Annotated in this window: 51 protein-coding genes and 1 tRNA gene (1 of these 52 only partly in view); 26 read left to right on the top strand and 26 right to left on the bottom strand. The window is 68.3% G+C overall.

Annotation, left to right across the window (positions count from 1 at the left end; genetic code table 11):
- The 5 genes from Q0Q47_RS22775 to Q0Q47_RS22755 form a co-directional block, all read left to right on the top strand.
- On the top strand, positions 1-850 hold the 3' portion of the coding sequence (locus Q0Q47_RS22775; protein ID WP_293865243.1) for an EAL domain-containing protein. It extends 374 nt beyond the left edge of the window; 850 of the gene's 1,224 nt are visible here — the last part of the coding sequence; its start codon lies beyond the left edge, outside the window; it ends in the stop codon at positions 848-850.
- A gap of 126 nt (positions 851-976) precedes the next feature.
- Positions 977-1,987 carry a DUF2865 domain-containing protein gene (locus Q0Q47_RS22770; RefSeq protein ID WP_293865241.1) on the top strand — a complete coding sequence of 337 codons (1,011 nt, stop codon included), beginning with the start codon at positions 977-979 and terminating at the stop codon, positions 1,985-1,987.
- A 22-nt stretch (positions 1,988-2,009) separates the two neighbouring features.
- Entirely contained in the window at positions 2,010-2,165 is a 156-nt protein-coding gene (locus tag Q0Q47_RS22765; protein ID WP_293865239.1) for a hypothetical protein, read from the top strand.
- Between the two features lie 129 nt (positions 2,166-2,294).
- Positions 2,295-2,612: a hypothetical protein gene (locus Q0Q47_RS22760; protein ID WP_293865237.1), complete on the top strand. Its 318-nt coding sequence runs from the start codon at positions 2,295-2,297 to the stop codon at positions 2,610-2,612.
- Complete coding sequence (locus Q0Q47_RS22755; RefSeq protein WP_293865235.1) at positions 2,567-2,830, top strand: hypothetical protein; 264 nt, start codon at positions 2,567-2,569, stop codon at positions 2,828-2,830. The genes Q0Q47_RS22760 and Q0Q47_RS22755 overlap by 46 nt, the downstream gene beginning before the upstream one ends.
- Positions 2,831-4,260: 1,430 nt before the next feature.
- Here the strand turns inward: Q0Q47_RS22755 and Q0Q47_RS22750 are convergent.
- The 5 genes from Q0Q47_RS22750 to Q0Q47_RS22730 form a co-directional block, all read right to left on the bottom strand.
- Positions 4,261-7,062 (bottom strand): hypothetical protein, encoded by a 2,802-nt coding sequence (locus Q0Q47_RS22750; RefSeq protein WP_293865233.1) that lies wholly within the window; start codon positions 7,060-7,062, stop codon positions 4,261-4,263.
- A 1,016-nt stretch (positions 7,063-8,078) separates the two neighbouring features.
- Positions 8,079-8,492, bottom strand: coding sequence for a hypothetical protein (locus Q0Q47_RS22745; protein WP_293865231.1), 414 nt, complete (start codon positions 8,490-8,492; stop codon positions 8,079-8,081).
- A 54-nt stretch (positions 8,493-8,546) separates the two neighbouring features.
- Complete coding sequence (locus tag Q0Q47_RS22740; protein WP_293865229.1) at positions 8,547-8,852, bottom strand: glycosyltransferase family 25 protein; 306 nt, start codon at positions 8,850-8,852, stop codon at positions 8,547-8,549.
- Positions 8,853-9,135: 283 nt separating this feature from the next.
- Complete coding sequence (locus tag Q0Q47_RS22735; RefSeq protein WP_293865227.1) at positions 9,136-10,491, bottom strand: glutamate--tRNA ligase; 1,356 nt, start codon at positions 10,489-10,491, stop codon at positions 9,136-9,138.
- Between the two features lie 164 nt (positions 10,492-10,655).
- Positions 10,656-12,401: an NAD+ synthase gene (locus tag Q0Q47_RS22730; RefSeq protein WP_293865225.1), complete on the bottom strand. Its 1,746-nt coding sequence runs from the start codon at positions 12,399-12,401 to the stop codon at positions 10,656-10,658.
- A gap of 262 nt (positions 12,402-12,663) precedes the next feature.
- On the opposite strand from Q0Q47_RS22730, the gene Q0Q47_RS22725 reads away from it, so the two are divergent.
- A complete protein-coding gene (locus tag Q0Q47_RS22725; protein ID WP_293865223.1) occupies positions 12,664-13,515 on the top strand; it encodes an outer membrane beta-barrel protein in 852 nt (283 codons plus the stop codon).
- A gap of 57 nt (positions 13,516-13,572) precedes the next feature.
- On the opposite strand, the gene Q0Q47_RS22720 is transcribed toward Q0Q47_RS22725, so the two are convergent.
- Complete coding sequence (locus tag Q0Q47_RS22720; protein WP_293865221.1) at positions 13,573-14,958, bottom strand: class II 3-deoxy-7-phosphoheptulonate synthase; 1,386 nt, start codon at positions 14,956-14,958, stop codon at positions 13,573-13,575.
- 297 nt (positions 14,959-15,255) lie between these two features.
- On the opposite strand from Q0Q47_RS22720, the gene Q0Q47_RS22715 reads away from it, so the two are divergent.
- Positions 15,256-16,452: an MFS transporter gene (locus Q0Q47_RS22715; RefSeq protein ID WP_293865219.1), complete on the top strand. Its 1,197-nt coding sequence runs from the start codon at positions 15,256-15,258 to the stop codon at positions 16,450-16,452.
- 7 nt (positions 16,453-16,459) lie between these two features.
- Here the strand turns inward: Q0Q47_RS22715 and gorA are convergent, their stop codons facing one another.
- From gorA to Q0Q47_RS22695, 4 genes are all read right to left on the bottom strand, one after another.
- On the bottom strand, positions 16,460-17,833 hold the full coding sequence (gene gorA, locus Q0Q47_RS22710) for a glutathione-disulfide reductase (protein WP_293865217.1): 1,374 nt from the start codon (positions 17,831-17,833) through the stop codon (positions 16,460-16,462).
- 52 nt (positions 17,834-17,885) lie between these two features.
- Positions 17,886-18,419, bottom strand: coding sequence for a DUF2059 domain-containing protein (locus Q0Q47_RS22705; RefSeq protein ID WP_293865215.1), 534 nt, complete (start codon positions 18,417-18,419; stop codon positions 17,886-17,888).
- Positions 18,420-18,492: 73 nt separating this feature from the next.
- Positions 18,493-19,212, bottom strand: coding sequence for a ribose-5-phosphate isomerase RpiA (rpiA, locus tag Q0Q47_RS22700; RefSeq protein ID WP_293865213.1), 720 nt, complete (start codon positions 19,210-19,212; stop codon positions 18,493-18,495).
- A gap of 117 nt (positions 19,213-19,329) precedes the next feature.
- Entirely contained in the window at positions 19,330-19,767 is a 438-nt protein-coding gene (locus Q0Q47_RS22695) for a hypothetical protein (RefSeq protein WP_293865211.1), read from the bottom strand.
- Between the two features lie 143 nt (positions 19,768-19,910).
- On the opposite strand from Q0Q47_RS22695, the gene gph reads away from it, so the two are divergent.
- The gene (gene gph, locus Q0Q47_RS22690) at positions 19,911-20,606 is read left to right on the top strand and encodes a phosphoglycolate phosphatase (RefSeq protein ID WP_293865270.1); all 696 of its coding nucleotides are present in this window, start codon (positions 19,911-19,913) and stop codon (positions 20,604-20,606) included.
- A gap of 341 nt (positions 20,607-20,947) precedes the next feature.
- Entirely contained in the window at positions 20,948-21,280 is a 333-nt protein-coding gene (locus Q0Q47_RS22685) for a hypothetical protein (RefSeq protein WP_293865210.1), read from the top strand.
- A gap of 86 nt (positions 21,281-21,366) precedes the next feature.
- On the opposite strand, the gene Q0Q47_RS22680 is transcribed toward Q0Q47_RS22685, so the two are convergent.
- Positions 21,367-21,441: transfer RNA gene (locus tag Q0Q47_RS22680), tRNA-Val, on the bottom strand.
- Positions 21,442-21,736: 295 nt separating this feature from the next.
- On the opposite strand from Q0Q47_RS22680, the gene Q0Q47_RS22675 reads away from it, so the two are divergent.
- Entirely contained in the window at positions 21,737-22,276 is a 540-nt protein-coding gene (locus Q0Q47_RS22675; RefSeq protein WP_293865267.1) for a L,D-transpeptidase, read from the top strand.
- A gap of 77 nt (positions 22,277-22,353) precedes the next feature.
- Here the strand turns inward: Q0Q47_RS22675 and Q0Q47_RS22670 are convergent, their stop codons facing one another.
- The 3 genes from Q0Q47_RS22670 to Q0Q47_RS22660 form a co-directional block, all read right to left on the bottom strand.
- Positions 22,354-22,956, bottom strand: coding sequence for a hypothetical protein (locus tag Q0Q47_RS22670; RefSeq protein WP_293865208.1), 603 nt, complete (start codon positions 22,954-22,956; stop codon positions 22,354-22,356).
- Complete coding sequence (locus Q0Q47_RS22665) at positions 22,953-24,812, bottom strand: ABC transporter ATP-binding protein/permease (RefSeq protein ID WP_293865206.1); 1,860 nt, start codon at positions 24,810-24,812, stop codon at positions 22,953-22,955. The genes Q0Q47_RS22670 and Q0Q47_RS22665 overlap by 4 nt, the downstream gene beginning before the upstream one ends.
- A 147-nt stretch (positions 24,813-24,959) precedes the next feature.
- Positions 24,960-25,337: a DUF971 domain-containing protein gene (locus tag Q0Q47_RS22660; RefSeq protein WP_293865204.1), complete on the bottom strand. Its 378-nt coding sequence runs from the start codon at positions 25,335-25,337 to the stop codon at positions 24,960-24,962.
- Between the two features lie 71 nt (positions 25,338-25,408).
- On the opposite strand from Q0Q47_RS22660, the gene moaA reads away from it, so the two are divergent.
- Complete coding sequence (moaA, locus tag Q0Q47_RS22655) at positions 25,409-26,440, top strand: GTP 3',8-cyclase MoaA (RefSeq protein WP_293865202.1); 1,032 nt, start codon at positions 25,409-25,411, stop codon at positions 26,438-26,440.
- Positions 26,441-26,822: 382 nt separating this feature from the next.
- On the opposite strand, the gene Q0Q47_RS22650 is transcribed toward moaA, so the two are convergent.
- Both Q0Q47_RS22650 and Q0Q47_RS22645 read right to left on the bottom strand, forming a co-directional pair.
- Positions 26,823-27,644, bottom strand: a complete 822-nt coding sequence (locus Q0Q47_RS22650) for an SDR family oxidoreductase (RefSeq protein ID WP_293865200.1) — start codon at positions 27,642-27,644, stop codon at positions 26,823-26,825.
- A 73-nt stretch (positions 27,645-27,717) separates the two neighbouring features.
- Entirely contained in the window at positions 27,718-29,052 is a 1,335-nt protein-coding gene (locus tag Q0Q47_RS22645) for a methyl-accepting chemotaxis protein (protein WP_293865198.1), read from the bottom strand.
- A 174-nt stretch (positions 29,053-29,226) separates the two neighbouring features.
- Between Q0Q47_RS22645 and Q0Q47_RS22640 the strand changes: the two genes are divergently transcribed.
- The 3 genes from Q0Q47_RS22640 to Q0Q47_RS22630 all read left to right on the top strand — a co-directional run bounded on the left by Q0Q47_RS22640 (position 29,227) and on the right by Q0Q47_RS22630 (position 32,751).
- Positions 29,227-30,150, top strand: a complete 924-nt coding sequence (locus tag Q0Q47_RS22640) for a DMT family transporter (protein WP_293865196.1) — start codon at positions 29,227-29,229, stop codon at positions 30,148-30,150.
- Positions 30,151-30,281: 131 nt separating this feature from the next.
- Positions 30,282-30,878, top strand: coding sequence for a TRAP transporter small permease subunit (locus Q0Q47_RS22635; protein ID WP_293865194.1), 597 nt, complete (start codon positions 30,282-30,284; stop codon positions 30,876-30,878).
- Positions 30,879-30,927: 49 nt separating this feature from the next.
- Entirely contained in the window at positions 30,928-32,751 is a 1,824-nt protein-coding gene (locus tag Q0Q47_RS22630) for a TRAP transporter large permease subunit (RefSeq protein ID WP_293865192.1), read from the top strand.
- Positions 32,752-33,149: 398 nt separating this feature from the next.
- Here the strand turns inward: Q0Q47_RS22630 and Q0Q47_RS22625 are convergent, their stop codons facing one another.
- The 4 genes from Q0Q47_RS22625 to apbC form a co-directional block, all read right to left on the bottom strand.
- Positions 33,150-34,238 (bottom strand): TRAP transporter substrate-binding protein, encoded by a 1,089-nt coding sequence (locus Q0Q47_RS22625; protein ID WP_293865190.1) that lies wholly within the window; start codon positions 34,236-34,238, stop codon positions 33,150-33,152.
- A 189-nt stretch (positions 34,239-34,427) separates the two neighbouring features.
- Positions 34,428-35,516: a TRAP transporter substrate-binding protein gene (locus Q0Q47_RS22620; protein WP_293865188.1), complete on the bottom strand. Its 1,089-nt coding sequence runs from the start codon at positions 35,514-35,516 to the stop codon at positions 34,428-34,430.
- A 206-nt stretch (positions 35,517-35,722) separates the two neighbouring features.
- A complete protein-coding gene (locus tag Q0Q47_RS22615) occupies positions 35,723-36,877 on the bottom strand; it encodes a pyridoxal-phosphate dependent enzyme (protein ID WP_293865186.1) in 1,155 nt (384 codons plus the stop codon).
- Between the two features lie 46 nt (positions 36,878-36,923).
- The gene (gene apbC, locus Q0Q47_RS22610) at positions 36,924-38,042 is read right to left on the bottom strand and encodes an iron-sulfur cluster carrier protein ApbC (RefSeq protein ID WP_293865184.1); all 1,119 of its coding nucleotides are present in this window, start codon (positions 38,040-38,042) and stop codon (positions 36,924-36,926) included.
- Positions 38,043-38,257: 215 nt separating this feature from the next.
- Between apbC and Q0Q47_RS22605 the strand changes: the two genes are divergently transcribed.
- The 5 genes from Q0Q47_RS22605 to Q0Q47_RS22585 all read left to right on the top strand — a co-directional run bounded on the left by Q0Q47_RS22605 (position 38,258) and on the right by Q0Q47_RS22585 (position 42,477).
- Complete coding sequence (locus Q0Q47_RS22605; RefSeq protein WP_293865182.1) at positions 38,258-39,040, top strand: transporter substrate-binding domain-containing protein; 783 nt, start codon at positions 38,258-38,260, stop codon at positions 39,038-39,040.
- A gap of 153 nt (positions 39,041-39,193) precedes the next feature.
- Positions 39,194-39,982: a transporter substrate-binding domain-containing protein gene (locus Q0Q47_RS22600; protein WP_293865180.1), complete on the top strand. Its 789-nt coding sequence runs from the start codon at positions 39,194-39,196 to the stop codon at positions 39,980-39,982.
- Positions 39,983-40,106: 124 nt separating this feature from the next.
- Positions 40,107-40,832 (top strand): ABC transporter permease, encoded by a 726-nt coding sequence (locus tag Q0Q47_RS22595; RefSeq protein WP_293865178.1) that lies wholly within the window; start codon positions 40,107-40,109, stop codon positions 40,830-40,832.
- Positions 40,829-41,545, top strand: a complete 717-nt coding sequence (locus Q0Q47_RS22590; RefSeq protein WP_293865176.1) for an ABC transporter permease — start codon at positions 40,829-40,831, stop codon at positions 41,543-41,545. Before Q0Q47_RS22595 ends, Q0Q47_RS22590 begins: the two co-directional genes overlap by 4 nt.
- Positions 41,546-41,592: 47 nt before the next feature.
- Entirely contained in the window at positions 41,593-42,477 is an 885-nt protein-coding gene (locus tag Q0Q47_RS22585) for an NAD(P)-dependent oxidoreductase (protein ID WP_293865264.1), read from the top strand.
- Positions 42,478-42,517: 40 nt separating this feature from the next.
- Here the strand turns inward: Q0Q47_RS22585 and Q0Q47_RS22580 are convergent, their stop codons facing one another.
- Positions 42,518-43,309, bottom strand: a complete 792-nt coding sequence (locus tag Q0Q47_RS22580; RefSeq protein ID WP_293865174.1) for a metallophosphoesterase — start codon at positions 43,307-43,309, stop codon at positions 42,518-42,520.
- 232 nt (positions 43,310-43,541) lie between these two features.
- Here Q0Q47_RS22580 and Q0Q47_RS22575 point away from each other — a divergent pair, with 232 nt between their 5' ends.
- Complete coding sequence (locus Q0Q47_RS22575) at positions 43,542-44,240, top strand: SDR family NAD(P)-dependent oxidoreductase (RefSeq protein ID WP_293865172.1); 699 nt, start codon at positions 43,542-43,544, stop codon at positions 44,238-44,240.
- Positions 44,241-44,260: 20 nt separating this feature from the next.
- Positions 44,261-44,809: a 2,4'-dihydroxyacetophenone dioxygenase family protein gene (locus tag Q0Q47_RS22570; protein WP_293865170.1), complete on the top strand. Its 549-nt coding sequence runs from the start codon at positions 44,261-44,263 to the stop codon at positions 44,807-44,809.
- Positions 44,810-44,825: 16 nt separating this feature from the next.
- On the opposite strand, the gene Q0Q47_RS22565 is transcribed toward Q0Q47_RS22570, so the two are convergent.
- Positions 44,826-45,146, bottom strand: a complete 321-nt coding sequence (locus Q0Q47_RS22565) for a nucleotidyltransferase family protein (protein WP_293865168.1) — start codon at positions 45,144-45,146, stop codon at positions 44,826-44,828.
- The gene (locus Q0Q47_RS22560; protein ID WP_293865166.1) at positions 45,143-45,556 is read right to left on the bottom strand and encodes an HI0074 family nucleotidyltransferase substrate-binding subunit; all 414 of its coding nucleotides are present in this window, start codon (positions 45,554-45,556) and stop codon (positions 45,143-45,145) included. The genes Q0Q47_RS22565 and Q0Q47_RS22560 overlap by 4 nt, the downstream gene beginning before the upstream one ends.
- A gap of 97 nt (positions 45,557-45,653) precedes the next feature.
- Between Q0Q47_RS22560 and dusA the strand changes: the two genes are divergently transcribed.
- Positions 45,654-46,679, top strand: coding sequence for a tRNA dihydrouridine(20/20a) synthase DusA (gene dusA, locus Q0Q47_RS22555; protein WP_293865261.1), 1,026 nt, complete (start codon positions 45,654-45,656; stop codon positions 46,677-46,679).
- A gap of 121 nt (positions 46,680-46,800) precedes the next feature.
- Complete coding sequence (locus tag Q0Q47_RS22550; protein WP_293865163.1) at positions 46,801-47,649, top strand: sulfite exporter TauE/SafE family protein; 849 nt, start codon at positions 46,801-46,803, stop codon at positions 47,647-47,649.
- A 40-nt stretch (positions 47,650-47,689) separates the two neighbouring features.
- On the opposite strand, the gene Q0Q47_RS22545 is transcribed toward Q0Q47_RS22550, so the two are convergent.
- Positions 47,690-48,544 (bottom strand): adenosylcobinamide-GDP ribazoletransferase, encoded by an 855-nt coding sequence (locus Q0Q47_RS22545; protein ID WP_293865160.1) that lies wholly within the window; start codon positions 48,542-48,544, stop codon positions 47,690-47,692.
- Positions 48,545-48,616: 72 nt separating this feature from the next.
- Here Q0Q47_RS22545 and cobT point away from each other — a divergent pair, with 72 nt between their 5' ends.
- Positions 48,617-49,645, top strand: a complete 1,029-nt coding sequence (gene cobT / locus Q0Q47_RS22540) for a nicotinate-nucleotide--dimethylbenzimidazole phosphoribosyltransferase (RefSeq protein WP_293865158.1) — start codon at positions 48,617-48,619, stop codon at positions 49,643-49,645.
- A 4-nt stretch (positions 49,646-49,649) separates the two neighbouring features.
- On the opposite strand, the gene Q0Q47_RS22535 is transcribed toward cobT, so the two are convergent.
- The gene (locus tag Q0Q47_RS22535) at positions 49,650-51,215 is read right to left on the bottom strand and encodes an ATP-binding protein (RefSeq protein WP_293865156.1); all 1,566 of its coding nucleotides are present in this window, start codon (positions 51,213-51,215) and stop codon (positions 49,650-49,652) included.
- Positions 51,216-51,330: 115 nt separating this feature from the next.
- Here Q0Q47_RS22535 and Q0Q47_RS22530 point away from each other — a divergent pair, with 115 nt between their 5' ends.
- Positions 51,331-51,849 carry a thermonuclease family protein gene (locus Q0Q47_RS22530; protein ID WP_293865154.1) on the top strand — a complete coding sequence of 173 codons (519 nt, stop codon included), beginning with the start codon at positions 51,331-51,333 and terminating at the stop codon, positions 51,847-51,849.
- On the top strand, positions 51,849-52,505 hold the full coding sequence (locus tag Q0Q47_RS22525; protein ID WP_293865152.1) for a uracil-DNA glycosylase family protein: 657 nt from the start codon (positions 51,849-51,851) through the stop codon (positions 52,503-52,505). The genes Q0Q47_RS22530 and Q0Q47_RS22525 overlap by 1 nt, the downstream gene beginning before the upstream one ends.
- Before the next feature lie 57 nt (positions 52,506-52,562).
- Here Q0Q47_RS22525 and metG read toward each other — a convergent pair whose 3' ends face one another.
- Entirely contained in the window at positions 52,563-54,239 is a 1,677-nt protein-coding gene (gene metG / locus Q0Q47_RS22520) for a methionine--tRNA ligase (protein ID WP_293865150.1), read from the bottom strand.
- Between the last annotated feature and the right edge of the window lie 1,798 nt (positions 54,240-56,037).

The following is a 56,037-nucleotide window of genomic DNA, read 5'->3' as shown; positions in this document are numbered from 1 at the left end:
GAGCCTCGCGCAGGTGCGCGAGCACCTGCTCAAGGCGAGCGAGGACAGGCCCGGGCACGAGCGGCGCCCCGGCATCGCCGCGCACGTCACGGCCGACGACGTCGCGCTCGCCATCGAGGCCGGCGAGATCCGGCCCGTCTACCAGCCGAAGGTGCACCTGGCGACCGGGCGCCTGGCGGGTGTCGAGGCGCTGGCCCGCTGGAACAGCCCGCGCCACGGCGTGGTGCCGCCCGACGTGTTCGTCGGGGTGGCGGAGCAGGCGGGCCTGGCGACGGCGCTGACCCGCGCCATGCTGCGCGCCGCAGTGCGGGACGCGGCGACGTGGGAGCCGGCTTCGACCGGCATCGGGCTCGCTGTGAACGTGCCGCCCTTCGCGCTGGACGACCTCGCCTGGCCGGACCACGTGGAGGCGGAACTGGCCGCCAACGGCGTTCCGCCCGGCGTGCTCACCCTGGAGGTCACCGAATCCACCCTCATGGCGGACTTCGTGCGGGCCAGCGACATTCTGACACGGCTGCGCATCAAGGGGGTGGCGCTGGCGCTCGACGACTTCGGCACCGGCTATTCCTCGCTGCTGTCGCTGCTGCGGCTGCCCTTCAGCGAGCTCAAGCTCGACCGGTCCTTCGTCCAGCGCTGCGACGAGGACCCCTACGCGCTGAAGATCGTGCGGGCGATGCTGTCGCTTGCCCGTGAATTCGGCATGTCGACCGTGGCGGAAGGCATCGAGAGCCAGCCGGTGGCCGACCTCCTGCGCGAGTGCGGCTGCGACCTCGGACAGGGCTATTTCTTCAGCCGGCCGATCTCGCTGGTGGAACTCCAGGCCATGATCGGGCGTCAACGGGCGGCATAGCAACTCCCGGTTGCTCACATCAACACGCACACGACCCGCATCGCCACGCTCGCCGAATCCACGGGATTTCCGTAGTTTCGGCACGATTGCAGGGCAGCATCCGGTTTGGGGTCCGCAGGAGACAGCATGAAGCGTTCGGTCATGGCGATCGCGGTGATCGCCGGGGCACTGGTGGCCTCGGCGACGGCCGCGTTGTCGCAGAGCGCCTATTGCGAGCGCCTGCGGGCCGACATCGCAGCCCTCGACCGCGCGCCCGGCGCCAGCGGCGGCGCGGATGCGGTGCGCCAGCAGCGGGCCGAGCTCGACCGCACCGTGGCCTATGCCCGCTCCATCGGCTGCCAGCGCCAGCGTTTCCTCATCTTCGGCGAGCCGCCCCCGGCACAGTGCGGCAGCCTGGAAGCCCAGATCAACCGCATGGAGTCCAACCTCGCGGCGCTCGAGGGGCAGCGCGACCGCTATGGCATGGGCGCCGTGGGCCAGCAGCGCGCCGCGCTGATGCAGGCCTTCGACGCCAATTGCCGCGGCCTGCCCCCCTCCCCCGCCTCGGCCCGCAACCCGGGCTTCCTGGAGCGGCTCTTCGGCCCCGACGACGAAGACCCGGTGACCTCCCTGGAGCCTCCGGCGCCGGTCGAAGGCTTCGGCTCGGGCACCTATCGCACGCTTTGCGTGCGCAAATGCGATGGCTACTACTTCCCCATCAGCAACAGCACGACGCGGGCCCGTTTCGACACCGACTCGAGCCTGTGCCAGGCCTCCTGCCCCAATGCCGAGGTGGAGCTGTTCCTGCAGCCGGCCAACCAGGACGCGAACGCGGCCGTGGCGCTGGACGGCACCTCCTACACCTCGCTGCCCAACGCCTTCCGCTACCGCAAGGCTCTCGACCCCGGCTGCACCTGCCGCCGCCCCGGCCAGAGCTGGGCCGAGGCGCTCGCCGACGCGGAGCGCATGCTCGCCGACCGCCGCGGCGCCGGCGACATCATCGTGACCGAGGAAAAAGCCCAGGAGCTGTCGCGCCCGAAGGAGCCGACGGCACCGGCCGCGGCGAAGGGCAAAGCCGCGCCCGCGCCGAAGCCGAAGGCCCCCGCTGCACAGGCAACGCCGCCGCGGAATGCGCGGGCAGGTGTGCCGGGGCAGTAGGCGGGAGGCTGTCAGTGTGCGTGTGGTGGAGACCACCGTCTGCCCGACGGGCGCCTCCGAGACCACCCGGTCGAGCCCGTCGGCGCTGACGGTGGTGCGCTGCACGGCGCGGATGGTGCCGTCCGGGTTCAGCGCGGTGACGGTGGTGGCGCTGGAGCCGTCGGCGAGCGCCTCGTAGCGCTGGCTCTGGTCGGCCTTGCCGTCGCCGTCCCGGTCGAGATCCACGATCTCGAGCGCGCCGGCATTGTACCGCGCCGTTGTGATCGAGCCGCGCAGCGCGCCCTGGCGGTCGTAGAAGCGCACGGCGGTGACGCGCCCGCCCGCGGTCGTGGTGTCGCTCGCCGTCTGCCGGCGGTCGACGAGGCCGTCGCCGTCGTCGTCGAAGCTCGTGCTGGTCTCGCTGCCGTCGGCCGAGGTCACGGACACGATCTGCGACACCAGGGTGCCGTCCACGGCCCGCGCGGTCAACGTGTCCGTGCGCCGCCCGTCGGCGCCGGTCACCGAGGTCTTGTCCGCCCGCCAGCCGTCGGCATCCGACACGAAGGAGGCATCCGCCGCCGTGCCGGTGGAGCCGTCGGCGTGGGTGAAGCTGCTGCGGCCCTCGATGGTGGAGCCGTCCGCATAGCGGCGCGGGGCGCCGTCGGTCACCAGATCGATGGAGACGATGCCGAGCTCGGCCAGCGTCTTCGCCTGGCCGTCGACCACCACCCGGAAATCGGCAAAGCGCGCGTCGCCCGCGTCCAGCTTTCCGTTGTGATTGGTGTCGAACACGCTGCGCAGCGCCTTCATGTCGCTGCCGGCGCCCGGATCCCAATCCGTGAAGATGATCTCGCGGCGCTCTGAGATCTTGCCGTCGCCGTCGGCGTCGATGGCCAGCACGCCGTCGCCCTTGCCGACCCAGGCGGTGCGGTGCTGGAGACCATCGCCCGCCATGTCGTAGGTCATCGTCGAGGCGTCGCGCTGGACGATCGACAGGCCGTCGCCGTCGAGGTCGAGGATGACGGGTTCGTCGTCGCTTGTGCTGCCTGAGTTGCCCGTGTCGCCAGTTTCGCTCGAAGTGCCTGTCTCAGCCGGTCCGAGACCGCCAGGGTCCATTCCGGGATCGAAGCCGGGGCTCGCGGGACCAAGCCCGCCGGGATCCATGCCCGGGTCAAAGCCGGGGTCAGTCGTGCCGGGTGTGCCCGGATCGGCCGGGCCGAGTCCACCAGGATCCATGCCGGGGTCGAAGCCAGGATCGGTTGTGCCGGGTCCAGCGGGACCAAGGCCACCGGGGTCCATCCCGGGGTCAAAGCCGGGATCGGCGGGACCAGTGGGACCAGCGCCAAAGCCGGTCACACCGTCCAGATCACGGCCGCGATCGAAGGGGTCGGGTGCAGTCGGAGATGGGGCGCCAGCGTCGTCGTATTGGGAGCCAACCCCACCTTGCCCACGGTTGGGCGAAAGGCCCCCATAGCCGACGTTCTGCGTGTCGTCTGGTATGTCGTCGGACTTGAAGCTTGGGCCGTAAGGGGTCGGCTCGGGCTCAATTTGCTCGGGAGGTGTCAGTTCGGGTGGTAGCGACGGGTCCGGGCCCCAATTTGAACGATCCCGCGCCGCTTGATCGTTTATGTTTCTCGATGCGTTTTCTCGATTGGCAGGCGCCTCCGGACTGTTGGCCCTGTTGCCGGGCGAGGCGCGATCGGCAGCCAATGCGTTCTGAGCGGCGTAATCAGGCTCATCTACATCGGTTGGGCTTGATTTCATTACCTCATAGCCAGCAATAAACCCTGCGAGTCCCGGAACACCTCGCACGGCGTTTGATATAAGCGAGCCAAACAACTCGTTTGTGGTTACACGGCCCGCAAGTGCCGCTCCCCATTCCGCCCAAGCTGCAGGAGCGGCCAGCCTGCCCGTCGCTTGACCGGCGATAGTGCCGGCGACCGTTCCGCTCGGATCAAAATCTTCATCGGCGGCCGCTTTGCCGGATTTTGAGACCGCTTGGCGTCCCGCCATGGATGCACCGCGGTCAACCAAGAAATCAAAGACGGCACTCATTCTTTACTTCCTCAAGAAATAAACAATGACCATCGTTATCAGCATAAGGCACAGCAAAAACACGCCATAGCCGTAAAGTACTGCGGCAAGTCCCATTGCGAATACAGCCAATGAGCCGAGTGTCTCAAAAATCTTCTGAATTAGCCGCTTCTGCATTTAAGATCAAGTCGAACGGAAACGATGTTGAGACAACATAATCCGATTATGGCTAGCATTATTGAGAAAAACTCAAACGCCGTCTAGCTCGCCAGAGTTGTGATCAGAAAGGAATCATTACCGACCGTCGAAGAAAATGCATTACAATTCCTCAAGATTATGCGCGCCCGTTGATTAGTTTCGGGAAAGCGCAGGTCGCCGCAACAGTACCATTTCACCGTTTCGCTCTGCCAGCTGCGCCGGCTGCCGTTGGCGTTGAACACCTCGGTGGTGCGGGTGACGGCGCCCGCGGCGTCCTTCGCCTGGGTGGCGAGGATGCGGGTGGACGTGTGGTCGGCGCCCGCCTCGTCGAGCAGGGTCTCGGTGCTCATCCCGTTGGCGGACGAGAGCGTGGTCGTGCGTCCCAGCAGTGTGGCATTGCCCGAGCGGGTCGTCACGACCGAGCGGATCCTGCCATCGGCGTCCGTCGTCAGGACGGACTCCTGGACCAGATCCGGCTGGCCAGACCCGTCGCGGTCCGCCGAGACGGTCTTGGTGCGCCCGTCGGCCGAGGTCACGGTGACGGAGCCCGCCCGCAGCGTGCCGTCGGTGTTCGTCACCGTCGCCGTGTCGGTGCGCGTGCCGTCTGCGGCGTAGCGCGTGGGCGTTCGCGTGGTGGAGACCACCGTCTGCCCGACGGGCGCCTCCGTGACCACCCGGTCGAGCCCGTCGGCGCTGACGGTGGTGCGCTGCACGGCGCGGATGGTGCCGTCCGGGTTCAGCGCGGTGACGGTGGTGGCGCTGGAGCCGTCGGCGAGCGCCTCGTAGCGCTGGCTCTGGTCGGCCTTGCCGTCGCCGTCCCGGTCGAGATCCACGATCTCGAGCGCGCCGGCATTGTACCGCGCCGTTGTGATCGAGCCGCGCAGCGCGCCCTGGCGGTCGTAGAAGCGCACGGCGGTGACGCGCCCGCCCGCGGTCGTGGTGTCGCTCGCCGTCTGCCGGCGGTCGACGAGGCCGTCGCCGTCGTCGTCGAAGCTCGTGCTGGTCTCGCTGCCGTCGGCCGAGGTCACGGACACGATCTGCGACACCAGGGTGCCGTCCACGGCCCGCGCGGTCAACGTGTCCGTGCGCCGCCCGTCGGCGCCGGTCACCGAGGTCTTGTCCGCCCGCCAGCCGTCGGCATCCGACACGAAGGAGGCATCCGCCGCCGTGCCGGTGGAGCCGTCGGCGTGGGTGAAGCTGCTGCGGCCCTCGATGGTGGAGCCGTCCGCATAGCGGCGCGGGGCGCCGTCGGTCACCAGATCGATGGAGACGATGCCGAGCTCGGCCAGCGTCTTCGCCTGGCCGTCGACCACCACCCGGAAATCGGCAAAGCGCGCGTCGCCCGCGTCCAGCTTTCCGTTGTGATTGGTGTCGAACACGCTGCGCAGCGCCTTCATGTCGCTGCCGGCGCCCGGATCCCAATCCGTGAAGATGATCTCGCGGCGCTCTGAGATCTTGCCGTCGCCGTCGGCGTCGATGGCCAGCACGCCGTCGCCCTTGCCAACCCAGGCGGTGCGGTGCTGCAGCCCGTCCCCCGCCATGTCGTAGGTCGTTGTCGAGGCGTCGCGCTGGACGATCGACAGGCCGTCGCCGTCGAGGTCGAGAATGACGGGGACGCCGACGTAATCGTTGCTTTCCGTCGGCGACGTCGGCGTGACCTCTTGCGGCTGCGTGCCCGTGCCGGGCTCCTCCGGCCTGGCATCGAATGGACCTGGGTCTGGTCCGGACCTGTATCCTGAAGGCGTGTAGCCGGGCTCGATATCGAAAGGTCCCGGGTTCGGCCCTGCGTGGTAGCCCGTTCCAGGCGTACCTGATGGTGCGCCCCCGGTCCCTCCACCGGACCTCCCACCCGATTGTCCCGAACCACCTTGGCCCGGAGTGCCCGGGTCCGGTTGGCCGGGCGCGTCTCCTGGCTGCCAACCTCCGTAAGGGTCTCCGCCGCCCTCTGCTCCGCCCCACGTTTGTGTGCCAAAAGATGATTGTAACTGCGCTGACAGACGTTGACATTCGCGCTCTGCCGCGGCTCTTGCGGCGGCTTCATCGGCCTGGCGGATTCCGTTGGCTGCAGCGGCCATTGCGTTCTGTTCGGAGTCTCGGCGATCTGCCTCGGTCTTTTGAGCACCGAGCCATGCGCCAAGCAGAGCAGCGTCCGCGGCGGACCGCGCCGTTCCGACATTTGACGCTTCCGTAGACAACGCTTCCGCGCTGGCCTTTGCTGAGCGAGCCCCGTCCATCGCAGCTTGGGCGCCGGCGCTCAATGATGAGCCCGTGTTCGAGCGTGACTGGGGAGCTCCCGGACGTCCGAGGTTCGCAGGGCGCTCAGGCGGGAGAGGAATCCCGGGCGCCGGCTGTGGGCCCAGCCCATTTTTTTGCCTGATGCTCTCGATCGTCTGCTTGTCGAGAAGCTGGTTGCCGCGGCCGACAGCGCCCATCAAAGTGCCGTAGTGCGACGGAGCTTGAAGGCCTAAGACATCTAGGAGGGCCTGAATAACAGAATTGCTGTTCGACGGCGCCCTGAATCCCGAGTTCAACCCTGGCAGCTCGTAAGGGGCATTTTGCCGATTGATCGCATCGATCGCGTCTTTCAGCGCGCCAAGTACGGCACCCAGATCTTTCATCTGGCCATTGCCGATGACCTCTGGAACAGAGATTGCATTGCCTGATTTCTGGCCGGAAAAATTATAGAAACCCTGTATTTTGTCCCCGAAGATCGAAGATCCTATACTCTTGCCCCGACCCGACGCATCTGTAGCAAGACCCTCAAATGTGGCAATCGTTCGGCCGAATTCATCGACGACGGAGATCACACCGTGAACAGCAACACCTAATGAACGTTCCGAATATTCGATGCTATACTCAGCCATGGACTATGCCTTGATTTTTATGGTGTTGATTTCGGATGCAGCTGTTGTGATTCGAATACTATATTGCACGACCTGGTAATCGTAAGAAAAAATTGCATAATACCTAAACGAGTACAGTATCGAACAGTCTAAGCGCGGGCCCGGAAGGCAGTTGAAGCCTATGCTTTCCAAATACTGTCTTGGGCTTATCAATCGTTTCGCCGCCTCATTCGCGACGACCATATTGCAGTTCGTCCTCAGGCTCTTCACACACGTGAAAAGATCAGGATCGAGCCTTTGGGGGTATTCATCCTGGACTAACGACCCACATGCCTGTAGTGAATGCATCATAACAGCGGCAATTAGCAGGCTTAGAATTTTTCTTTCCATAGATACCCTGTCTCTTGCTTCGCTTTGCTAATATCACCAGTCTTGGTCTGTACATTTAATCGACACGACGGGTCCGCATGGCTGCAATTCCGTTCATCTGCCCGGGTGAGCGCAAAGCTCAGCTGATCAAAACGAAAATAAAGCTCTGAAAGCTATTTACGACCTTAGAACTAATGTCAGCTCGCATCACACTCTTTGTCCAGCGAAAAAAATATTATAATATACAGCAATAAATACTATTGCCTGTACTGTTTCTATGACTGTAAGTCTAAGTCGCTCTTTCGCATCCCAGAATGGTAAATTTGTGAACCAATAGATCCACCATTTAGTACGCCGTACAAAAAGTACATGCGTGATGTGTATCTCCACGGTTAATGTTTTTACAAATTGAACTTGTACAATACCGCCGCCAACTGTATCCGTTTCCATTCGGCTGATTGTAAACCAGAGGCCGACCTTGTCTAGCGCACGAAGCGCGCGTTGCAACTGGCCATGATTGAGAATTGGTAATCAACTACACTTCAATGCTGCAAAGCTGCTCGAGCTTTCAATGACACAACCTTCGATACGTCATTGATTCCGTGTCCCGCCCCTGTGCCGAGGACCTGGCCACACTGCCCTAGCCCGTCACACCACGAGCCGTCGCCTCAACAAAACGTCGCCCGCCGCGGCATCCTGGCCCTCGTCAACAGCATCCTCACCAACGCCAACGTCCGCATGCCATGCCGCAGATCGGCTCGGATGCGCCCCATTATTGTGCTCGCCCACCGCGGCCCGACAGGATGATCGATCAGACTTGGCGCGCCTGATTCCGTGACGAGAAATGGTGAGGCTTCCAGCACCAGTGTGCCGGGCGGGGCGTCGCGGAAGAGGCGCGTGTCGATGAGCTGGTCGAAGACCGCGAAGTGGGGTTGGAGCTTCCGCGCGGCTGGCCGGTGCAGAATGTAGCCCACGGCGCAGTAGGAGGGGGCCAGCGGGAAGACGATGCGGGTCTCGCCCCGGCGGTCCCATTCGAGGGCGAGGCGCCGCCGGCGGGGTGGTGCGCCGCCGATCTTGAACACGTCGAAGGCGAGATCCTCGATCAGCCGGGCGTCGCTGACGACGTCGACGAACGGCTAGCCCAGGGTGGCATCGTCCTCCAAAACGCAGAGGTAGGGCGTGTCATCCTCCTCCATCCACGCGCTGATGACGCGGAAGTGGCTGAGGTCGCAGGCGAGTTCGGCGTCGCTCATGCCGGGCATGGCTTTGTGGGTTTGCCTGAAACTGGCGAGTTCCTGGGCGCTGAGCGCGGCCGCGTCAATGCCATCGTAGAACCGGAACGGGATGCGCAAGCTTGCGAGTTGCGCCGCGACGGCGCTGCGCCGGGCTGTCGCGCGGGTCAGGCTGATGACGCGGATGGAGAGATGCGAGAAGGCGTGCACGCGGGGCCAGGTGGTCGTCCGGAAGACGCCATGGTCGGCCGGGCTGGCCGCGGGATCTACGAACCGGGGATTGTAAAATTTGGGTTGGGATGTCGCTCGGGACTACGGACGAGCCAAGGGCGTTTGAAGGATTCTGCGTCCTTCGACTCGGCCGCTACGCGGCCGGCTCAGGATGAGGGAGATGGAGGCGAGAGATATGTACAAACTCTCAGGATGAAGTCGATGGGAGCGGGCAAAAAACGATAGATTTGAACGCTCTCACATTAAAGGCGTTGGGAGGTACTCAGCCCACCAACCGCCGCATCACCCCCTCGCGCCCGATCATCGGCAGCAGCGCCTTCAGCTCAGGCCCGTGCTCTACGCCGGTGAGCGCCAGGCGCAGCGGCATGAACAGGGACTTGCCCTTGCGGCCGGTGGCCTGCTTTACGGCCTCGATCCACGCGCCCCAGGTGTCCTGCGTCCAGGGCTCGGGCGGCAGCACGGCGGCGGCCTGCGCCAGGAAGGCGGCATCCTCCGGGGAAGGCGCGGGCAGCGACGGATCTCCGGCCACCACCTCCCACCACGTCGCCGCATCGGCAACGCGGGCGAGGTTGCCCCGCACCGCAAGCCAGAACGCCTCGCCGCCGGCAATGCCCAGCGCTGTGAGGCGTGCCTCGACGGCGTCGTAGGGAAGGCCGTGCACCGTGCGGGCGTTGAGGTTCGCGAGTTCGGCCTCGTCGAAGCGCGCCGGGGCGCGGGAGAGGCGGGCGAGGTCGACGAGGCCGGCGAGTTCGTCGAGGCTCGCCACGGGGCGCACGGCCTCGGCCGAGCCCACGAGCACGGAAAGCGCGGCGACCGCGAGGGGCTCGAGGCCGTCCTCGCGCAGGGCGCCGATGGAGAGGTGGCCGGAGCGCTTGGAGAGGCCCTCCCCGCTCGCCGTGGTGAGCAGGTTGTGGTGGCCGAAGGCGGGCAGCGGCTTGCCGTTGGCCAGGGCTTCAAAGATCTGGATCTGCACGCCGGTGTTGGTGACGTGGTCCTCGCCGCGGATCACGTCGGTGATGTCGAGCGCGATGTCGTCGACCACCGAGGGCAGCGTGTAGAGGTAGCTGCCGTCCTCGCGCACCAGCACGGGGTCGGAGAGCGAGGCACAGTCGACCGTGCATGGGCCGCGGACGAGATCGTCCCAGGCCACCACCGTGCGGTCGAGCAGGAAGCGCCAGTGCGGGCGGCGGCCCTCGGCCTCCAGGGCGGCCTTTTCGTCGGCGGTGAGGCTCAGGGCGGCGCGGTCGTAGATGGGCGGAAGGTGGCGGGCCGCCTGGCGCTTGCGCCGGCGCTCGAGCTCGTCCTCGGTCTCGTAGCAGGGATAGAGGCGACCCATGGCCTTGAGCTTTTCGGCCGCGGCGTCGTAGAGCGCCGTGCGGTCGGACTGGCGCACCACGACGTCCGGCGGAATGCCGAGCCACACCAGGTCCTCGCGGATCGAGCGGGCGAAATCGTCGCGCGAGCGCAGCACGTCGGTGTCGTCGAAGCGCAAGATGAACCGGCCGCCGTGCTTGCGGGCATAGAGCGCGTTGAGCACGGCCACGCGGGCGTTGCCGATGTGGATGCGCCCCGTGGGGGACGGGGCGAAGCGGACGATGGGAAGGGGACCAGCGCTCATCTCATCGGCACTCCTGGTCCAGACCCATGCGCCCATCCCTCAGCACGTCCTGCCCGGGCTTGGCCTGGGCATCCACGACTTTGCCGATATCATCCTCAAGTCGTGGGTGGCCGGGCCGAGCCCGGCCATGACGGTGGAGAGAGAGAGCGTGCATTCCGGGCCCCTCAAAAATCCACCACGTCCGTTGACGACTTGGCCGCTCCCGGCCCCATCACGCTCGCGTCGGGTGCGCGCAGCGGGCCGCCGGGGTCGCGGAAGCGGTTGACGATGGGGTAGCGGCGGTCGCGGCCGAAGTTCTTCTCCGTCACCTTCACGCCCGGCGCCGACTGGCGGCGCTTGTATTCGGCGAGATAGAGCAGGCGCTCCACCTTCTTCACCGTGGCGACATCGATCCCCCGTGCGACGAGGTCGGAGACGCGGCTTTCGTGTTCCACGAGGCCCTCGAGGATGGCGTCGAGCACGTCGTAGGGCGGAAGCGAGTCCTGGTCGGTCTGGTTCTCGCGCAGCTCCGCGCTCGGCGGGCGCTCGATGATGGAGCGCGGCACCACCTCGCCGTCAGGCCCCTTGGCGATCGCCGGCTTCCAGCGGTTGCGCAGCTCGCAGAGGCGGAACACCTGCGTCTTGTAGATGTCCTTGATGGGATTGAAGCCGCCGTTCATGTCGCCGTAGAGCGTGGCGTAGCCCACCGACATCTCCGACTTGTTCCCGGTGGTGACGACCATGGGGCCGAACTTGTTGGAGACCGACATCAGGATCGTGCCGCGCACGCGGCTCTGCAGGTTCTCCTCCGTCACGTCAGGCGCGCGGCCGGCAAAGAGCGGGGCCAGCGCGGCCTCCATGGCCTCCACCGGGCCGCCGATCGGCACGACGTCGTAGCGCACGCCCAGCGCATCTGCGCAGGCCCTGGCGTCGTCGAGGCTGCGCTGCGCCGTGTAGCGGTAGGGCAGCATGATGCAGTGGACTTTCTCCGGCCCCAGCGCATCGACCGCCATGGCGGCACAGAGCGCGGAGTCGATGCCGCCCGAGAGGCCGAGCACCACGCCGGGAAAGCGGTTCTTCTCGACATAGTGGCGCAGGCCCAGCACGCAGGCGGCGTAGTCGCCCGCGTCGCCCTCGTCGAGCAGGGCCTTCGGGCCTTCGGCGCAACGCCAGCCGTCCGCCGTGCGGGTCCACTGCGTGACCAGCACCGCCTCCTCGAAGGCCGGCATCTGCACGGCGAGCGACCCGTCGGGATTGACCACGAAGGAGGCGCCGTCGAAGACGAGTTCGTCCTGGCCGCAGACCTGGTTGAGATAGACGAGCGGCAGGCCCGTCTCCGTCACGCGCGACACCGCGATGTTGACGCGCAGGTCGTTCTTGTCGCGCCAGTAGGGCGAGCCGTTGGGCACCAGCAGGATCTCGCCGCCCGTCTCGGCCAGGCACTCGACGACGGCGTCGGTCCAGATGTCCTCGCAGATCGGCACGCCGAAGCGCACGCCGCGCACCGAGACGGGGCCTGGCAGCGGGCCGGGCACGAAGACGCGCTTTTCGTCGAAGACGCCGTAATTGGGCAGGTCCACCTTGAAGCGCACCGCCTCGATGCGCCCGCCGTCCAGGACGGCGAAGGCGTTGTAGAGCTTGCCGCCCTCCACCCAGGGCAGGCCGACCAGGATCGCCGGGCCGCCGTCCGCCGTCTCGCGGGCCAGCTCCTCGGCCGCGGTGCGGCAGGCTTCCTGGAAGGCCGGCTTCAGCACGAGGTCCTCCGGCGGATAGCCGGCGAGAAACAGCTCGGGCAGCATCAGGATGTCCGCGCCCTTCGCCGCGGCGGCGGCACGGGCCGCGCGCACCTTCGCGGCGTTGCCCTCCACGTCGCCCACGGTGGGGTCGAGCTGGGCGAGAGCAATGGCGATCTTGTCGGGAGCTGCGGTCATGACGGGCCCTTTCGCGTCATCGGGGTTTAGCGCGCCCATGGGTGCCGGACAATGTTGACGGGCGCGGGCCGGATCCGCGATCGGCGACCCCGCGGGGCGCGAGGGGCGACGGGCGGCCCGGCGCCCCAACCTGAAACTGCGGAAAGCGAATGCACAATTTGCAGTTTAACCCGGCGTTAGGGTTACCGATCTACAAACGGCAGCATCGCAATTCGAAGCGGAGGCCCATCCGGTGCCTTCGCCGGCCAGCAGGTAGAGGCCCATGCCGATGCGTCGCGCCCTTCTCGCCACCACCGCCGCCGGGATCGTCCTCGGCGCCCTCGCCGCGCAGGCAGCCGACTACAGCGGGCGCCGGGCCTCCTATCCGCCCAGCGCCACGGTGCCGGTGGAAGACTTCAACTGGGGTGGGCTCTACGGCGGCATCCATGCCGGCATCACCAACGGCGACTTCCGGATGGGCAACGTGGCCCAGGAAATGGCCGACAACGCCTATTCCAACCACATCGCCAACGACCTTGCGACCAGCATCGCCCGGCTCACGACCTCGGGCTCCGACCAGCAGACGCATTTCGGCGGCTTCCTGGGCTACAACTGGCTGTGGGAAGACGTCGTGGTCGGCCTCGAGTTCGACTACACCCACATGAAGGACAAGCTGCAGTTTTCCGACACCTATTCGGACGGACGGCGGCGGGATCGGGGCCTGTTCTCCGACAACATCAACTATACGGCTTCGGCCCGGTCCAAGCTGGGTGATTTCGGCATCCTCAAGCTGCGCATGGGTTATCCCATCGGCCGCTTCCTGCCCTACGTCACCGCCGGCATGGTGGTCGGCAAGCAGCGCGTGTCGGGGACCTATACCAGCACCTACACCGAATACACGCTCGACGCGGCGACCGGTGCCATCACCGGCATCAACGCGGGTCCGACGGCTCGCAATGCCAGCATCGGCAAGGCCGGCTACAACCTCGGCGGCGCCTTCGGCGCGGGCCTGGACGTCGCCGTCATCGACAACCTGTTCCTGCGCGCCGAATACCAGTGGATCGGCATGACCGACTACCGCGGCGCCCGCACCACGGCGAACTCGTTCCGGCTCGGCGCGGGCGTGAAGTACTGACGCTGCACGCCTCTTCCCATAGCAAAAGGGCCGGGCTTTCGCCCGGCCCTTTTCGTTTCACTCGGCCGCTTCGACGACGGGCCGGCCCCGGGCGTTCTTCTGCTTCTTGAGCAGTTCGGCCACCAGGAACGCCATCTCCAGCGCCTGCTCGGCATTGAGCCGCGGGTCGCAATGGGTGTGGTAGCGGTCCTGCAGCTCGGCATCGGAGATGGCGCGGGCGCCGCCCGTGCACTCCGTGACGTTCTTGCCGGTCATCTCGAGATGGATGCCGCCGGCGTGCGTACCCTCCGCCGAGTGCACCCCAAAAAAGTCCTTCACCTCGGAGAGGATCAGGTCGAACGGACGGGTCTTGTAGCCCGAGCCGGCCTTCACCGTGTTGCCGTGCATCGGGTCGCAGGACCACACCACGGTCCGGCCCTCGCGCTGCACCTGGCGCACCAGGCCCGGCAGGTGGTCGCCGATCTTCTCGGCGCCGAAGCGGGCGATGAGCGTCAGGCGGCCGGGCTCGTTGCCCGGGTTGAGGACGTCGATCAGTCGGATCAGTTCTTCCGGCTTCAGCGACGGGCCGCACTTCAGGCCGATGGGGTTCTTGATGCCCCGGCAATACTCGACATGCGCGTGATCGAGCTGGCGCGTGCGGTCGCCGATCCAGATCATGTGGCCCGACGTGCCGTACCAGTCGCCCGTGGTCGAGTCGACGCGGGTCATGGCCTGCTCGAAGCCGAGCAGCAGGGCCTCGTGCGAGGTGTAGAAATCCGTCGCGCGCAGTTCCTGGTGGGCTTCGGCGTCGAGGCCGATGGCCCGCATGAAGTCGAGCGTCTCGGTGATGCGGTCGGAGAGCTCCTGGTAGCGGCCCGACTGCGGGCTGTCCTTGACGAAGCCCAGCATCCAGCGATGCGCGTTCTCCAGGTTGGCATAGCCGCCCGTGGCGAAGGCGCGCAGCAGGTTCAGCGTCGCCGCCGACTGCCGGTAGGCGTCGACCTGGCGCTGCGGGTCCGGGATGCGGGCCTCCGGCGTGAAGTCGATGCCGTTGATGATGTCGCCGCGGTAGGACGGCAGCTCGACACCGCCGATCGTCTCGGTCGGGGCCGAGCGCGGCTTGGCGAACTGGCCCGCGACGCGGCCCACCTTCACCACCGGCGACGAGCCGGCGAAGGTCAGCACCACGGCCATCTGCAGGAACAGGCGGAAGAAGTCGCGGATGTTGTCGGCGGAGTGCTCGGCGAAGGACTCGGCGCAGTCGCCGCCCTGGAGCAGGAAAGCCTCGCCGGCCGAAACCTTGGCCAGCGCCCGCTTCAGCTTGCGCGCCTCACCTGCAAAAACGAGCGGCGGAAAGCCTGCGAGCTGGGCCTCGACGGCCTTCAGGGCCCCGAGATCGGGATAGACCGGCACCTGCTGGATCGGCTTGTCACGCCAGCTCGTCGGTGTCCAACGCTCGCTCATCACGCTTCCCCCAATGTCCCGCTCCACGCTCCCCGCGGCGGGCTCACCTCCATGATCGGAAGCGCGCCTTATACAGAACAAGACGGCCGAGAGCCAGCCACACGGGGCGCGATGTCGCCATGGTCCGGTCAAGTCCGTGTCCTGCCTGACCAGGATCGGTCGAAGAAGCGATAGCGGCGCGGCATCGTCCTGCTGTATGGCCCTGTCATCGGGGGCTGCGCACGCGGGGGGCGTGGCGGCGGCGCCCGCCATCGCGAACCCGTCGAAGGCGCCGCGCGCGCCCGGAGGCTGTCCCCCGTGCCTGCCGCCCTTCGAGCCGTCGTGCCCCTGCTGGCGGCGGTCTTCATCCTCATCGCAGGCAACGGCATCATCAGCACCCTCGTGCCCCTGCGGGCGACGCTCGAGGGGTTCTCGCAGGCCGACATCGGCTTCATCGGCTCCTGCTACTTCGGCGGCATGCTGGCGGGAACGTGGATGGCACCGGCGATCGTGCGCCGGGCCGGCCACATCCGCGCCTTCGCGGCCTACGCGGCCCTGGCGGCGGTGGCCACGCTCGCGCTGGCGGCAGCCGTGCACCCGCTGGTCTGGGCCGCCATGCGCGGCGTCATCGGCTTCAGCTTCGCGGGCCTCTACGGCGTGATCGAGGGGTGGGTCTCCTCCAAGTCCGACTCCACCAACCGCGGCCGCATGCTGGCCATCTACAACATCGTGCACTTCACCGGATCGGCGGCGGGCCAGCAGGCCCTGCGCTTCACGGACCCGCGGAACTTCGTCCTGTTCTCGGCCGCCGCGTCCTTCCTCATGCTCTCCCTGCTGCCCATGTCGCTCACGCGGGCCGAGCCGCCGCCACTGCCGCCCAAGGGCCGGCTGGAGATCGCCGGCGTGTTCCGCGCCACCCCGATCGGCGCGGTCGGCATCGCGCTGGTGGGGTGGGCTAACGGCGCCTTCTGGTCGCTCGTGCCGGCCTATGTCGAGCGCCTCTCACTGGGCGCGGGCACCGTCGCCACCTTCATGACCTTCGTCATCGCGGGCTCGGCCATCGGCCCCTACCCGATGGGCAAGCTGTCGGACGTGTCGGATCGTCGCTGGATCATCGCCGGCATCGGCCTGGCGACGGGCATCGTCGAGGTGCTGCTCGTGGCGAGCGGCCATCCGCCCACATGGCTGCTCTACGTGTTCGGGCTGGGGCTGGGGCTGACGATCCCGGTGATCTATCCGATCATCGTGGCCCACACGATCGACCGCATGGGCAGCGAGAAGGCCGTCGCCATCTCCAGCACGCTGCTGTTCCTCTACTGCATCGGGGCCATCATCGGCCCCATGACGGCCTCGGCCCTGATCGCGCGCTTCGGCGACGTCATGCTGTTCGTGCACAACGCGGCCGCGCACGGATGCCTGGTGGCCTTCGTGGTGTGGCGCATCGTCCGGCGCGGTCCGGCGCCCCGTGTGCCACTGCCGGAGGAGGCCGCGGGCGAGGCGCCGAAGGTCCCCTGAGGGGACGTCAGGCCGCGGGCGGCGTCCAGGGCGTGCGCATGGTCACCAGCTCCTCGGCGGCCGTGGGGTGCACCGCCATGGTCATGTCGAAGTCGCGCTTGGTCGCGCCCATGCGCACCGCGATCGCCAGGCACTGGATCATCTCGCCCGCGCCCTCGCCCATGATGTGCACGCCGAGAACCCGGTCGCTCGTCTTGTCGACGATCAGCTTCATGAAGGTGCGCAGCTGCGAGCCCGAGAGGGTCGCCTTCATGGGACGGAACGAGGTCTTGAACAGGACGACGTCGCAGCCGGCCGCCCGGGCCTGCGCTTCCGTGAGCCCGACGGTCCCGATCTCGGGCGTGGTGAACACGGCCGAGGCGACGTTGACGTGGTCGACCTCAACCGTCCGGCCGCCGAACACCGTGTCGGCGAAGGCATGGCCCTCGCGGATGGCCACGGGCGTGAGGGCGATCCGGTTGGTGACGTCGCCGACGGCCCAGATCGAGGGCACGGAGGACTGGGAGAACCGGTCGACCTTGATCGCGCCGAGCGGGTCGAGCTCCACGCCCGCCGCCTCCAGTCCGAGCCCGGCGGTGTGGGGAATCCGGCCCGTGGCGTAGACGATGCGCTCGGCCGACAGCCCCTCCCCGTTCATGAGCACCGCGGACACGTTGCCCGGCCGCCCGTCGAGGGAGACGATGTCGGTGCCGGTGACGAGACGGATGCCGGCCTGGCCCAGCGCGGTCATCAGCTGGTCGCGGATCTCCTCGTCGAAGCCGCGCAGCACCTTGTCGCGCCGGATGACGATGGTGACGGCCACGCCGAGCCGGGCGAAGGCACAGGCGAACTCGACGGCGATATAGCCCCCGCCGACGATGATCAGTGAGCGCGGCAGCTCGTCCCACTCGAAGATGTCGTTCGAGCTCTCGGCGAGGTGGATGCCGGGAATGGCCGGCGGCAGGTAGGGCGTGGCGCCCGTCGCCACGAGGATGTGGCGGGCCGTGACCTCGCTGCCGTCGGCGAGACGGACGCGATGAGGATCGACCACGACGGCGCGCTGCGCCACGATGCGGGCCCCGCTCTTCTCCACGTTCGACCGGTAGGCCGCCTCGAGCCGGGCGATCTCCTTGTCCTTGGCCGCCTTGAGGGCGCCGAAGTCGAACGCTCCGCCCTCCGCGGCTGTCCAGCCGAAGCCACGCGCCTCCTCGAACTCGTCGGCGAAGCGGCTGGCATAGACGTAGAGCTTCTTGGGCACGCAGCCCCGGATCACGCAGGTGCCGCCGACGCGATACTCCTCGGCGATCATCACCTTGGCGCCGTGGCCGGCCGCGATGCGCCCCGCACGAACGCCTCCCGAACCGGCTCCGATCACGAAAAGGTCGACGTCGTGCTCGCTCATCGCAGGCGCTCCGGAACGGGGACTGGCCAGTCTGGTGTCGGGCGAAGCCCGATCACATGTCGATGTTCTTCTTCTTCATCTCGGCGCGGGTGCGCGTCATCATCAGGTCGGACAGGCGACGGCTCCACGCCTGCATCTCCTGGAAGAGATCGTCCATCATCTGCGGCTGCGCGGCCACGTAGCGCTGGCCCGCCGGGCTGCGGAAGAAGGTCGCCACCTGGTTGAGTTCGGCCTCGGTCATGCGGCTCGCGAAGATGCGCGACGCGGCGTTCAGCAGGTCGTTCTTCTGCGCCTCGAACTCGGGACGCAGCTGCGTCAGCGTGTTGGTCAGCTCCGTCATGATCTCGGGCCGGGTCGTGGCGAAGGTCTGCCGGAGCTGGTCCATGAACTGGGGAACCACGAACTCGAACGACCGGCCGAGGCCCGAGAGCTGGATGACGTCCTTGGCGATGGCGAGGTGGGAGGCCGTCGGCTGCGCCGGGGCGGCGGGGGCGGCCGGCGCCGGCGCGGCCGGTGCGGCCTGCTGGGCGAGGGCGGGAGCCGCGGACAGGGCGAGGACGAGACAGGCGGTGGCAAAGCGGTTCATCGGGTGCTCCTTCGGGAACGGCCGCTTTCAACACGGCACAGTGGACGCGGCATAAGCGCTGAGGCTGACGGGATCAATCCGCCTTTCCCATGGCGCGAGGGGCTTCGAGCACGACGATGCCGTCGCGGGTGGCTAGAATGGCGTGGGATGCGACCCCCAGGAAGAGGCCGTGCTCCACGACGCCGGTCTGGCCGTCCAGGCGGTCCGCCAGGCCCTCCGGGTCGGCGATGCGGCCGAGGTGGGCATCCAGAATGAGATGTCCGCCGTCGGTGTGCAACGGGCGGCCGTCGGCGTCTCGGCGCAGCACCAGTTCGCCGCCGCATCCGGAGGCGCGCAGGGCGTCGTCGAGGGCGCGGCGGGTGGCCGCCAGCCCGAACGGCACGACCTCGATCGGCAGCGGGAACCGGCCGAGCGTCTCCACCGTCTTGCTCTCGTCGGCGATGACGACCATGCGCTTCGAGGCGCAGGCGACGATCTTTTCGCGCAGATGCGCGCCGCCGCCGCCCTTGATGAGCCGCAGCCGGCCGTCGATCTCGTCGGCACCGTCCACCGTCAGGTCGAGTTCGGGGGTCTCGTCCAGCGTGGTGAGCGGCACGCCGAGCGCATCGGCCTGCCGGCGCGTCGCCTCCGACGTCGGAACCCCGACCACCGAAAGGCCGTCGCGCACCCGCTCGGCCAGGAGTTCGACGAAATGCCGCGCGGTCGAGCCCGTGCCGAGGCCGAGCCGCATGCCGGGCTCGACATGGTCGAGCGCCCGGCGCGCAGCCTCACGCTTCAGGTCATCGAGGCTCAAGGGCGACCGTCTCCGCAACCGCCCCGGACGATCGGGACCGAATGGCGCGGTCTCTAACACGGCCTGGACGGCCGCGGAAAGGCATGCGGCCGACGGCGGCGGCCGGGCCGGGCCCGATCAGGGCTTCTTGACGACGCTGCCGGTGGTGTCGACCGCGGGGGTCTTGCCGGCGTCGGCGATGGCGCCCTTCTCCGGCGGGGTGCAGACCACGCGTTCGTCGAAGACGTAGCAGACGCTCATGGCGCCGGTGCGCATGTCGACGCGAAACACGCCGCCTTCCCGCTCGTGACGGGAGGAAATCAGGCCGTATTCGGACGGCTCCTGCTTGCCGGCGCCGTCGCCGGCGGGGAAGCAGAGGGTCACGCCGAAGGTGCCTTCCTTCTGGCCGTACTGGCAGGCGCCGACCTCGCCGGTGACGCGGTCGATGCGATAGATGCGGTTGAGGTCCGTCTGGGGCGCGGGCATGAAGTCGAACTGGCCGGCCAGCGCGGCGGTCGCCGCACCGGACACGAGGCTCGCCGCGAGAACGAGGGTCCTGATTGCCTTGGTCGCCATACCACGCCGCTCCGACTCAGATGCCGTTGCCGGACCTGCCCGTCCGTGCCCCATCACTCTGGCGATGCCATGGTTAATGAAAGGTTTCGGGGCGTGTTTAAGTTGACGAAGCAGCGCGGCTCGTTCAGACACGAATCATGATCATGCGCGCTGACTCGGCCCACCTTCCGACGATCGTGTTCGACCTTGACGGCACGCTGGCCGACACGGCGCCCGACCTGATCGCCATCCTGAACGTCATCCTGGAGCAGGAGGGGGTCGCTCCCATCTCCGTCGACCGGGCGCGGGACGTGGTCGGCGCGGGTGCGCGGGCCATGATCATGCGCGGGCTCGCCCTGTCGGGGCGAGAGGTCAGCGACCAGCGCCTGGGCGAACTGTTCCGGACCTTCCTCGACCTCTATGCCAACGCGCTGGCGGTGGAGACCACGCTGTTCCCGGGCGCCCGCGAGGCCGTCGAGGCGCTGTCCCAGGCCGGCTACCGCCTGGCCGTGTGCACGAACAAGTACACGATGCACTCGCGCCTGCTGCTCGAGGCGCTGGGCCTGAGCCACCACTTCGCGGCGATCTGCGGGCGCGACAGCTTCGCGTGGTCGAAGCCGGATGCCCGGCACCTGACGCTGACGATCGAGCAGGCCGGCGGCAACCCGCGGCATGCCATCATGGTGGGCGACAGCAAGACGGACATCGACACCGCGCGCAATGCCGGGCTGCCGGTGATCGCCGTCACCTTCGGCTACACGGACACGCCCGTGGACCAGCTCGGCCCGGATCGCATCATCGACCACTTCGACGCGCTCATGCCCGAGATCGTGTCGCTGAAGGCCGCATCGGCCGCCTGACCGCGGCTCACGCCGCCCCGCAAATCCCCTCCTCGGCTCGTTCGCTCGCACCCGTCGGCTGCGCGCCCGATAACCCACGTGCCGTCGGGTTCGGCGGGCGTGACCGGCTTGGCCAGTCCAGCTGGCCCCTCTGCGCGGTCTTGCCGGCCTGGGCCAGGTGCGAGCCCGACCACGCCGGCTCGGCCGCCTTGCCGATGGGCTCCGGCCAAGTCCCGCCGACGCTCCTGTCGTCCTTGCCACAATCCTGCATTGTGTGATGTATTCAATAAAATCTTTACAAGAATAATTCCATCGCCCAGCAGACCGATCCGCAGGCCATCTCTCCACAGGAGAATAATCTTATGCAGATCAAGGTCACGATGCTCGCCCTCGTGGGCGGCGTTTTTGTCTCCGCTCCGGCCTTTGCTCAGGACAAGACCACCCAGGCGGGAAAGCCCGTCCTGATCTGGTCCACCTGGAACTGCCAGAAGCACATTCCTCCGGCGATCTCCGGCACCGCCAAGACCGGCAAGGTGGAGACCAAGTCGGCGGTCGAGAACCGTTGCGGCAGCGCGTCCGAGCCGGTGACGCAGCTCTGGTACACGCCCCCGGCGAACTTCAAGGGAACGGAAGAGGTGATGGTCTATGGCGGCGCCGGCGGCGTCGGCAACAAGGTGCGCGTCACCGTCAAGTGATCGCCGCATCGCACGGGTCGTCGCGGCCATGACCTCGATGGGGGTGCCGTCAGCCGTGCCTCAGTGCGTCGAAGAGAAGAAGTGGATGGTGGGCGATGCAGGGTTCGAACCTGCGACCTTTCCCGTGTGAAGGGAACGCGCTTCCACTGTGCCAATCGCCCAACCGGGTTCCGCGGAACCGGTGCGCGCTTCTAGGCAGCGGCGGGGGGTGGTGTCAAGCGCCCTCGCGCGCTCGTCTCCAAAACCGGTGCAACGGGCAAACTGTGGCACGCTCGCCACATTTATGGCCATAACACGGAGGTGTGATGAAACTCGGGGGGTGGAGTGTTGAATTTGTTTAGGATCCGCCGTTAACCCTCATGGCCGCGGATTAACCGTACTGATTCTCTCCACTCGAGCGAGGCAACTTCGATGCGCCGTTTGGCTCTCGCGTTTGCTGGCGCCGCCGCGGGTTTCATGACCCTGCTGGCCGGTTCGGCCCAAGCGTACCAGATCGATCCCCTGACCCGTCAGCCTCTGCCCGACGGGTTCTCCGAAAGCCGCCCCGCCGCCACGGCGGTGCCGCGGGAGACGGTGTCCTACAGCGGCCGCTATGCGCCCGGCACGATCGTCGTGTCGACGAGCGAACGGCGCATGTACCTGATCCAGGATGGCGGCAAGGCCATCCGCTACGGCGTCGGCGTAGGCCGCCCGGGCTTCGAGTGGGCCGGCGAAAAGACGATCACCGCCAAGCGCGAGTGGCCGGATTGGCGCCCCCCGGCGCAGATGCTGAAGCGCCGTCCCGACCTGCCGCGCTACATGGCCGGCGGTCCCGACAACCCGCTCGGCGCCCGCGCCATGTACCTGGGTTCCTCGCTCTACCGCATCCACGGTTCCAACGAGCCGGAGACGATCGGCCAGGCCGTGTCCTCGGGCTGCATCCGCATGCTCAACGACGACGTCACCGACCTCTATAGCCGCGTCAAGGTCGGCACCCGCGTGGTCGTCCAGCGCTGATCCCGCTCACAGCGGACGTTTCGAATCGAAAGGCCGGCTCACGCCGGCCTTTCTGCTTTTAGGCTCAACCTGCCCGCTCAATCCGTCCGGCGGAACACCAGGAGCTTCTCGTAGCTCTCCTCCAGCGCGATGGGGCGGATCTTCTGCAGGGCCGCCATGTCGCGCTCGGCCACGTCGAAGGCGTAGGAGCCGGTATAGGTCAGGATCCGGCCGCCCGGCTTCAGCTGGTCGAACATGATCGTCGCCACCTCGAGATCGGTGAGCCCGCCATAGGCGTCGTTCTTCTCGGTGCGGAACTCTCCCAGGTGGAACAGCGTCGCGATGTCGAAGCTCGGCAGGAGCCGGGGGTCGAGCTGGTAGATGTCGCCGAAGAAGACCTTGTACGTCCGCGCCACCTCCGGCGTCTCGATCGCCAGCTTGACGTAGCTGTCGTATTCCTGCGGGGCGGCCGTGATGCCCAGCACGGCATTGTTGCTGCCGTCCCGCGCCGTCTCGATCCCGACATGGTGGTGGCCGCCGGTCCCGAAGTGGAAGATCGACGCATCGCGGATGCCCCGGTCCTTCAGCCAGGCCACGAAGTGGACGTCGCACGGGCACTCGCCCGTCCGCAGGTCCCAGTAGGCATCCCAGAAATGCATCTTCGCACCGGGCCCGGCGGTGAGGTCGGGTCGTTCGGTCATGTCGGCTTCCCAAGCATGGCAGGCGCGGAACGACCATCGGGTTCGCCCGTCGCCGTCGACGAGCGTCCGGCTCGCCTCGGTTTCGTGATGGCGCCGTCGGTCTCGTGGACGACGCCCGGGCCGGTGGCCCCGCGCCGCACTTCGAGGCTGCGCGTATAGGCTCCAGCCGGTGCGGCGCCGTTGGACACGTCGACGATGGTCGCCTCGGGGCACTGGCGGGCCAGCACCGCGTAGACGTCGTCGCGATCCTTGGGATCGAGCGCGCTCAGCGCCTCGTCGATCACGACGAGGCCGGGGCGATGCAGCAGCACCCGGGCCGCGGAAATTCGCTGCCGCTCGGGCAGGGACAGCGCGGTCTGCCACCGCGCCTCCTGGTCGAGCCGCGGCATGCAGCGCTCCAGGCCGACGGCGCGCAGCGCGTCCTCGACGTCCGCCGCGTCGAAGGCCGACTCGGGCGAGGGATAGGCGATGGCCGCGCGCAGCGAGCCGTCGGGCAGGTAGGGCTGCGGGCTCATCACCACCGCGTTCAGTCCCGTGGGCAGCATCAGCTGTCCCGTGCCCCACGGCCAGAGCCCGGCCAGCGAGCGCGCGATCACGGACTTCCCGGCCCCGGCCCTGCCGCTCAGATGCACGCGGTCGCCCGGCTCCAGCGTCAGGTCGAAGGGGGCGACGAGGGCCACGCCCCGCTCGTCGCAGGGCGACAGGCGGGCCGCGACGACCGCCGATCCGCGGGCCGTCGCCACGGACGGCCGGAACGGCCCCGTCGCCGGATCGACGGCACCCACCACATCCCCGAGTTCCAGCACCCGGCGGGCGGAGGCAAGCCACTCGGCCACCTTCCAGTAGTTGTCGGCCAGCCAGCCGATGGCGATCTGCACCTGGGCGAAGGCGGAGGCGAGCTGCATGACCTCGCCGAGCGTCAGGTCGCCCGACAGGTACTTGGGCACCGCCATGACGAGCGGGGCGACCGGGATGATGGCGCTGTTGGCGTTCATGACCCAGGTGACGTGGCCGTGCTGGCGCACCACCTCCAACCAGCGCCTCACCACGGTGGCGTAGCCGCGTTCCAGGTTGTCGCGCGCCTGCCGTTCGCCCGCGCCCAGGCTGATCGCGTCGGCGTTCTCGCGGATGCGGATCAGGTCGGAGCGGAAGCGGGCCTCGGCCTCGTTGCGGGCCTCCACGGTGGGCGACAGGCGGCGGCCGACGAGAGGCACCAGGGTCGACGTCGTGACGCCGTAGAGGATCGCCCCGATGACCATGAAGGCCGGGATGTCCCAGGTCCGCCCGCCGACGGTGACCACGAGGTTGCCCCCGACGGACCACAGGATTCCGACGAAGGTGACGAAGGCCAGGATGGCCGTGAACAGCCCGATGGCGAAGTCCACCAGGGGCTCGGTGGCCATGCGCACGTCGTCGGAGATCCGGTACTCCGGATTGGCGACGGCGTCGGCCTCCAGCGCCTGGCGCGCAAAGGTCTCACGTGACAACCAGCCGTCGAGGAGACGACCGGTCAGCCAGGCCCGCCACCGCACCTGCAGTTCCTCACGGGTGCGCACGATCAGCACGCCGACCGCCGCCGCTCCGGCCACGATGCCGCAGAACACGACCACGGCCCTCAGCGCGGACTGGCCGTCGTGCCGCTCCAGCGCATCGAAGAACCACCGGTTCCAGCGGTTCATGCCCACGTCGACGAACAGCTTGAGGACGAGGGCGATGCCGAGCAGGACCGTCAGGCCCAAGGCGATGCGTGCGGTCTCGCCGCGCCAGAATCCGGCCGACAGGCGCATGAACCGGGACGCAAGTCCCAGCTCGAGCGCCCGAACCGCGGCTGGCCCGGTGCTGCCGATCTGCCCCATCCCCACTCCCACCGACCCGGGCGGCTCATTCACCGCTTTTTGATCGGGTCACATCGCCTCAAGCTTAAGGTGTCCGAGGATGCGCGGAAGTGCAACTGTCCGTGTGTGGTTCGTGATCGGGCTGGGCCTATGTGTAGTTCGCCTATTTCACAGTTTTTTGGTGTTCTTGTCGCGGCTGAGGTTCTTTTGTTCTAGCTCGGACAGGTAGGCGGCCCAGCGTTCCTCGTGGCCGCTGCCCAACGCGTGCAGATAGTCCCAGGTGTACAATCCGGAATCGTGCATGTCGTCGAAGACGAGCCGCACGGCATAGTTGCCGACCGGCTCGACGCGCAGGATTTCGACGTCCCGCTTGCCAGGAACCGTCTGGCGCTGATCGGGCGAATGGCCTTGCACTTCGGCGCTGGGACTGGTGACCCGCAAATATTCGGCAGCGAGCATGAACGATGCGCCCTCCTCGAACGTCACGGAGAGCGATCGCCGATCCTTTGACAATCGCAGTTCGGTGGGCCAGTGCTGCTGGTTCATCGTTCGATCACCCATCTGCCGGGGCTGCAAAGCGTTGCCTGGCATCCCATATCTGCAATAGTGCAGCCGCCATGTCCGTCGTGTCCGCCATGTCCTACGATCCCGAGGCCCCTCTCGTCGACCCGTTCGGCCGGGGCATCTCCTATTTGCGCGTCTCGGTGACGGACCGCTGCGATTTCCGCTGCGTCTACTGCATGTCCGAGAACATGACGTTCCTGCCGAAGCAGGACCTCCTGACACTGGAGGAGCTCGACCGCCTGTGCTCGGCCTTCGTGCGCCGGGGCGTGCGCAAGCTGCGCATCACCGGGGGTGAGCCGCTCGTTCGCCGGGACATCATGACCCTGTTCCGGTCGCTGTCTCGCCACCTGGAGAGCGGCGCCCTGGAAGAGCTCACGCTGACCACCAACGGTTCGCAGCTCGTCCGTCACGCGGCGGACCTCGCCGCCTGCGGCGTCAAGCGCATCAACGTGTCGCTCGACACGCTCGACCCGGCGCGGTTCCGGGAGCTCACGCGCTGGGGCGACCTCGACAAGGTGATCGCCGGCATCGACGCCGCGCAGGCGGCCGGCCTGGCGGTCAAGATCAATGCCGTGGCCCTGAAGGGCGTCAACGAGGACGAGGTCGAGCGCCTGATCGAGTGGTCGCACGGCCGGGGCATGGACATCACCTTCATCGAGGTCATGCCGCTCGGCGACATCGAGCCCGATCGCTTCGACCAGTACTGGCCGCTGTCGCAGCTGCGGGCCCGGCTCCTGGACCGCTACACGCTCGAGGAGAGCGACTACCGCACGGGCGGCCCCGCCCGCTACGTGCGTGTGCGGGAAACCGGCGGACGGATCGGCTTCATCACGCCGCTGACCCACAATTTCTGCGAGAGCTGCAACCGGGTGCGCGTGACGTGCACCGGCACGCTCTACATGTGCCTGGGCCAGGAAGACGCGGCCGACCTGCGCGCCCCGCTTCGCGCCTCCGAAAGCGACGAGAAGCTGGACCGGGCCATCGAGGGCGCGATCGCGCGCAAGCCCAAGGGCCACGACTTCGTCATCGACCGCACCACCTCGCGCCCCGCCGTCGGGCGGCACATGAGCGTGACCGGCGGCTGAAGCGGGGGCGTTCTCGTCCCCCCCTCCGGGCAGCTCGTCTCGAGAGTTCTTGAAGCCGTCTCCAGCGCAGCTTCGCGCCTGACTGTTCCAGTCAGCGACCACCCCACCGCCGTCCTGCCCGGGCTTGGCCCGGGCATCCACGACTTTGCCGGGGCCATCCTGAAGTCGTGGATGGCCGGGCCAAGCCCGGCCAGGACGCCGAGAGGGAGGTGCGCGCTGGACTGCCGAACGATTCACACACTCTCAGCCACCGGCCCGCAGGGCGGTCTGTCGACGGATGCGCCATCGCTCCGCTGCACAGTCCTGCGTCCTTGGACCCGGGCGCTTTGCGGCCGGCCCGGGATCAGGACCACGGGGGCTCGAATGAAAGGGCCGGGACCGCTCAGCTCGCCCAGTTTTGCTTGAAGTCGCCGAACAGCGTGATGCCGCCGCAGGCGTAGATGGTCTGGCCCGTGATGTAGCGGGCCTCGTCGCTGGCCAGGAACGCGAAGACGGGGGCGATGTCGTCGGGGGCCGCGGCGAAGCCCATCGGGATATGGCTCTCGACGCCGGCCTTGGCCTTCGGATCGCCGGTCCATGAGGCGTTCATGTCGGTGATCACCGCGCCGGGGCCGACGGCGTTGACCCGAATTCCCTTGTCGGCGAACTCCAGCGCGAGCGTCCGGGTGAGATGGCCGAGGCCGCCCTTGGCCATGGCGTAGGCCACGTAGCCGGGCTTGGGCACCATCTCGTGCACGCTCGTCGTGTTGACGATGCTGCCGCCGCCCGGGCGCGACAGGAAATGACGCAGGGCCGCCCGCGAGCAGTAGGCCGGCCCCTCCAGGTCGATGGACAGCACCTTGCGCAGGTCCGCGGTGACGAAGCCCTCGCCGGGCGTCGGCGTCTGCATGCCGGCATTGTTGACGAGGACGTCCAGTCGCCCCCACGCGGCCAGGCAGCGGTCCACCATGCCGTCCACCGCGGTCTCGTCGGCAACGTCGGCCTCCACGGCCAGGTGGCGGCTGCCGTCGTGGCCCGCCGCGGCGCTCGCGGCGCGGGCCGCGGCGACCACCTCGTCGGCGGCGGCGGCGTCCCGCCAATGGTTCACGGCTACGACGGCTCCCTCCGCCGCGAAGCGCAGGGCGACGGCCCGGCCGATGCCGCGGGACGCGCCGGTGACGAGGGCGAAGCGACCGGCGAGACGAGGGGCGATGGACGACGACATGACGGCTCCGGACCAGATGCGGGAGGCCGCATTCCGCCCGCGTCGGCGCCCGCAGGTCAAGAGCCGCGAGGGCTCAGGCGGAGCGCAGGCGGCCCACGAAGGTGTCGAGTTCGCGGCGCATGGCGGCGGACTGGCCGGCGAGTTCCGCCGTTCGCCGATGCATCTCGTCGCCGGCGGTGCCGAGCCGGTCCAGGGCCGAGCGCATGGCGTCGGCGGCCTCGCCGACCCGGGTCGCGCTGCTGGCCGCCTCATGGGCGTTCTCGGCGATCTCGTTGGTGGCCGCGCTCTGGTCGCGCACGGCATCGGCGATGGAGCGCGCGAAGTCGGACAACTGGCCGATCGTCTCGACCACGGCGGCGATCTGCTCGACGCTGCGGCGGCTGGCGTCCTGGATCGCCCCGATCTGGTCGCCGATCTCGGCCGTCGCGCGGCTCGTCTGAGAGGCGAGCGACTTCACTTCGCTGGCGACGACCGCGAATCCCCTCCCCGCCTCGCCGGCCCGCGCCGCCTCGATGGTGGCGTTCAGGGCGAGGAGGTTCGTCTGCGCGGCGATCTCGGAAATCAGCCCGGCGACGGACCCGATCTGCTCGACCGCCTGGGCGAGATGCTGCATCGACCGGTTCATGGCCGCGACGTCGACCGAGGCGCGCTGGGTCTCGGCAAGGCTGCGCGTGGCCTGCTGGCCGATCTTGCCGATCGATTCCGAGAGCGTGCCGGTCGCCTGCGCGGTGCGGGTGATGAGCCGCACCGAGTTGCGGGCCGCCTGGTCGGCGATGTCGATCTGCGCGCGGGCGTGGACGGAGGCGTCATTGGCCCCCTCGGCGGTGGCGTCTACGGCCTCCGTGGCCAGCGACACCGCCTGCGAAACCCCCGTGGCGCCCGCGGTGAAGTCGGTGATGGCGCGCTCGACCGCGTCGCGGCGCTCCTCGAGCGACTTCTTGGCCTCCGCCTGGTCGATCGCCATGGCGTTCAGGGCATCGACGGCGACATAGCGCATCAGGGCGCTGCACTTGCGCGCAACGGTCCGGCCGGACCAGCGATTCCGGCGGCCGATTTCACCGAACAGGTGGCCGGCCAGCACGACGGCCGTGGCCAGGCGGATGCGCGGACCAAACCTGCCGACGGATTCGCGCGCCACCGTGTCGCGCAGCGCGCGCACGTAGTGCTCGTCCATCGTGCCGTCGAACATCTTGACGAAAAAGTCCGACTGGAACTCGACGAACTCGTTCGCGTGAAGCTCGGCGAACTCGTGAAACCCCGGCAGCCCACGCCACGTCGCATAGTAGTCGGACAGGACGCGGCGAACGTCGCGCGAGACGACGGGCCTCATGTCGCGGACGAGCGCGGTCACCTCGTCGTCGATCGAGAAGGTGTGCTTGCGTGAGGCGAGGTCGTTCTCGAAAGTCATGAAGGCAGTCCGATCGCGAAAATCCCCGTAATGTAAACAGCTTCGTGATTAAGGAACGGTCAAGGAAAAGGCTCCGGGCGCCGTCGGGACCAGGGTTGCGTTGCCGCGGCTTGCCGCACCGCCCCTTTCTGCCTACGACCTGAGTGGCCCAATCTCGCCGGACGTCGCCATCCCATGACCGCCCCCCTGACGCCAGACGCCGAGGCCCTGCAGGCCGCGCGGAACCGGCGCGGAATTGCCGCGATGGTGGTGGCGATGGCGCTATTCATCACCACCGACACGCTGTCGAAGCTGGCGCGGGCCGACATGCCTCCCGGGCAGGTGATGACGCTGCGCGGCGTGTTCGCGCTGGTGTTCGCGCTGGGGCTGGCCGCCGCGATGGGCGAACTGCCGCGTCTGCCGCTGGCCTTTCGCCCGCCGGTGTTGCGGCGCGCGATGGCCGAACTGGCGGTGGCCATGACCTTCCTGACGGTCCTCGGCCACCTGCCGCTGGCGGATCTCACGGCCATCGGCCAATCCGCTCCCCTCATGATCGCGGTCTATCTCGCGGTTTCGGGCACCGAGGTCATGGGATGGCGGCGCTGGGCCTCGGTCGCGGTCGGATTTGCCGGCGTGTTGCTGGTGCTCAAGCCCGGCGCGCAGAGTTTCAACGCGTATACGGCGCTCGCGGTGGTCTGTGCGATGCTGGTGGCGGCGCGCGATCTGCTCACTCGCTCCGTCCCGCGCGAGGTGCCGTCGGTCCTGATCCTGGCCGCGACGACGATCAGCGTCCTCCTCGGCGGACTGGTGATGGGCCTGTTCGAGACGTGGGCCCCTCTCACCGGACGATCGCTTTTGATCCTGGCCGGGGCCGCTCTCTTCGTGACCGGCGGAAACTATTTCATCATCACGGCCTTCCGGGGCGTCGAGGTCGGCGTGGTGGCCCCCTTCCGCTACTCGGTGATCGTCATGGCTGTCCTGTACGGGCTGGCCGTGTTCGGCGAGGTGCCGGACCTCTTCACCCTCGTCGGCGCGCTCCTGATCGGCGGTAGCGGAGCCTATACATTGCACCGGGAGCGGGTAAGGGCTCGCGAAAGAGCGCCCCAACGCGCCGCCTGAGCCGCCGGTAGCAGTTTCCCGGCTGGCAGACAGGTTGGCCCGGTGCTATACGGCCTGAGCAGGGCTGCCCGCCGCCTGGTGCGGCCCTCGACAACAATCATTCACATGATGGGTTCGTGGGCGGAGGGGACATGGTTGGTTTGCTGGGCGTGAGCCGTCTCATCGACGGCATCAATTCGCGCGTGGGCCGCTGGTTGGCGTGGCTCATCCTTGTCGCCGTCATCATCTCGACGGTGAATGCTCTCATCCGCAAGATATTCGATACGTCGTCGAACTCCTGGCTCGAGCTCCAGTGGGTGCTTTTCGGCGCGGTGTTCCTGCTGTGCTCCCCGTGGACGCTGCTCAACAACGAGCACATCCGCATCGACATCGTGAACAGCGCCCTGCCCAAGACGGTGCGCAACGTCATCGACGTCGTCGGTCACGCGCTGTTCCTCATTCCGTTCTGCATCATCATGGTGATGGTGAGCGGGCCGTTCTTCATGCGCTCCTTCAGCATCAACGAGCAGTCGCTGAATGCCGGTGGCTTGCCGCAGTGGCCGGCCAAGTTCCTGATCCTGCTGGGCTTCATCGTGCTGCTCGTGCAGGGCGTCTCGGAGCTGATCAAGCGCATCGCGATCATGACCGGCCACCTGCAGGACACCACGTCCGGCGGAGGTCACCACGCCTCCGCCGAGGCGGAAGCGGCGCGCCTGCTGGAGCAGGTCGAGTCGCACAACGCTCGCTGACGGCCTTCCACATCATCCCTTACGAGCCTCGAACACCCCGGGCCCGCCCATGACCGCTTTCCTCATCCAGAACATGGCACCCGTCATGTTCGGCGCCCTCGTCCTCTTTCTGCTGCTGGGCTACCCGGTCGCCTTCGCGCTCGCCGCCAACGGCCTGTTCTTCGCGCTGATCGGCATCGAGCTGGGGTTGTTCGCGCCGAACTTCCTGCAGGCCCTGCCGGAACGTGTCTACGGCGTGATGAACAACGACACGTTGCTGGCCATCCCGTTCTTCACCTTCATGGGCCTGATCCTCGAACGATCCGGCATGGCGGAAGACCTGCTCGACACGATCGGCCAGCTCTTCGGCACGATCCGCGGTGGCCTCGCCTATGCGGTGATCTTCGTCGGCGCGCTGCTGGCGGCCACCACCGGCGTCGTCGCGGCGTCGGTGATCTCGATGGGCCTGATTTCGCTGCCCATCATGCTGCGCTACGGCTACGACCGCCGGCTCGCATCGGGCGTCATCGCGGCCTCGGGCACGCTGGCCCAGATCATCCCGCCCTCCCTGGTGCTCATCGTCATGGCCGACCAGCTCGGCCGTTCCGTCGGCGACATGTACGAGGGCGCCTTCATCCCCGGCCTCGTCCTGTCCTGCCTCTACGCTCTCTACGTGTTCGGCGTGTCGATGATCTTCCCGAAGGCCGCGCCGGGCCTTCCCCAGGAAGCGGTGGGCTTCCGTGAGCCGGACGGTTCGCGCGGCGTGTGGCAGCTCGGGCTGCTCGTGCTGTTCTCCGGCTTCGTGGGCTACTACGTCATGTCACAGACGGACGTGCGTGGCGGTGCCGACTTCGTGGTGCTGACCATGTCGATCGGCGTCACCGTCTCGTTCCTGTGCGCCATCTTCAACCACACCTTCGGCGGCCGGCGCGTCGTGTTGACGGCCATCGTCACGGCGGCGTTCGTCGCCGGCTGGTGGTTCCTGAAGGCCAACGGATGGGCCAAGACGGCTTTGCTGTCGGAGGCGCTTGCCGCCGGCGCGCTCTACGCGCTGATCGCCGGCATCATCGAGAAGACGACCGGGCGCCGCCTCGTCTCGAAGCTCGCCGAGCAGGTCACCTTCGTCATGGTGCCGCCGCTCGGCCTCATCTTCCTCGTGCTCGGCACCATCTTCATCGGCGTGGCCACGCCGACCGAGGGCGGCGCCATGGGCGCGGCGGGCGCGATGATCCTGGCGCTCATGAAGAAGCGCCTCTCCTTCGAGCTCACGCGCCAGGCGGTCGAGTCGACCGCCAAGCTCTCGGCCTTCGTGCTCTTCATCCTGATCGGCGCGCGCGTGTTCTCGCTGACCTTCTACGGCGTCAGCGGCCACGTCTGGGTCGAGCACCTGCTCACCTCGCTGCCCGGCGGCCAGGTCGGCTTCCTGATCGTCGTCAACGCGCTCATCTTCGTCCTGGCCTTCTTCCTCGACTTCTTCGAGCTCGCCTTCATCGCGATCCCCCTGATCGGGCCGGCGGCCGACAAGCTCGGCATCGACCTGATCTGGTTCGGCGTGATCATGGGCGTGAACATGCAGACGTCGTTCATGCACCCGCCGTTCGGCTTCGCGCTGTTCTTCCTGCGCTCGGTCGCCCCGCGCCAGCCCTACAAAGACAAGGTGACCGGCCTGACGATGGAACCGGTGACGACCGGGCAGATCTACTGGGGCGCCGTGCCCTTCGTCGTGATCCAGCTGATCATGGTGGCGCTGGTCGTGATCTTCCCGGGCATGGTGATGCACTACAAGAACAGCGGGCCCGTGGTGGACCAGAAGAAGGCGCTGGAGCAGCTCCAGAACCTCGCCCCCACCGACGACGCCCCGCCGCTCGACCTGGGTCCGCCGAAGCTGAACTGATCTTGCGCCGACAGGCCGCGCGTCGGGCGATGCGCGGCCTGCGGCGGATGCTTAGAGCTTGTGAATCCTTCACCTGAGAGATGGAAGTCCAGTTCAAACCGACCTCTCAGCCGTCATCCCCGGGCTTGGCCCGGGGACCCACGACTTTGCCTGCGCCACTCTGAAGTCGTGGGTGGCCGGGCCAAGCCCGGCCATGACGCGGAGAGAGTGAGGCAAGCTGGACAGTTGAAAGATTCTCACCCTCTCAGAATGAGGAGGTTGGGGGGCTGGCCCTATCGTGGCTCGTGCAAAGGTCGCATGAGGACCGTGTGGGCTGGATCTTCCAATCGGTGCGCACAAAAAGAAAAAGGCCCGGCATCGCTGCCGGGCCTTTCGCAGTTCCCCTCCCGTGAAGAGCGTCAGCCCTTGGCGCGCGAGCGGATCATGTAGTTGTCGTAGGTGAACTCGGAGATCTGGAACCACAGGTATTCGTCGTTCCGGAAGCCCATATAGGCGTCGTGGACCTTCTTGAAGTCCGCATTTTCCTTGCTGATCTCGGCATAGAGCTCGACGGAGGCCTTGAGGCAGGCGTCCATGATCTCGGCCGAGAAGGGACGCAGCTGCGCGCCGCCCTGGGCGAGGCGCTTGATCGCCGCCGGGTTCAGGGCGTCGTACTTGGCCTGCATGTCGACGTTGGCGAGGCCCGCGGCCGACTTCACGATCGACTGGTAGGACTTCGGCAGTTCCGCCCACTTGGCCGTGTTGATGAAGAAGTGCAGCGCGGCGCCGCCTTCCCACCAGCCCGGATAGTAGTAGAACGGCGCGACCTTGTTGAAGCCGAGCTTCTCGTCGTCATAGGGGCCGACCCACTCGGCCGCGTCGATCGTGCCCTTCTCGAGAGCCGGATAGATGTCGCCGCCGGCGATCTGCTGCGGCACGGAGCCGAGCTTCTGGAGGACGCGTCCGGCGAGGCCGCCGATGCGCATCTTCAGGCCGTTGAGGTCCTGCGGGCCCTTCAGCTCCTTGCGGAACCAGCCACCCATCTGCGTTCCGGTGTTTCCGCCGGGCAGCGAGTAGATGTTGTACTTCTTGAAGAACTCGTTCATCAGGTCCATGCCGCCGCCGTGGTAGAACCACGCGTTCTGCTGGCGGGAGTTCAGACCGAACGGCACCGCGGTGCCAAAGGCGAAGGTCGGGTCCTTGCCGACGTAGTAGTAGGGCGCCGTGTGGCAGCACTCGACCGTGTTGTTCTGCACGGCGTCGGCCGCCTGCAGGGCCGGGACGATTTCACCGGCTGCGAAGACCTGGATCTGGAACTTGCCGTCGGTGGCTTCAGACACGGCCTTCGAGAAAACCTCGGCAGCGCCGTAGATCGTGTCGAGCGACTTGGGGAAGCTCGAGGTCAGGCGCCACTTGATCTCGGGTGCCGACTGGGCGATGGCGGGGCTCGCCACCGCGGTAGCGGCTGCGCCCGCGGCAGCCACCTTCATGAATTCACGACGCTTCATCAAATTCCTCCCGTCTGGGTTTTCGTCCGCCATGCGCTCTGCGCTTATGACGACCTATGAAACCGCATAGCACGGGGAAATGTGTTTCAGGAACTTCAATTTTCAAGTTGGAAGCGTGTTTTTCAGGCAAATACGCACAAAAAAGCCCCGGCCTGTCGGCCGGGGCCATCAATCAAGGTCAACCAAACGTCAACCGCCCGCGCGCGAGCGGATCATGAAGTTGTCGTAGGTGAATTCCGCAACCTGGAACCACAGGTATTCGTCGTTGCGGAAGGCCGTCATGGCCTGGATGGCCTTCTTGAACGCCTCGTTCGTCTTGCTGATGTCGGCATAGAGCTCGTTCGAGGCCTTCAGGCAGGCCTGCATGACCTCCTGCGGGAACGGGCGGAGCTGCGTGCCGCTCTGGACCAGGCGCTTCAGCGCGCCGGGGTTCTGCATGTCGTAGCGCGCCTGCATCCAGGTGTTGGCATAGGTGGATGCGGCGAGGACGGCGGCCTGGTAGGCCTTGGGCAGAGAGGCGTACTTTTCCTGGTTGACGAAGGCATGCACGGTCGGGCCGCCTTCCCACCAGCCGGGATAGTAGTAGAACGGCGCCACCTTGCTGAAGCCGAGCTTCTCGTCGTCGTAGGGACCGACCCACTCGGCCGCGTCGATCGTGCCCTTCTCGAGGGCCGGATAGATGTCGCCGCCGGCGATCTGCTGCGGCACGGCCCCGAGCTTCTGGATCACCTGGCCGGCGATGCCACCGATGCGCATCTTGAGGCCGTTGAGATCGGCCGCCGTCTTAATCTCCTTGCGGAACCAGCCGCCCATCTGGGTGCCGGTGTTGCCGCAGGGGAAGCCGACCACGTTGTAGGTCTTGAAGAACTCGTTGAAGAGCTCGTTGCCGCCGGCCTGGTAGAGCCACGCGTTCTGCTGGCGGGCGTTCAGGCCGAAGGGCACCGAGGACGCGATCGCGAAGGTGGGGTCCTTGCCGACGTAGTAGTAGGAGACCGTGTGGCACATCTCGACGGTGCCCGCCTGAACCGCGTCGAGGGCCTGCAGCGCCGGCACGATTTCACCGGCGGCGAAGACCTGGATCTGGAACTTCCCGTCCGTCAGGTCGGAGACCATCTTCGAGAAGACCTCGGCCCCTCCGTAGATGGTGTCGAGCGACTTCGGGAAGCTCGAGGTGAGACGCCACTTCAGTTCGGGGGAAGACTGCGCGATGGCCGGCGCAGCCACCGCCGATGCGGCGAGGCCGAGACCGGCGGTCTGGACGAATTGACGACGCTTCATGGGTATTCTCCAAAGACTGGCCCTCGGACGACACTCGACCGGGGCCATTGACGTGCGAGGCACGGAAAGGTGGGCTCGCAGGCGGCGCGCACACCAATACATCCGGTAACCGAGCCGGCAATTCCGAGCGTTTCAAGGCAGATACGGCGCCAGCGCATGGCTGCCTTGCGTGCTTGAGCCGCAGCGGGACCGTGGCGCGGCGACGCTCAAGCACCGATGCCCAGCAGCTCGCCGATGCGCTGGGTGGCCTTCAGACCACTGCCGGTGAGGACGATGACGGTGGTCTCGTTCGGAAGCACCGTTCCCTCCCGCAGCAGCCGGCGCAGGGCGGCGGCCGCGCTGGCGCAGGTCGGCTCGGCATAGAGCCCGGCACGCGCCAGTTCGCCGTGCGCGGCCACGATCTCGTCCTCCGACACCGCGACCGTCTGGCCGCCCGAGCGACGGACCGCCGACAGCACCTCCCGCGTCCGCACGGGCCGGGCGATCGACGTCCCCTCCGCGATGGTGGGCCGGGGCTCGATGGGCACGAGCGTGTCGCCGCCCGAAAGGAAGGTGGCGTGCAGCGGGGCGCAGTTTTCCGGCTGGACGGCGAAGAGCCGGGGAAGCCGGTCGATCTCGCCGTGCCTCAGCAGCTCGCCGAAGCCGATGTCGCACCCCAGGACGTTGCTGCCCGCGCCGGTGGGAATGATGACGTTGTCGGGCGCGCGGAAGCCGAGATCCTCCCACAGCTCGTAGGCGAGCGTCTTGGTCCCCTGCAGGAAGAAGGCCTGCCAGTTGTGGCTGGCGTAGAAGATCGTCTCGGCCTGCCGCTCCGCCTCGTCCGCCGTGTCCTGCCGCGTGCCGGGGATCAGCTGGGTCTCGGCCCCGTAGGCCCGCATCTGCACCGTCTTGCCGGGCTGGGTGTAGGCGGGCACGAGGATCTTCGACCGCAGCCCGCCGGCGGCGGCATAGGCGGCGATCGCGGCGCCGCCGTTGCCGGAGCTGTCCTCCAGTATGCGGTCGATGCCCTGCTGGCGCAGGACCGACACCATCACGCTCGCGCCCCGGTCCTTGAAGCTCCCGGTCGGCATCATCCATTCGAGCTTGAACAGGACCTTGGCCCCGTCGAAGTCCCGCTTGACCAGGGGCGTGAGCCCCTCGCCCATGGTGATGGGCCGGGGGACGTCGACCGGCAGGGCCGCCGCGTAGCGCCACAGCGACCGCGTGCCGCCGGCGATGTCGCCGCGTCCAATGCCCGGAAGCGGCGTGATCATCAGCGGGCCACCGGTGTCCGAACGCCACCGGGGCCGATCCAGGGGATGGAGCGCGCCCGTCGCCGGATCGACATAGGCCGGGCTCGCCGGAACGGTTTCGCGAGACATGGGACACCCCCGAACGCGTGAGGGCCGACGCGGATCGGCCGGCCTGTTACTCGATGACGATCCGCGGCGCGGCGCGCCCGGGCGCGGCACCCTGCAAGGTCGCCCAGACCTGGCGGGCGATGTCCTTGTAGGCGGCGGCGTGCGGGCCGTTCGGGTCGGTGGCCACCACCGGAAGGCCCGCGTCCGATCGCTCGCGGATGCTCAGGGCCAGCGGGATCTCGCCAAGGAAGGGCACCCCGATGCGCTCGGCCTCCTTGCGCGCGCCCCCGTGGCCGAAAATGTCGGACCGCTCGCCGCAATGGGGGCAGATGAAGGTCGACATGTTTTCCACCACGCCCAGGATCGGCACCTCGACACGGCGGAACATGGCGACCCCGCGCCTCGCGTCGATGAGGGCGAGATCCTGGGGCGTGGACACGATCACGGCGCCGGCGAGCTGGACCGACTGGGCCATGGTGAGCTGCGCGTCCCCGGTGCCGGGCGGCATGTCGACGACCAGGACGTCGAGTTCGCCCCACTGGACCTCGCGCAGCATCTGCTGGATGGCCGACATCACCATCGGGCCGCGCCAGATCATGGCCGTGTCTTCCTCGACGAGGAAACCGATCGACATGATCCTGAGGCCGTGGGCCGTCAGCGGCTTCATGATGCGGCCCTCGAGGATCTCGGGCTTCTCGTTGAGGCCGAACAGCTTCGGCATGGAGGGTCCGTAGATGTCGGCGTCGAGCACGCCGACCTTGAGGCCCTGCGCCGCCAGGCCCAGCGCCAGGTTCGCCGCGGTCGTCGACTTGCCGACCCCACCCTTGCCCGAGGCCACGGCTATGATGTGGCGCACGCCCGGAATGCCGGCCCGGGCCGTCGCGGCCGCGGCTCTCGGCCCCGGTGCCGCCGGCCCCGGCCGGGCGCCGGATGCCGCACCCTGGGCGCGCTCCGCCGTCAGGGTCGCCAGGACGCTCTCGACGCCCTTCAGCCGGCGCACGGCCTCCTCGGCGGCCCGCCGCACGGGCTCTGCCTCGCCGGGCTTCGCCGGGTCGGCGGCGATCGACAGGTAGACCTTGCCGGCCGCGATGGAGACGCCGGCGAGCGCACCCGACTGCGGCAGCGGGCGGCCATCGGGCCCCTTCACGGCCGCCAGCGCGGCCAGGACGTCCTTTTCGGTGATCACGAGTCACAACTCCGTCGCATGCCCGCGGGGCCAATCACCCGCGGTCCGGCTCGCCCGCCTCGCGGCGGCGGCCCGGTGCGGGCAGATGTAACGGGCGGCTCGTGCCGGTCAATCGCCTCGCAATGGATCGGATCCCTCTCGCGACCGATTGCACGCGCGCGGGCCGGCAAGGCATACTGTCCGAGCCTGGCCAGCCAGAGAGGTGAAGGTCCCCCGTGAAGGCTCCCATCGTCGTCGTCGCCCTGATCGTGAGCATGATCGCGGGACATGCCGCGCCGGCCGCCTCCAAGGAGTGGACGACCGTGCGCATCGCCACCGAGGGCGCCTACCCCCCCTTCAACTTCGTCGATGCGCAGGGCCAGCCCCAGGGGTTCGAGATCGACATTGCCCGCGCGCTCTGCGAGCGGATGCGCGTGACCTGCACCTTCACCACGGACGATTGGGATCAGCTGATCCCCGGGCTCCGCCAGGACCGCTACGACGCCGTCATGGCATCGCTGGAAATCAACGAGGAGCGGCGCCAGCGCATCGCCTTCTCGCGCCCCTACTACCGGACCCCGGCGGCGTTCATGACGCGCAAGGCCGCCCCCGTCGCCGACCTGTCGCCGGCCGGCATGAAGGGCCGCAAGATCGGGGCTATGGCCGGGACCGTGTATGCGGCCTATCTCGAGGATCTCTACAAGGCGGGCACCGAGATCCGCCTCTATGCGAGCCTGGACGAGGCGAGCCTCGACCTGGCGCTGGAGCGTATCGATACGGTGCTGGGCGACAAGATCGCCCTCTTCGAGTGGCTGAAGCGCGGCAAGGAGGCCGATTGCTGCGTCTTCCAGGCCGACGCCCATCCCAGCGTGTCGCATTTCGGCGAAGGCTACGGGGTCGGATTGCGCAAGGACGACACGGACCTTCGCCAGCTGTTCAACCGCGCGATCGACGAGATCATCGCGGACGGGACCTACCAGAGGATCCGGTCGGGCTATTGGCCCTTTCCCCTGCGCTGACCCGCGGGCCAAGCGCGAGCTGCGCAATTTTGCCCGGGCTGTTGCGCTCGCTCCGGCGTCGGTGTCCAATGCGTCATCGGCCTGGCTTCGATCCATCGGGGCCGCGGACCGCACAACCGTGCCGCCGAAGGCGGACAAACGGAGGGATGATACGTGAAGAAGACTGTCGGACTGGTGGCCGCCGCCATGGCCGCTCTGGTTCTGGGCGCGGGAGCCGCCGTCGCCCAGCAGAAGGAGTGGAAGGAAATCCGGATCGGGACGGAAGGCGCCTATCCTCCCTGGAACAACCTGAACTCCGCCGGCAAGCTCGAGGGCTTCGAGATCGATTTCGGCAATGCGCTCTGCGAGAAGATGAAGGTGAAGTGCACCTGGGTCGCGCAGGACTGGGACGGCATCATCCCCGCGCTGCTCGCCGGCAAGTACGACATGATCATGGCCGGAATGAACGCCACCGAGGAGCGGGCCAAGAAGGTCAGCTTCACCTCCACCTACAGCCGCACGCCGATCTCCTTCATCGCGGCCAAGTCGGTCTCCTCGACCGACATCTCGCCGGCGGCGCTGAAGGGCAAGGCCATCGGCGCCCAGGGCTCGACGATCCACGCGAACTACCTCGAGAAGTACTACAAGGACGCGCAGATCAAGCTGTACCCGACGCAGGAAGAGGCGAACCTCGACCTGAAGAACGGGCGCCTGGACTACATCCTGGCCGACAAGCTGGCGCTGACCGACTTCATCGACGGCCAGGGCAAGGACTGCTGCAAGTTCGTGTCCGACATCAAGCGCGACCCGACCATCCACGGCCCGGGCGTGGCCGCGGCCTTCCGCAAGGAAGACACGGCGCTGGGCGCCATGGTGTCGAAGGCGATCGAGGAGTCGATCAAGGACGGCACCCACAAGGTCATCATGGACAAGTACTTCAAGGTCAACATCCTCGTCGATTGACCTTGCGCATTCGGGCCGGGGCGCGAGCCCCGGTCCTCGTCCCGCTCCGGGCCCCGCTCCCGGCACGCCGCTTGCCTGCCCGAGCCGCCATGGCCCTTTCCTCGTTCCGCTCCGGCGCCCCCGCATGGACCGCATCCTGACGCTCCTGTCCTGGGGGAACCAGGGGTGGCTCGACGAGCTCGCCTCCGGCGCGCTCGTGACCATTTCGCTGGCGCTCGCCACCCTTCCCTTCGGCCTGGCGCTCGGCCTGATCATGGCCCTGGTCAAGCGCTCCGACAGCCGCGTCCTGCGGGCGTTCGGGACGATCTACACCACAGTGTTCCGCGGGGTTCCCGAGCTCCTGACGCTCTACATCGTCTATTTCGGGCTGCAGCTCGGCATGAGGCGGCTGTGGACGGGGCTCGGCCTGCCCGGGACGGTCGAGATGCCCGCCTTCGTGGCCGGCATGATTGCGCTGGGCCTGGTGCTGGCGGCCTTCTCCTGCGAAGTCTGGATCGGCGCGCTGAACGCCATCCACAAGGGACAGCGCGAGGGTGCCTATGCGCTGGGCCTGAACAAGGCCCAGACCTTCCGCCTCGTCGTCTTCCCGCAGCTGATCCGGGTGGCCCTGCCCGGCCTCGGCAACAACTGGATGGTTCTCCTCAAGGAGACCTCGCTCATTTCCGTCATCGCGCTGCCCGACCTGATGTTCTGGACGGGGCGCGCCAACGTGGTGACGAAGGAGCCCTTCCTGTTCTTCGGCGTGGCCTGCCTGATCTACCTCGCCTTCTCCCTCGTTTCCGCCGGCGGCATCGAGGCGCTGGAGCGCCGGGCCAACCGCGGCTTCGCCCAGGGAGGCGGATCGCGATGACCTGGTGCGAGCTTCCCGGCTACTGGGTCGGCAACGAGGCGATCCAGAACTACGGCTGCCGGATGTTCGGCGGCCTGGGGATCACCCTCCAGCTCGTCGTGATCTCCGTCGCGCTGGGCTGCGTGCTCGGCCTCGCCGTGGCGCTGGTCCGGATCTATGGCGGGCCGGTCGCGGGACGGGTCGCGCTCGCCTACACGACGTTCTTCCGCGGCACGCCGCTCCTGTGCCAGCTCTTCCTCGTCTACTACGGCGCCGGGCAGTTCCGTCCCTTCCTGGACAGCATCGGCCTGTGGGGCTTCTTCCGCGACGCCTTCAACTGCGCGGCCTTCACCTTCACCATCAACACGGCGGCCTACCAGGCGGAGATCTTCCGCGGAGCGATCCAGTCCGTCCACCGGGGCCAGTGGGAAGCGGCGCGCGCGCTCGGCATGCGCTGGAGCCAGATCCTGCGGACCATCGTGTTCCCGCAGGCCGCGATCGTGGCGCTGCGTCCGCTCGGCAACGAGCTCGTCATCATGGTCAAGTCGTCCGCAGTCGCCTCGCTCGTGACCATCTTCGACCTGATGGGCACGACCCGGCTGGCCTTCGCGCGGTCCTTCGACCTGTCGGTGTACCTCTTCGCCGCCGTGCTGTATCTGGTCGTCGTGGAGGCGATCCGACGCGTCTGGGACCTTGCCGAGCGGCGCCTGACGCGGCATCTCCACCACGCTTGAGACTTCCCTCCCTCGGCGGACGCGCGACGGCGTGCGGACCCGCCCGCATCCAGGAGCATTCCGACATGGCGAACGTCGCTTTCCTCGGCCTTGGCGTCATGGGCTACCCCATGGCCCGCCACCTCGCCTCCAAGGGCCATACCGTCACGGTCTACAACCGCACCTTCGCCAAGGCGGAGAAGTGGGTCTCCGAGCACGGCGGCAAGGCGGCCAAGACCCCGCGCGAGGCCGCGACCGGCCAGGACTTCGTGTTCGCCTGCGTGGGCAACGACGACGACCTGCGCTCCGTGGTGCTGGGGGCCGACGGCGCGCTCGCCGGCATGACGAAGGGGACGGTGTTCGTCGACAACACGACCGCCTCGGCCGAGGTGGCGCGCGAGCTCTATGCGGCGGCCAAGGAGAAGGGCGTTTCCTTCATCGACGCTCCGGTCTCCGGCGGGCAGGCCGGCGCCGAGAACGGCGTGCTGACGGTGATGTGCGGCGGTGACGAGGATGCCTTCGCCCGCGCCGAACCGGTGATCATGAGCTTCGCACGCGCCTGCAAGCGCCTCGGCCCGTCGGGCGCGGGCCAGCTGACCAAGATGGTCAACCAGATCTGCATCGCCGGTGTCGTCCAGGGCCTCGCCGAGGGCGTTCATTTCGCCAAGAAGGCCGGGCTCGACGTCGAGGCGGTGATCGAGACGATCTCGAAGGGCGCCGCCCAGTCCTGGCAGATGGAGAACCGCTACAAGACCATGAACGCGGGCAAGTTCGACTTCGGCTTCGCCGTCGACTGGATGCGCAAGGACCTGGCGATCTGCCTGGAGGAGGCCCGCAGCAACGGTGCGAACCTGCCGCTCACGGCGCTCGTCGACCAGTTCTATGCCGAGGTCCAGAAGATGGGCGGCCGGCGCTGGGACACCTCAAGCCTCCTGGCCCGCCTGGAGCGCTGAGGCGCGGCGCGACATCGCCGCACCGGGCGTCTGCCGTCCGTCAGGCCGTGCGCTTGACGTCGAACCAGTCGGGGACGCTCGTCAGGGGTGGGATGGGCCGCACCAGCGGCCCGTCCAGGTCCACGGCCTGGATGCCCATGGCGGAGATCCAGACGGCCTCGTCCGCATCGGTGTCGAGGACGATGTGGGCGGGGGGCGCACCGAACTGGTGCCCGGCATTGAACACCCAGGTCTTGCCGACCCGGTCGGCCCATGACCCGTCCCGCACGAACGGCGACTGGTGGATGTGACCCGCCACGACGATGTCGGGTCCGAACTGGGCGATCCACGCCTCGACGTCCGCGTCGCCCATGCTGCGGCTGCCCGACCAGCTGGTCGGCGAATTCCGCGGCGGCGCGTGGTGGATCCAGACCCAGCGCAGCCCGTCCCGCCGCTGCGCATCGGTCTCGAGCTGGCGGATGAGCCGCTCGCGCACGATCGGACCGTCCCACCAGGGACAGACCGTGAAGAGCGTGTCGCCCACGACGACGCTGTCGCCATCCGTCTTGATGCCGAGCCCGCGGATGTCCTCGATCCAGCGCGGCACCTTCTCCCCGTCCTCGCCCCGCGAGTCGAGGTCGTGGTTGCCCGAGCAGACGATGAGCTGCGTCGCGGCCGCCAGGCGCTGCAGGTATTTGCGCACGACCAGCGTCTGCGCGCTGAAGTCGACGATCGATCCGACGTCGAGACAGTCGCCCGCAAGGACCACGAGATCGTAGCCCGGCCCGACCTGGAGCAGCCAGTCGAACTGGGGCAGGGCGTAGTGCAGATCGGCGACGAAGAGGCAGCGCATGCTCGGGATCCATCCGGTGCGAGGCCCCGGGACCCGACGAACAGACCACGAAGCCACGACACTCATCAAGTGTATGCAGTCGATCAAGCGCGCATGAATATTGGGCAACTTGCCAAGTGACGACGGGCCGCCCTATGGCTGACGCAAGACGCCGCGAGCCTCGCCGGGCCCGACGCGCGTCGGCAGCAGGGAGGCGGCCTTGGCGGACGCTCACGAACGAGACACGGCGCCCGTGGCGCTCGTCACAGGCGGGACACGCGGGATCGGAGAGGCCGTCGCGCGTCTTCTGGCCGGCCAAGGCTGGCGGGTGGTGGCGGGCGGCGTCCTGGCTTCGGAGGTGGACGGCTTCCAACCCCATGACGGGATCGAGCCGATCCTGCTCGACGTCACGTCGGACGCGTCGGTGAAGGCCGCCGTGGAACGCTGCGGTCGCCTGGATGCGCTGGTCAACTGCGCCGGCGTGCTGATGCGGGGCGGCGCCGAGTTCTCGATGGACGCCTTCGAGCGCACGGTCGCGGTGAACCTGCACGGCACGATGCGCTGTTGCCTGGCGGCACGGCCGCTCCTCGCCCACGCCAAGGGCGCCATCGTCAACACGGCCTCCATGTACAGCTTCTTCGGCGCTCCGCACGCGCCGGGCTATGCGGCTTCGAAGGGCGGGGTCGCGCAGCTCACCAAGTCGCTCGCGGCCGCCTGGGCCCCGGAGGGCATCCGCGTGAACGCGGTGGCGCCCGGCTGGATCGAGACCGACTTCACCCGGCCCGTCGTCAATGACCCGCACCGGTCGTCCGGCATCGTCGGCCGCACCCCCATGGCCCGTTGGGGAGAGCCCGGCGACGTCGCCGGCGCCGTTGCCTTTCTCCTGTCCGATGCCGCACGCTTCATCACGGGAACCGTCCTTCCCGTCGACGGCGGCTACCTGATCGCCTGATCCAACACGCAGAGGCGCCCATGACCGTCACCGCCAACCGCTCCGGGCTCGTCGAGACCGCCGACGAGAAGCGCATGCCCTACCGGCATCCCCAGCCCGAATACTCCCCGCCGGAGATCGTCATCCCCGACGCCGTGCCGACCGACGAGCGGATCTGGGTTCCGCAGGCGGAGAACGTCTGGTTCCGCCCCCTGTGCCTGAGCGCCTCGCGCGGGTACTGGCAGAACATCCTGCGCGTGCGGAAGTCCGGCGTCCTGTCGCGCCACCGCCACCCGCAGCCGGTGCACGGCTTCGTCCTCAAAGGCAAATGGCGCTACCTCGAGCACGACTGGGTGGCCACCGAGGGCGGCTATGTCTACGAGGCGCCGGGCGAGACGCACACGCTCGTGGTGGACGAGGACGTGGAGGAAATGATGACGCTCTTCCAGGTGAACGGCGCCATGATCTACGTCGATCCCGACGGCCGCGTTCAGGGCTACGAGGACGTCTTCACCAAGATCGAGATGTGCAAGAAGCACTACGCCGCGGTCGGGCTTGGCGCCGACTACGTGGAGCGGTTCATCCGGTAGTTGGGGCGGTTTGCCGTCACCGGACGGATTGGATCAGAACGGCCTCACGGCGAATGATGGCGCGGAACGCGTCCTCGATCGTGTTCCAATCCACCAGGTCGACCCTGAAGGGCAGATCCGAGTCTTCGAAGGCCTCCCGCAACTCTGCCAACTGCGGTAGCGGGAGAGCGTCCTGGCCGAGAATGGCCAGGTCGAGATCCGAAAACGGCTTGGCGCGTCCGCGGGCGCGCGAACCGAACGCGAGCACTTCTCGATCAGGTATCTTCGCAGACAGAATGGCGCGGATGACTGTCTGGTCCTGCGGCCTGAGAGAAAGCCTGCTTGCGGCCAAGGTCATGCAAGGCGCTCCGCCAATCGGTTCACAAGAGCTTGCACTTCCGTGATGAAAGCCGGGATTCCGGCAACGACCTCGACGGCCACGACCTCGTTGTAGGAATGGCTCGTCTTGCTCCGCATCTCTCGATAGCTGCGCCACTCTGGCCACGTCCCGAGCAGGAGACCCTGCTCGTTCGCAGAGCGGATCATGTCCTGGAAGCTCATGGCATCGACATGCTCGGGCGTCGGGGAAGCATACTCGAGGTACCGCTTCAGGGTCTTGTGCGCGATCTCGTAGGTAAACTCGAAACGCTGGACGAGGCCGTCGCGGATCTGAATGTCCGACGTGTCGCACTGATATCGTGCCAACCCTTCGACCAGACGGTCGAAGGCGCGCCTCAGCACCGAAATATCAGGCCTGATGTCGCTCACTGTCGGCATCCTCTTCACATCGCTGAAGCCGGTCCTCGACGTCGATTGCGAAAAACTCGCGCCGCTCACCCCTTCAGTGTACAACGCGCCCGCCCCGATGCGAATGACCCGCGAGATGAGCCCGTTCGAGCAACACCGCTTCTCCGTGGCGCCCATGATGGACTGGACGGACCGGTACTGCCGGGCCTTTCACCGTCACCTGAGCAGGCGCGCCCGGCTCTACACGGAAATGGTGACGACCGGCGCGGTGCTGCACGGCGATCGGGCCCGGCTGCTCGGGTTCGACGACCTGGAGCATCCGGTCGCGGTCCAGCTCGGCGGCTCGGACCCTGGGGATCTCGCCGCCGCGGCGCGGATCTGCGCCGATTTCGGCTATGACGAGGTCAACATCAATGTCGGCTGCCCGTCGGACCGGGTCCAGAACGGGCGCTTCGGCGCGTGCCTGATGCGCGAGCCGGCGCTCGTCGGCGAGTGCGTCGCCGCGATGAAGGTCGCCGTGCGCGTGCCGGTGACGGTGAAGTGCCGGATCGGCGTGGACGACCAGGATCCCGAGGCGGCTCTCGACGCCTTGGCCGATGCGGTGCTGGCCGCCGGCGCGGACGCGCTGGTGGTGCATGCCCGCAAGGCCTGGCTGCAGGGCCTGTCGCCCAAGGAAAACCGCGACATCCCTCCCCTCGACTATGCGCGCGTCCATCGCCTGAAGGCGCGCCTGCCGCACGTGCCGATCTCGATCAACGGCGGCATTGCCGGCCTGGCCGAGGCCGCGGTCCAACTCGCTGAAGTCGACGGCGTGATGCTGGGGCGAGCCGCCTACCACGACCCGGGCCTGCTGCTCGCCGTCGACCCGCACCTGTTCGGCGAGGCGCCGCCGGCCCTCGATCCCTTCGCCGCGATCGAGGCGTTCGAGCCCTATGTCTCCGCACGCCTGGCCGAGGGCACGCGGCTGCACGCCATCACGCGGCACATGCTGGGCCTGTTCAACGGCCGGCCCGGTGCGCGGGCCTGGCGCCGGCACCTTGCGACCGAGGGCGTGAAGCCGGGAGCCGGGCTGGACACCTTGCGCGACGCGTTGGCCCACGTGCGCCGCGCCCCGGCCGAGGACGGGGAACCCGTGGCCGCCTGATCGGCCCGACGCAGGCCTTGTTCCGCCCGCCCATGCGATTTTCGCATGGCTGCGCGCCTTGCCCCCCGGCCCGAAATGGCCCAGAGCTTCGGGTGCACGCCTTCCTGCCCCCGAGGTTTCCATGTTCCAGGACATCGCCGTCACCCAGCTCGTGATCCTGGCCGTGGGCCTCCTCGCCGCGGGCGCGGTGACCGGGCTCTTGGCCGGCATCTTCGGCGTCGGCGGCGGGGCCATCATCGTGCCGGTGCTCTACGAGCTCTTCCGCATCCAGGGCGTGCCGGAGGATGTCCGCATGCCGCTCGCGGTGGGCACGTCGCTGGCCATCATCATCCCGACCTCGATCCGATCCTTCAGGGCGCACCAGAAGAAGGGCGCGGTCGATCTCTCGATCCTGAAGGCCTGGGCCGTGCCCGTCGTGGTGGGCGTGATCCTCGGCAGCCTCGTCGCGCGCTATGCGCCGGCGGGCCTGTTCAAGCTCGTGTTCGTGCTGGTGGCGGGCGTCAGCGCCATCCGCCTGCTGTTCGGCCGCGATTCCTGGCGGCTCGGCACCGACCTGCCGACAGGCCCGCTGATGAAGATCTACGGCCTGCTGATCGGCGTGCTGTCTTCGCTGATGGGCATCGGCGGCGGACAACTCTCCAACCTGTTCATGACCTTCTACGGCCGGCCCATCCACCAGGCGGTCGCGACCTCGTCGGGCCTGGGCGTGATCATCTCCATCCCGGGCACGCTGGGCTACATCTATGCCGGCTGGCCGAAGATGGGCCTCGTGCCGGCGGTCCTCCCGCCCCTGTCGCTGGGCTACATTTCGCTGATCGGCATGGCGCTCGTCATCCCCACCAGCATCCTCACCGCGCCGCTCGGCGTGACCATCGCCCACAAACTGTCGAAGCGGCGACTCGAGGTGGCCTTCGGCATCTTCCTGCTGCTGGTGAGCCTGCGGTTCCTGCTGGGACTGTTCGGGATCTAGGCGGCCTGCTGGATCGGCTTAGCCGGCGTTTTCGCACCCTTCACAAGCGCGAAGCCAGAACGGCCAGCATCGCGATCTCGGCGACCTGCTGCGTCGCCCCGGCTACGTCTCCCGTCTGGCCGCCGATGAGGCGGCGGGACAGAACGAGCACGGGCCAGGCCGACAGGGTCCCGACGATGAGCGACACGCCCGCGCGCGGCAGGCCGAAAGCCGGCGTGAGCACCAGCAGCGTGATGCCGACCGCGAGCGCGGCCGCCGTTGCCATGGTGGTGTCCGACGGGCGGCCGACCGAGGCCGAGCGGCCGTCTGGCTTGGCCGGCGGCAACAGCCACAGCGGCGCCAAGGCGATGACGCGGGTCGCCGAGGCCACGGCGACGAGGGCCAGTCCCGCGGGACCGGCGCCCAGCCGTTCCGCGATCGCCGCGACCAGCGTCACGCGCAGGATGAGCGACAGCCCGATGGCGGTGGCGCCATAGGTGCCCACCCGGCTGTCGCTCATGATCTCCAGCCGGCGTTGAACGGTGCGCCCACCCCCGAACCCGTCGGCCGTGTCGGCCAGGCCGTCCTCGTGGAAGGCGCCGGTCGCCAGCACCAGGGCCGCCACGGCCAAGGCGGCGGCGGCCGCGGGGGGCAGTCGCAGCGCCAGCGCCAGGGCGAGGACCAGGGCACCGACGAGCCCGATCACCGCGCCGGCCAGCGGCAGGGCCCGCGGAATGCGGGTGAAGTCCGGCACGGCGTGCGGATCGGCCTCGCCCGGCAGCCTGGGCACGGGCAGGCGGGAATAGAAGCGCAGGCACTGGGCCACCTCCACCAGGAGACCCGGGCCGCTCAGCGGAGCTTGGCCGGCACCTGGTCCTGCACTCGGCCCACCCACGGGCCCCTGTTCAGCCGCCATCGTGTTTCCGCTCCGTCGCTTCGGGTGCTAGACAGTCCGGCCCGAATCCTCGGGCCGTCAAGCGAGTGCATCATGGGACCTTCCGACAGCGGCATGCCTTTCGACGACATCCGGCGCCTGATCGCGCAGATGCCCGGCCCGGATGCGGTCGCGGTGGGTGCAGTGCGAGACCGCGATGCGCAGCTGACCAAGCCGCCGGGCTCGCTCGGACGCCTGGAGGACCTGGCCGAGTGGGTCGCCGCCTGGCAGGGCCGCTCGCGGCCGTCCATCGATCGCCCCACCGTCTGCGTGTTCGCGGCCAACCACGGCGTGGTGGCCCAGGGGGTCTCGGCATTCCCGCAGGCGGTCACCCGCCAGATGCTGGAGAATTTCTCCGCCGGCGGCGCCGCGATCAACCAGATCTGCGCGACCTTCGACATCGGCTTCAAGGTGTTCGACCTGGCGCTCGACGTGCCGAGCGGCGACATCACCCAGGAACCCGCGCTCGACGAGAAGATGTGCGTCGCCACCATGGCCTACGGCATGGAGGCGGTGGCCGGCGGAGTCGACCTGCTGGGGCTCGGGGAGATGGGTATCGGCAACACCACCATCGCGGCGGCGATCTACGCGGCGCTTTATGGCGGCGATGCCGGGCGTTTCGTGGGACGCGGCACGGGCGTCGACGACGAGGGCCTGCGGCGCAAGCGCAGCGCCGTCGAGAGGGCGCTCGTCCTGCATGCCTCGCATCTCGGCGACCCGCTGGAGGTCCTGCGCCGCGTCGGCGGTCGCGAGATCGCGGCGATGGCCGGCGCCATCCTGGCCGCGCGGCTGCAACGCGTGCCGGTGGTGCTCGACGGCTATGTCGTGACGGCCGCCGCCGCGGTGCTGCACGCGCTCGACCCGAGCGCCCTCGACCACTGCATCGCCGGTCACCGTTCCGCCGAGGGCGCCCACGGCGAGGTGCTGGAGCGCCTGGGGCTGGAGCCCGTTCTCGATCTCGGCATGCGGCTCGGGGAAGCCAGCGGCGCCGCCATGGCGATGGGCGTGGTCAGGGCCGCGGTGGCCTGCCACACGGGCATGGCCACGTTCGGCCAGGCGGGCGTGAGCAACAAGGACGGCTGAGGCCTCAGGCGGCGCGACGTTCGCGCCGGAGCGTGGGGGGCGTTGACGGCGTCGTCGTGTCCGACACGTCGCTCAGCGGCGCCAGCGTGTCCATGACGCGGTTGGGCGGGAAGGTGACCAGCACCTCCGTGCCCTCGCGCAGGACGGAGCTCAACTTCAGGCTGCCGCCGTGCAGGTCAATGAGGCCCTTCACGATGGGCAGGCCGAGGCCCGTGCCCTGTTCGGCGGTCTTGATGGCGAGCGAACCGCGGCCGAAGGACTGCAGCACGACCGGGATCTCGTCCTCGGGAATGCCGGGCCCGTTGTCCTTGACGCTGAGATACTGGCCGCCCGCCGCCGTCCAGCCCACCTTGATGACGACCTCGCCGCCCTGCGGGGTGAACTTGATGGCGTTGGACAGGATGTTGAGCGCGATCTGCCGGACGGCGCGTTCGTCGGCCCAGAGCCGGGGCAGGTCCTTCTCCACGATCTCGCGGATGGAGATGCTGCGGCCGCGGGCGCGCATCTGCAGCATGTGGCGGCAGTCCTCCACCACGTGGGAGAGGTTCACGGCCTCTTCCTTCAGCTCGTAGCGGCCGGCCTCGATGCGCGACAGGTCCAGGATCTCGTTGATGATGTCGAGAAGGAGCGTCCCGCTGGCATGGATGTCGTGCGCGTATTCCCGGTAGGCCGGCACCTGGTGCTGCCCGAAGAGCTCGGACTTCATCACTTCGGAGAAGCCGAGGATGGCGTTGAGCGGCGTGCGCAGCTCGTGGCTCATCGTCGCCAGGAAGTGAGACTTTGCGACGTTGGCCTCTTCCGCCCGGCGACGGGCCTCGTCGGAATTGGCCTTGGCCTGTTCCAGCTCGGCGATCAGCGAATCCTTCTCCGCCCGGAACTCGATCGTGGCGATGGTCGTCGAGTAGAGGCGGTTGGCCAGCACCACGAAGTAGAGCTGGCCGGCGATCGCCATGGCGGCCATGGTCAGCCATTCGATGCCATGGTTGGAGATGATGGTGCCGGCCACCACCCCCGTGATGGGCAGGATCCCGGCATAGACGGCGATCGGCAGGTTGGAGGCGATCATCACCGTGACGCCGGTGATGAGCAGCGCCACGAAGAGCAGGAAGGTCTCGGCCCCCTGTCCCTGGTTGGCCACCGACAGCAGCATGGTGATGAGGTAGGACCAGCTCATGCCCTGCAGCAGGGAGACGAGCGTGATGGTGCGTCGCCAGGCGCGGACGTCGCGCTTCTCGTGCGGGATCGCCTGGAAGCGGCGGCACACCAGCGACATGGCCGCCATGGCGGCGGTCGTCACCGTGGTCCACAGCAGCACGCGCGGCAGATCGATCCAGATCGTGGAGGCCGCGGCGACGGCGACCGCGAGAAGCAGCATCGGGGTGATGCTGCTGCGCTGGGTCTCGGCGAAAAGGCGAAGCAGTTCGTCGTCGAACGCGCGGGCGAGCCCCGTCGTCGAGGTCAGCCGTTCGCGAACGGCCCGCAGTTCCGAAGAGGCCTGGCGCCGGCGCGCCAGTGTCGCAGGGTCCCCCTTGCGGCCTCTCTGGATGATCTCGGGCGTCAGGTCGGTCATTGCGGTCCGCTGGCTTTCAGGCGGGTGAGCGCCATCGCAACAAACTGACCGAAAAGAGTTAACTTCAGACTGACTCGATCCCGACAATGCCGACCTATCGCCTCCCAGACGCCTGATGCGGATGACCTCTGTGCTCGACCGGATGACCCGGTCCATGGTTGCCGGCCTGCTGGCCGGGCTCTTCGCCGCAGGCGGATTTCTCGCCTGGCGGGTGGTGAAGCCGCCTGCCGTGGTGACGGGCACCGCCCGGGTCATCGACGGCGACTCCCTGGAGGTCGGCGGCCACGAGATTCGGCTCGCCGGCATCGACGCCCCGGAATTCCGCCAGACGTGCCTCGGGGCGCGCGGGCAGGAGCCATGCGGCCGGCAGGCGCGCGACGCCCTGGTGCGCATGGTCGGCACCGGCCGGCTCGACTGCACGATCGTCGATCGCGACCGCTACGACCGGGACGTGGCCCTGTGCCGGCGGGACGGCCGCGACGTGAACGGCGACATGGTGCGGGCCGGACACGCCGTGGCCTATGGCCGCTACGAGAGCGAGGAGGCCGAGGCCCGCTCGGAACGACGCGGCGTCTGGGCCACCCGGTTCGAGCGGCCGGCCGACTGGCGTGCGCGCCACCCGAGGAACGACTGATGGCGGCTGGCCGGGATGGCCTGGAGGCGTTGGTCGCGCGGATCGGCCGATGCCGCGTCTGCCGCGACGAGCCGTCCGGGCGGCCGCTGCCGCACGAGCCGAGGCCGGTCCTGCAGGTCGGCACGGTCGCCCCTGCCCTGCTCTTGTGCGGCCAGGCGCCGGGCACCCGCGCGCATGCCTCCGGCAAGCCGTTTTCCGACCCGTCCGGCCAGCGCCTGCGGGCCTGGCTCGGCGTTTCGGAGGCCGAGTTCTACGATGCGGGCCGCATCGCCATCGTTCCCATGGGCTTCTGCTTCCCCGGCACGGACCCGCGCGGCGGGGACCGCCCCCCGCGGCCGGAATGCGCGAGGACCTGGCACGGGGCGCTCCTGGACGCGATCGGCGAGCCCGGCTTGACCGTCACGCTGGGTGCGCCCGCCCTGCGCCACCATCTGGCACGTCGCGGGAGCGCCGACCTCATGGCCGGCACGCTCGACGCCACGCTGGCCGCCTGGCGCACCCTGCTCGCCGAGGCCCGCATCCTCGCCCTCCCCCACCCCTCCTGGCGCAACACGCACTGGCTGAAGCGCAATCCCTGGTTCGACGCCGAACTGCTCCCCGTCCTCCGCGCCGAGGTGGACAGGCTGCTGCGAGCACCCGGCGGTCCGCGGACGTGAGGGGACCGCCCGGACGGCGGCGATCGGGACTTGCGTCCTCAGCCCTGCGCTCAGACCTCAGGATCCAGCGGCCACAGCAATGGGCTCGAGCTTTTTGACTGGCTCGAAAGGTTCGCCCAGCGTTGCCCCGGCATGCCGGCTTCCGAGCAGCCGGTCCGCGATGTCGACGGGCCAAGGCGGTGTGCGGCCCGCCGATCCGCCGACGGACCGGATCGCCGCATCCGCCAGCGTGGGCACGATGCTCCAGGCCACGGCGGCGCATACCGCGACGAGTTCCAGCGCCGTGCGCGTGACCGCGGCAGCCCTCGCCCGGTCGCCGCGGAGTGCGGCCCAGGGTGCGGCGGCCTGGACATAGGCGTTGGCCGCCGACCAGAGCGCTCTCGTCTCGGCGGCGGCCTGCCGAAACTCACGTGCCCGATGCCGGTCGTGGATCGATCTCACGCGGGCAGCGACGTCGGCGACCAGGGCGCGTTCCGCCTCTGCCGGTTCGCCCCCGTCCGGCACACGCCCGTCGAACGCCGCGTGGGCGAAGCGCGTCACGCGCTGGACCAGATTGCCGAACACATCGGCGAGGTCCTTGGTCACCTCCGTCGCGAACCGCGCCGGCCGGAAGTCCGTGTCGGCGCTTTCCGGCGCGTTGGCGATCAGCCACCAGCGCCAGAGATCGGCCGGGTGCTCGGCCAGCGCAGCCTCGCACGAGAGCCCGCGCCCCTGGCTGGTGGAGAACTTTCCGCCCTCCCACGTCAGCCAGTGAAAGCCCTTGATTACGTCCACCGTGCGCCACGGCTCGCCAGAGCCCAGAAGCGTGCCGGGAAAGCTGACCGCGTGGAACGGCACGTTGTCCTTGCCGAGGAACTGGACATAGGTGCTCTGGCGCGCCGCCTCGCCCCACCACCACGCCCGCCAATCGCCCCCCTGTTCGGCAGCCCAGTCCTGCGTGGCCGCGATGTAGGCGATGGGCGCGTCGAACCAGACGTAGAACACCTTCCCCTCGAAGCCGGGCCTGGGCACGGGAACGCCCCATGCCAGGTCGCGGGTGATGCAGCGATCCTTGAGGTCGGCCGTGAGCCAGCTTCGCGCCAGCGAGGTCACGAAGGCCGGCCATCCGTGACGCGTATCCACCCAGGCGGCCAGCTGCTCCACCAGCGCCGACTGCCGCAGGAAGAGGTGCCGGCTTTCACGCACCTCGAGCCGGGTGTCGCCCGAGAGGGCGGAGCGCGGGGCGATGAGATCAACGCCGTCCAGCAAGGCGCCGCACGCGTCGCACTGGTCGCCGCGCGCGTCGGGCCCCCCGCAATGCGGGCAGGTGCCGAGCACATAGCGGTCCGGCAGGTAGCGCCGGTCCACCGGGGACCAGAGCTGCGGCACGGGGCGCTCGGCGATCAGCCCCGCCGCGTCGAGGCGGCGGTAGAAATGGTGCGTGAGCGCGTGGTTCGAGGGAGCGGAGGAGCGGCCGAAATGGTCGAAGCTCAGCCCGAACCGGCGAAAGGTCTCGGCCTGCCGGGCATGCTCGACGTCGCAGAAATGGCGGGGATCGAGGCCGGCCCGGGCTGCGGCGAGCTCGGTCGGTGTCCCGTGCTCGTCCGTGGCGCAGACGAACAGGACCTCGCTCCCGATCTGCCGGTGGAAGCGGGCGTGCACGTCGGCCGGCAGGAGAGATCCGACCAGATTGCCGAGATGCTTGGCGCCGCTGACGTAGGGCAGCGCGCTGGTGATGAGGATGCGGCGTGACATGAGGGATGACCCGTGCGGAAAGGTGGACGCGCCGAACCCGCAACGAAAAAGCCCTCCCGCGTGGCACGGAAGGGCTGGGTTCGGCGCTCTCGCCTGTCTCGCGCGCTGGCGCGCGTCACCCTCTCCGGCCGGACCTCGCGCGGTCGGGCCGGGGCATTCGCAGGGTGTGGGAAGCGACCGTATCCATCGCAACATCGTAATCTTCCCCGGGCCCGCCATCAAGGGCGGCCCCCTATCCCGGGTCACGCCTCGGGCGCGACGGCCGCCCGCCATGGAACCCGGCGTCTCGCGCCCGCATTGCCCTGCGTGATGCCGGCCAAGCTGAACGGACACCCCGTTGCCGGGTTCATGCCGCGTTCAGGCCCCTCTTCGGAGATTGTCTCCGTGTCCTGACAAGAAACGGAGGCCAGTCCATGAGCCCGCGCTTCGCGACTTTCTTCGCCGCCCTCGTGCTGGTGGCCTCCGCAGGGTTCGCGAGAGCGGAGCCGCGGGTGGCGCTCGTCATCGGCAATGCCCACTACGGGTCGGGAGAGCTGCCGACCCCGGCCAACGATGCCGGCCTCCTCGCGCAGGAACTCCAGACCGCCGGGTTCGACGTCGTCGCCGGCGCCGATCTCGACCTCACGGGGGTGCGCAAGAGCCTGCGGGAATTCATCGACAAGCTGACCGCGGCCGGCCCGGAGGCCACGGCCACGGTGTTCATCGCTGGCCAGGGCGTGCAGTTCGAGGGCGAGAACTACTTCGTCCCCATCGGCGCGCGCATCGAGCGGGCGAGCGACATCCCCCTCGAGAGCTTCCGGATGCTCGACCTGCTGCGCGTGCTGGGCGCCTCCGGCCGCATCCGCATCGTGGCCCTCGACCTCGCCCGTCCCTTCCCGCCGCTTGCCGACGGCCAGGGCCTCGCGCCGGGCCTCGCCTTGACGGAGCCGCCGCAGGGCACGCTGCTGGCCATGAGCGCGGGACCCGACGCCGTGCTGCCGCAGGAGGCCGGCCCCTACGGCGTGTATGCCACGTCGCTGGTCGAGATGATGCGCCAGCCGGGTCTGCAGGCCGGCGAGCTCTTCGCCCGCGTGCGCGTGCGGGTCCACGAGGTGACCCAGGGACGCCAGACGCCGGCGCAGACGGGCACCCTGCAGGCGCCCTTCACCTTCTACGAGCCGCAGGAGAATGCGGGACCGCCGCCGCCCCCGGCGCCCGCCCGCCCGCGCGGCATGGCCGACCTGCTGCCGGCCGAGGCCTATGCGATGGCCATCGAGCGCGACACCATCACCGGCTACCAGGAGTTCCTGCGCGCCTTCCCTTCGGACCGCATGGTGCCGCGGATCCAGCGGCTTCTCGCGGCCCGCCGCGAGGCGATCGTCTGGCAGCGCACCGTCTCGCGCAACACGCCCGAGTCCTACTGGACCTATCTGCGGCGCTACGATGACGGACCGCACGCGGCCGATGCACGGCGTCGCCTGGCCCGTCTCGCCGCCCCGCCGGAGCCGCCCCGTGTCTTCGACGAGATGGAGTACGATCTCCCGCCGCCCCTGCCGCGCGTCGAGGTGATCGAGACGGGTCCGGCCTATTTCGTCGACGACCTGCCTCCGCCGCCTCCGCCGCCGGCCTACCTGCTGCCGCCGCCGCGCGAACCCATCGCGCTGCCGCCGCCCCCGCCGCCGTCCCCGGGCTTCCTACCGATCCCCATCCCGATCCCGATGCCGGGCTGGGCGCGGCGTCCGCCCCCGCCGCAGCCCCCCGTCATGGTGCAGGGTCTGTCTCTTATACACATCTGACGCTGCCGACGACTCCTTACGTG

This window comes from uncultured Alsobacter sp. (assembly GCF_945952055.1).
GTDB lineage: Bacteria > Pseudomonadota > Alphaproteobacteria > Rhizobiales > Beijerinckiaceae > Alsobacter.
This window is presented reverse-complemented; position numbering and strand designations above follow the sequence as displayed.

What these genes read in the sequence shown, in the direction of transcription:
- Q0Q47_RS22770 (WP_293865241.1), top strand. Translation starts at nt 977, where the DNA reads ATGAAGCGTTCGGTCATGGCGATCGCGGTGATCGCCGGGGCACTGGTG.
- Q0Q47_RS22750 (WP_293865233.1), bottom strand. Translation starts at nt 7,062, where the DNA reads ATGGCTGAGTATAGCATCGAATATTCGGAACGTTCATTAGGTGTTGCT.
- Q0Q47_RS22735 (WP_293865227.1), bottom strand. Translation starts at nt 10,491, where the DNA reads ATGAGCGCTGGTCCCCTTCCCATCGTCCGCTTCGCCCCGTCCCCCACG.
- Q0Q47_RS22730 (WP_293865225.1), bottom strand. Translation starts at nt 12,401, where the DNA reads ATGACCGCAGCTCCCGACAAGATCGCCATTGCTCTCGCCCAGCTCGAC.
- Q0Q47_RS22725 (WP_293865223.1), top strand. Translation starts at nt 12,664, where the DNA reads ATGCCGATGCGTCGCGCCCTTCTCGCCACCACCGCCGCCGGGATCGTC.
- Q0Q47_RS22720 (WP_293865221.1), bottom strand. Translation starts at nt 14,958, where the DNA reads ATGAGCGAGCGTTGGACACCGACGAGCTGGCGTGACAAGCCGATCCAG.
- gorA (WP_293865217.1), bottom strand. Translation starts at nt 17,833, where the DNA reads ATGAGCGAGCACGACGTCGACCTTTTCGTGATCGGAGCCGGTTCGGGA.
- Q0Q47_RS22705 (WP_293865215.1), bottom strand. Translation starts at nt 18,419, where the DNA reads ATGAACCGCTTTGCCACCGCCTGTCTCGTCCTCGCCCTGTCCGCGGCT.
- Q0Q47_RS22695 (WP_293865211.1), bottom strand. Translation starts at nt 19,767, where the DNA reads ATGGCGACCAAGGCAATCAGGACCCTCGTTCTCGCGGCGAGCCTCGTG.
- gph (WP_293865270.1), top strand. Translation starts at nt 19,911, where the DNA reads ATGCGCGCTGACTCGGCCCACCTTCCGACGATCGTGTTCGACCTTGAC.
- Q0Q47_RS22685 (WP_293865210.1), top strand. Translation starts at nt 20,948, where the DNA reads ATGCAGATCAAGGTCACGATGCTCGCCCTCGTGGGCGGCGTTTTTGTC.
- Q0Q47_RS22675 (WP_293865267.1), top strand. Translation starts at nt 21,737, where the DNA reads ATGACCCTGCTGGCCGGTTCGGCCCAAGCGTACCAGATCGATCCCCTG.
- Q0Q47_RS22670 (WP_293865208.1), bottom strand. Translation starts at nt 22,956, where the DNA reads ATGACCGAACGACCCGACCTCACCGCCGGGCCCGGTGCGAAGATGCAT.
- Q0Q47_RS22665 (WP_293865206.1), bottom strand. Translation starts at nt 24,812, where the DNA reads ATGGGGCAGATCGGCAGCACCGGGCCAGCCGCGGTTCGGGCGCTCGAG.
- Q0Q47_RS22660 (WP_293865204.1), bottom strand. Translation starts at nt 25,337, where the DNA reads ATGAACCAGCAGCACTGGCCCACCGAACTGCGATTGTCAAAGGATCGG.
- moaA (WP_293865202.1), top strand. Translation starts at nt 25,409, where the DNA reads ATGTCCGTCGTGTCCGCCATGTCCTACGATCCCGAGGCCCCTCTCGTC.
- Q0Q47_RS22650 (WP_293865200.1), bottom strand. Translation starts at nt 27,644, where the DNA reads ATGTCGTCGTCCATCGCCCCTCGTCTCGCCGGTCGCTTCGCCCTCGTC.
- Q0Q47_RS22645 (WP_293865198.1), bottom strand. Translation starts at nt 29,052, where the DNA reads ATGACTTTCGAGAACGACCTCGCCTCACGCAAGCACACCTTCTCGATC.
- Q0Q47_RS22640 (WP_293865196.1), top strand. Translation starts at nt 29,227, where the DNA reads ATGACCGCCCCCCTGACGCCAGACGCCGAGGCCCTGCAGGCCGCGCGG.
- Q0Q47_RS22635 (WP_293865194.1), top strand. Translation starts at nt 30,282, where the DNA reads ATGGTTGGTTTGCTGGGCGTGAGCCGTCTCATCGACGGCATCAATTCG.
- Q0Q47_RS22630 (WP_293865192.1), top strand. Translation starts at nt 30,928, where the DNA reads ATGACCGCTTTCCTCATCCAGAACATGGCACCCGTCATGTTCGGCGCC.
- Q0Q47_RS22625 (WP_293865190.1), bottom strand. Translation starts at nt 34,238, where the DNA reads ATGAAGCGTCGTGAATTCATGAAGGTGGCTGCCGCGGGCGCAGCCGCT.
- Q0Q47_RS22620 (WP_293865188.1), bottom strand. Translation starts at nt 35,516, where the DNA reads ATGAAGCGTCGTCAATTCGTCCAGACCGCCGGTCTCGGCCTCGCCGCA.
- Q0Q47_RS22615 (WP_293865186.1), bottom strand. Translation starts at nt 36,877, where the DNA reads ATGTCTCGCGAAACCGTTCCGGCGAGCCCGGCCTATGTCGATCCGGCG.
- Q0Q47_RS22595 (WP_293865178.1), top strand. Translation starts at nt 40,107, where the DNA reads ATGGACCGCATCCTGACGCTCCTGTCCTGGGGGAACCAGGGGTGGCTC.
- Q0Q47_RS22590 (WP_293865176.1), top strand. Translation starts at nt 40,829, where the DNA reads ATGACCTGGTGCGAGCTTCCCGGCTACTGGGTCGGCAACGAGGCGATC.
- Q0Q47_RS22580 (WP_293865174.1), bottom strand. Translation starts at nt 43,309, where the DNA reads ATGCGCTGCCTCTTCGTCGCCGATCTGCACTACGCCCTGCCCCAGTTC.
- Q0Q47_RS22570 (WP_293865170.1), top strand. Translation starts at nt 44,261, where the DNA reads ATGACCGTCACCGCCAACCGCTCCGGGCTCGTCGAGACCGCCGACGAG.
- Q0Q47_RS22565 (WP_293865168.1), bottom strand. Translation starts at nt 45,146, where the DNA reads ATGACCTTGGCCGCAAGCAGGCTTTCTCTCAGGCCGCAGGACCAGACA.
- dusA (WP_293865261.1), top strand. Translation starts at nt 45,654, where the DNA reads ATGCGAATGACCCGCGAGATGAGCCCGTTCGAGCAACACCGCTTCTCC.
- Q0Q47_RS22550 (WP_293865163.1), top strand. Translation starts at nt 46,801, where the DNA reads ATGTTCCAGGACATCGCCGTCACCCAGCTCGTGATCCTGGCCGTGGGC.
- Q0Q47_RS22545 (WP_293865160.1), bottom strand. Translation starts at nt 48,544, where the DNA reads ATGGCGGCTGAACAGGGGCCCGTGGGTGGGCCGAGTGCAGGACCAGGT.
- cobT (WP_293865158.1), top strand. Translation starts at nt 48,617, where the DNA reads ATGGGACCTTCCGACAGCGGCATGCCTTTCGACGACATCCGGCGCCTG.
- Q0Q47_RS22535 (WP_293865156.1), bottom strand. Translation starts at nt 51,215, where the DNA reads ATGACCGACCTGACGCCCGAGATCATCCAGAGAGGCCGCAAGGGGGAC.
- Q0Q47_RS22530 (WP_293865154.1), top strand. Translation starts at nt 51,331, where the DNA reads ATGCGGATGACCTCTGTGCTCGACCGGATGACCCGGTCCATGGTTGCC.
- Q0Q47_RS22525 (WP_293865152.1), top strand. Translation starts at nt 51,849, where the DNA reads ATGGCGGCTGGCCGGGATGGCCTGGAGGCGTTGGTCGCGCGGATCGGC.
- metG (WP_293865150.1), bottom strand. Translation starts at nt 54,239, where the DNA reads ATGTCACGCCGCATCCTCATCACCAGCGCGCTGCCCTACGTCAGCGGC.